The sequence below is a fragment of the Piscinibacter sp. HJYY11 genome (assembly GCF_016735515.1).
Taxonomy (GTDB): Bacteria; Pseudomonadota; Gammaproteobacteria; order Burkholderiales; family Burkholderiaceae_C; genus Rhizobacter.
On record NZ_JAERQZ010000002.1, the window covers coordinates 281,285 to 338,955 of the forward strand.

39 protein-coding genes, 1 tRNA gene and 1 riboswitch (2 of these 41 running past the window's edge) are annotated in these 57,671 nt (G+C 67.3%); of the genes, 21 read left to right on the forward strand and 19 right to left on the reverse strand.

Features of this window, described 5'->3' with window-relative positions; all coding sequences use genetic code 11:
* The 7 genes in view from JI745_RS25025 to JI745_RS25055 are tightly spaced (at most 40 nt apart) and all read left to right on the forward strand, a layout consistent with a single transcriptional unit that may run on beyond the window.
* Positions 1-924, forward strand: partial view of a tetratricopeptide repeat protein gene (locus JI745_RS25025; protein ID WP_201813231.1) — the 3' portion only. The gene continues 1,875 nt to the left of window position 1, outside the view; the window shows 924 of its 2,799 coding nt (coding positions 1,876-2,799); the start codon falls outside the window, past its left edge; it ends in the stop codon at positions 922-924.
* A complete protein-coding gene (locus tag JI745_RS25030; protein ID WP_201813232.1) occupies positions 911-1,672 on the forward strand; it encodes a tetratricopeptide repeat protein in 762 nt (253 codons plus the stop codon). The genes JI745_RS25025 and JI745_RS25030 overlap by 14 nt, the downstream gene beginning before the upstream one ends.
* Positions 1,672-1,995 (forward strand): hypothetical protein, encoded by a 324-nt coding sequence (locus JI745_RS25035; protein WP_236675443.1) that lies wholly within the window; start codon positions 1,672-1,674, stop codon positions 1,993-1,995. Before JI745_RS25030 ends, JI745_RS25035 begins: the two co-directional genes overlap by 1 nt.
* 36 nt (positions 1,996-2,031) lie before the next feature.
* Entirely contained in the window at positions 2,032-2,688 is a 657-nt protein-coding gene (locus tag JI745_RS25040) for a MotA/TolQ/ExbB proton channel family protein (RefSeq protein WP_201813234.1), read from the forward strand.
* Between the two features lie 40 nt (positions 2,689-2,728).
* Positions 2,729-3,232: a biopolymer transporter ExbD gene (locus tag JI745_RS25045; RefSeq protein ID WP_201813235.1), complete on the forward strand. Its 504-nt coding sequence runs from the start codon at positions 2,729-2,731 to the stop codon at positions 3,230-3,232.
* Positions 3,233-3,244: 12 nt separating this feature from the next.
* Positions 3,245-3,730, forward strand: a complete 486-nt coding sequence (locus tag JI745_RS25050; RefSeq protein WP_201813237.1) for a biopolymer transporter ExbD — start codon at positions 3,245-3,247, stop codon at positions 3,728-3,730.
* Positions 3,731-3,732: 2 nt separating this feature from the next.
* Positions 3,733-4,815 carry an AgmX/PglI C-terminal domain-containing protein gene (locus JI745_RS25055; protein WP_201813241.1) on the forward strand — a complete coding sequence of 361 codons (1,083 nt, stop codon included), beginning with the start codon at positions 3,733-3,735 and terminating at the stop codon, positions 4,813-4,815.
* 45 nt (positions 4,816-4,860) lie between these two features.
* Here the strand turns inward: JI745_RS25055 and JI745_RS25060 are convergent, their stop codons facing one another.
* Positions 4,861-6,540 carry an isovaleryl-CoA dehydrogenase gene (locus JI745_RS25060; RefSeq protein ID WP_201813242.1) on the reverse strand — a complete coding sequence of 560 codons (1,680 nt, stop codon included), beginning with the start codon at positions 6,538-6,540 and terminating at the stop codon, positions 4,861-4,863.
* A 115-nt stretch (positions 6,541-6,655) separates the two neighbouring features.
* Between JI745_RS25060 and JI745_RS25065 the strand changes: the two genes are divergently transcribed.
* Positions 6,656-7,984, forward strand: coding sequence for an esterase-like activity of phytase family protein (locus JI745_RS25065; RefSeq protein ID WP_201813243.1), 1,329 nt, complete (start codon positions 6,656-6,658; stop codon positions 7,982-7,984).
* Positions 7,985-8,036: 52 nt separating this feature from the next.
* Here JI745_RS25065 and JI745_RS25070 read toward each other — a convergent pair.
* The 10 genes from JI745_RS25070 to JI745_RS25115 all read right to left on the reverse strand — a co-directional run bounded on the left by JI745_RS25070 (position 8,037) and on the right by JI745_RS25115 (position 17,874).
* Positions 8,037-8,112, reverse strand: a tRNA-Asn gene (locus tag JI745_RS25070).
* Positions 8,113-8,149: 37 nt separating this feature from the next.
* Positions 8,150-10,279 (reverse strand): TonB-dependent siderophore receptor, encoded by a 2,130-nt coding sequence (locus tag JI745_RS25075; protein WP_201813244.1) that lies wholly within the window; start codon positions 10,277-10,279, stop codon positions 8,150-8,152.
* Between the two features lie 35 nt (positions 10,280-10,314).
* Positions 10,315-10,421: riboswitch (TPP riboswitch) on the reverse strand.
* 28 nt (positions 10,422-10,449) lie between these two features.
* A complete protein-coding gene (locus tag JI745_RS25080) occupies positions 10,450-11,499 on the reverse strand; it encodes an NAD(P)/FAD-dependent oxidoreductase (protein WP_201813245.1) in 1,050 nt (349 codons plus the stop codon).
* 10 nt (positions 11,500-11,509) lie between these two features.
* On the reverse strand, positions 11,510-11,833 hold the full coding sequence (gene fdxA / locus JI745_RS25085; RefSeq protein ID WP_201813246.1) for a ferredoxin FdxA: 324 nt from the start codon (positions 11,831-11,833) through the stop codon (positions 11,510-11,512).
* A 29-nt stretch (positions 11,834-11,862) separates the two neighbouring features.
* Complete coding sequence (gene cobA, locus JI745_RS25090) at positions 11,863-12,630, reverse strand: uroporphyrinogen-III C-methyltransferase (protein WP_201813247.1); 768 nt, start codon at positions 12,628-12,630, stop codon at positions 11,863-11,865.
* Position 12,631: 1 nt separating this feature from the next.
* A complete protein-coding gene (locus JI745_RS25095) occupies positions 12,632-13,918 on the reverse strand; it encodes a sulfate adenylyltransferase subunit 1 (protein WP_201813248.1) in 1,287 nt (428 codons plus the stop codon).
* A gap of 2 nt (positions 13,919-13,920) precedes the next feature.
* The gene (gene cysD / locus JI745_RS25100; protein WP_201813249.1) at positions 13,921-14,880 is read right to left on the reverse strand and encodes a sulfate adenylyltransferase subunit CysD; all 960 of its coding nucleotides are present in this window, start codon (positions 14,878-14,880) and stop codon (positions 13,921-13,923) included.
* Positions 14,877-15,629: a phosphoadenylyl-sulfate reductase gene (locus JI745_RS25105; RefSeq protein ID WP_201813250.1), complete on the reverse strand. Its 753-nt coding sequence runs from the start codon at positions 15,627-15,629 to the stop codon at positions 14,877-14,879. Before JI745_RS25105 ends, cysD begins: the two co-directional genes overlap by 4 nt.
* Positions 15,626-16,159 (reverse strand): DUF934 domain-containing protein, encoded by a 534-nt coding sequence (locus JI745_RS25110; protein ID WP_201813251.1) that lies wholly within the window; start codon positions 16,157-16,159, stop codon positions 15,626-15,628. Before JI745_RS25110 ends, JI745_RS25105 begins: the two co-directional genes overlap by 4 nt.
* 11 nt (positions 16,160-16,170) lie before the next feature.
* Positions 16,171-17,874: a nitrite/sulfite reductase gene (locus JI745_RS25115; protein ID WP_201813252.1), complete on the reverse strand. Its 1,704-nt coding sequence runs from the start codon at positions 17,872-17,874 to the stop codon at positions 16,171-16,173.
* A gap of 226 nt (positions 17,875-18,100) precedes the next feature.
* On the opposite strand from JI745_RS25115, the gene JI745_RS25120 reads away from it, so the two are divergent.
* Positions 18,101-19,045 (forward strand): patatin-like phospholipase family protein, encoded by a 945-nt coding sequence (locus tag JI745_RS25120; RefSeq protein WP_201813253.1) that lies wholly within the window; start codon positions 18,101-18,103, stop codon positions 19,043-19,045.
* 205 nt (positions 19,046-19,250) lie between these two features.
* Here the strand turns inward: JI745_RS25120 and phaP are convergent, their stop codons facing one another.
* A complete protein-coding gene (gene phaP / locus JI745_RS25125; RefSeq protein WP_201813254.1) occupies positions 19,251-19,805 on the reverse strand; it encodes a TIGR01841 family phasin in 555 nt (184 codons plus the stop codon).
* Positions 19,806-19,953: 148 nt separating this feature from the next.
* Between phaP and JI745_RS25130 the strand changes: the two genes are divergently transcribed.
* From JI745_RS25130 to JI745_RS25155, 6 genes are read left to right on the forward strand one after another with little or no spacing between them, the layout of a single operon-like run.
* Positions 19,954-20,892: a histone deacetylase gene (locus tag JI745_RS25130; RefSeq protein WP_201813255.1), complete on the forward strand. Its 939-nt coding sequence runs from the start codon at positions 19,954-19,956 to the stop codon at positions 20,890-20,892.
* Positions 20,889-21,329: a thioesterase family protein gene (locus tag JI745_RS25135; protein ID WP_236675444.1), complete on the forward strand. Its 441-nt coding sequence runs from the start codon at positions 20,889-20,891 to the stop codon at positions 21,327-21,329. Before JI745_RS25130 ends, JI745_RS25135 begins: the two co-directional genes overlap by 4 nt.
* Complete coding sequence (locus JI745_RS25140; RefSeq protein ID WP_201813257.1) at positions 21,326-22,024, forward strand: nitroreductase; 699 nt, start codon at positions 21,326-21,328, stop codon at positions 22,022-22,024. Before JI745_RS25135 ends, JI745_RS25140 begins: the two co-directional genes overlap by 4 nt.
* Positions 22,021-23,019, forward strand: coding sequence for a D-glycerate dehydrogenase (locus JI745_RS25145; protein ID WP_201813258.1), 999 nt, complete (start codon positions 22,021-22,023; stop codon positions 23,017-23,019). Before JI745_RS25140 ends, JI745_RS25145 begins: the two co-directional genes overlap by 4 nt.
* A 12-nt stretch (positions 23,020-23,031) precedes the next feature.
* Complete coding sequence (gene rmuC / locus JI745_RS25150; RefSeq protein WP_201813259.1) at positions 23,032-24,480, forward strand: DNA recombination protein RmuC; 1,449 nt, start codon at positions 23,032-23,034, stop codon at positions 24,478-24,480.
* Positions 24,480-25,649, forward strand: a complete 1,170-nt coding sequence (locus JI745_RS25155) for an MFS transporter (RefSeq protein ID WP_201813260.1) — start codon at positions 24,480-24,482, stop codon at positions 25,647-25,649. Before rmuC ends, JI745_RS25155 begins: the two co-directional genes overlap by 1 nt.
* Positions 25,650-25,670: 21 nt before the next feature.
* On the opposite strand, the gene JI745_RS25160 is transcribed toward JI745_RS25155, so the two are convergent.
* The 5 genes from JI745_RS25160 to JI745_RS25180 all read right to left on the reverse strand — a co-directional run bounded on the left by JI745_RS25160 (position 25,671) and on the right by JI745_RS25180 (position 32,503).
* Positions 25,671-26,309, reverse strand: coding sequence for a glutaredoxin family protein (locus JI745_RS25160; RefSeq protein WP_201813261.1), 639 nt, complete (start codon positions 26,307-26,309; stop codon positions 25,671-25,673).
* A 44-nt stretch (positions 26,310-26,353) separates the two neighbouring features.
* Positions 26,354-28,396: a M3 family metallopeptidase gene (locus JI745_RS25165; RefSeq protein WP_201813262.1), complete on the reverse strand. Its 2,043-nt coding sequence runs from the start codon at positions 28,394-28,396 to the stop codon at positions 26,354-26,356.
* 11 nt (positions 28,397-28,407) lie between these two features.
* Positions 28,408-29,262, reverse strand: a complete 855-nt coding sequence (gene folD / locus JI745_RS25170; RefSeq protein WP_201813263.1) for a bifunctional methylenetetrahydrofolate dehydrogenase/methenyltetrahydrofolate cyclohydrolase FolD — start codon at positions 29,260-29,262, stop codon at positions 28,408-28,410.
* A gap of 72 nt (positions 29,263-29,334) precedes the next feature.
* Positions 29,335-29,961, reverse strand: coding sequence for a response regulator transcription factor (locus JI745_RS25175; protein ID WP_201813264.1), 627 nt, complete (start codon positions 29,959-29,961; stop codon positions 29,335-29,337).
* A 10-nt stretch (positions 29,962-29,971) separates the two neighbouring features.
* Positions 29,972-32,503 (reverse strand): PAS domain S-box protein, encoded by a 2,532-nt coding sequence (locus JI745_RS25180; RefSeq protein WP_201813265.1) that lies wholly within the window; start codon positions 32,501-32,503, stop codon positions 29,972-29,974.
* Between the two features lie 150 nt (positions 32,504-32,653).
* On the opposite strand from JI745_RS25180, the gene aceE reads away from it, so the two are divergent.
* The 4 genes from aceE to lpdA are packed head-to-tail and all read left to right on the forward strand — an operon-like array spanning position 32,654 to position 39,094.
* Positions 32,654-35,362: a pyruvate dehydrogenase (acetyl-transferring), homodimeric type gene (aceE, locus tag JI745_RS25185; RefSeq protein ID WP_201813266.1), complete on the forward strand. Its 2,709-nt coding sequence runs from the start codon at positions 32,654-32,656 to the stop codon at positions 35,360-35,362.
* 23 nt (positions 35,363-35,385) lie between these two features.
* Positions 35,386-36,747 (forward strand): dihydrolipoyllysine-residue acetyltransferase, encoded by a 1,362-nt coding sequence (gene aceF / locus JI745_RS25190; RefSeq protein WP_201813267.1) that lies wholly within the window; start codon positions 35,386-35,388, stop codon positions 36,745-36,747.
* Positions 36,744-37,322, forward strand: a complete 579-nt coding sequence (locus JI745_RS25195) for an MFS transporter (protein ID WP_201813268.1) — start codon at positions 36,744-36,746, stop codon at positions 37,320-37,322. The genes aceF and JI745_RS25195 overlap by 4 nt, the downstream gene beginning before the upstream one ends.
* A gap of 2 nt (positions 37,323-37,324) precedes the next feature.
* Positions 37,325-39,094 carry a dihydrolipoyl dehydrogenase gene (gene lpdA, locus JI745_RS25200; RefSeq protein WP_201813269.1) on the forward strand — a complete coding sequence of 590 codons (1,770 nt, stop codon included), beginning with the start codon at positions 37,325-37,327 and terminating at the stop codon, positions 39,092-39,094.
* Positions 39,095-39,107: 13 nt separating this feature from the next.
* On the opposite strand, the gene JI745_RS25205 is transcribed toward lpdA, so the two are convergent.
* On the reverse strand, positions 39,108-40,991 hold the full coding sequence (locus JI745_RS25205) for a TolC family outer membrane protein (RefSeq protein ID WP_201813270.1): 1,884 nt from the start codon (positions 40,989-40,991) through the stop codon (positions 39,108-39,110).
* Between the two features lie 264 nt (positions 40,992-41,255).
* Between JI745_RS25205 and JI745_RS25210 the strand changes: the two genes are divergently transcribed.
* Positions 41,256-41,969 (forward strand): transglutaminase-like cysteine peptidase, encoded by a 714-nt coding sequence (locus tag JI745_RS25210; protein WP_310738769.1) that lies wholly within the window; start codon positions 41,256-41,258, stop codon positions 41,967-41,969.
* 49 nt (positions 41,970-42,018) lie between these two features.
* Entirely contained in the window at positions 42,019-43,947 is a 1,929-nt protein-coding gene (locus JI745_RS25215; RefSeq protein ID WP_201813271.1) for an EAL domain-containing protein, read from the forward strand.
* 111 nt (positions 43,948-44,058) lie between these two features.
* Here the strand turns inward: JI745_RS25215 and JI745_RS25220 are convergent, their stop codons facing one another.
* Positions 44,059-57,671, reverse strand: partial view of an immunoglobulin-like domain-containing protein gene (locus JI745_RS25220; RefSeq protein ID WP_201813272.1) — the 3' portion only. The gene runs 9,442 nt beyond the window's last position; 13,613 of the gene's 23,055 nt are visible here — the last part of the coding sequence; its start codon lies off the right edge, out of view; it ends in the stop codon at positions 44,059-44,061.

The following is a 57,671-nucleotide window of genomic DNA, read 5'->3' on the forward strand; positions in this document are numbered from 1 at the left end:
TACGACGCGGCTGCGGCGTTGATCGCCCTGAAGGACTGGGACCTCGCCGCCAGCACGCTGGAAGACTTCCGCACCCGCTTCCCCAAGCACCCGCTGCAGGCTGACGTGGGCGGCAAGCTCGCGGTGGCCTACATGGAGAAGGGGCAGTGGAGCCGTGCTGCCACCGAGTTCGAGCGCCTGGCCGCGAGCAGCACCGACGCGAAGGTGGCGCGCGCCGCCTTGTGGCAGGCCGCCGAGCTGCACGAGAAGGGCGGGGCCCGCCCGCTTGCCGCCAAAACCTACGAGCGCTACCTGAAGCAGTACCCCGATCCGCTGGAGACCAGCGTCGAGGCCCGCTGGCGGCTCGCGCAGATCGCCAAGAAGGACGGTGATGCCAGGCGCGAGATGGCGTTGATGAACGACATCTACCGAGCCGACGCCGCCGGCGGCAACGCCCGTACCAACCGCACCCGCTACCTCGGGGCGATGGCATCGCTCGCGCTGGTGGAGCCCGTCTACGAGGCCTACCGGAAGATCCAGCTGGTGGAGCCGCTTGCGAGGTCGCTCAAGCTCAAGAAGGCCAAGATGGACGAGGTGCTCAAGGCCTACAGCGCTGCGGCCAACTCCGGGGTAGCCGACGCCGCCACCGCGGCCACGTACCACATCGCCGCGACCTACCAGGACTTCAGCAAGGCGCTGATGAGTTCGCAGCGGCCGAAGAAGCTGTCGAAGCTCGAGCTGGAGCAGTACAACCTGATGCTGGAAGAGCAGGCCGACCCCTTCAACGAGAAGTCGACCGAGCTGCACGAGATCAACGCCCGCCGCACCGCCGACGGCATCTACGACGAGTGGGTGAAGAAGAGCTTTGCCGCGCTCAAGGAACTGCGGCCGGTGCGCTACGGCAAATCTGAAAAGAGCGAGGCGATCGTCGATGCCATCCGCTGACCGCCTCACCTCCTGCGGCGCGCTGCTCGCCGCGCTTTGCCTGACCGGCTGCGCGTCCCTGTTTGACTCGCGTGCCGACGAAGCGGCGCCTGCACCCGCCGCGCCTGTGGCGCCCGCACCGGTGGCAGCGGCCACGCAACCCAGGGTCGCGGCTGCTGCGGCGCCTGCCGCACCCGCTGCTTCTGCACCGGCGCCCAAGGCGGCCGAGCCCGAGCTGGCGGCCATCACGCCTGCTGCCCAGCGCGCCTTCGACGACGCGCGCCGCGCGATGCGCGCCGGCCGCATGGACGATGCGGAGCGGGGCTTCAAGTCGCTGATCCAGTTCCACCCCGAGCTGGGCGGCCCGCATGCCAACCTGGGCCTGATCTACCGCCAGGCCAACAAGCTGCCGGAGGCCGTGGCGGCGCTGGAGCAGGCCACCAAGGTGAGCCCCCGGCAGCCCGTCTACTTCAACCAGCTCGGCATCACCTACCGCATGCAGGGCCAGTTCGCCAAGGCACGAGAAGCCTACGAGCGCGCGATCGATCTCGACGGCAACTATGCCGCGCCCGTGCTCAACCTGGGCGTGCTGTACGACCTCTATCTTTGGGACCCGAAACGCGCCGCGGAGCACTACGATCGCTACCTCGCGATGTCTCCGGGGGGCGATGCCAACGTCACCAAGTGGCTGGCCGACCTCAGGAACCGCAAGCCGCCCGCGGCGGCCGCTGCAGCGCCTGCCGCCGCGCCGCGCAAGGAGAAGGAATGATGACGACGCGCACCCTGCTGCTGGCTTGGATCGCCTTGCTCGCCTGGCCCGCGGCCCACGCGCAAGACCGCGCCGACATCGACGGCACCAAGATCATCGGCAACCGCGAGCTGCCCAAGGTGCTGTACATCGTGCCCTGGAAGAAGCCGGTGCAGAGCGAGCTCTCGGGCAAGCCGCCGGCGAGCGTGCTCGACGAGGCGCTGGCGCCGGTCGACCGCGACGTGTTCCGCCGCCAGGTGCAGTACGACAACCAGGTCCAGTCCGCGAAAGCGGCCGCCACCCCGACACCCGCCCCCTCGGCCACGCCCACCGCGCGGCCTTGAACCTTTCACCTTGATCCGTTCCCACAGGAGACTTCCATGAGCGTCGTCGATTTTGCTGTCAAGTTCTTTCAGGACAGCGGTGTCGCCATCTACTTCAGCATTGCGATCATGGCCGTCGGCCTGGCCATCGCCATCGAGCGCTACGTGTTCCTGATGCGAGCGCGCAGCGAGAACCGCAAGCTCTGGGCGAAGGTCCTGCCCATGCTGCAGAGCGGCCGCTTCAAGGAAGTGCACAGCGCCGCGTCGAGCTCCGATGCCGCCATCGGCAAGATCGTGGCCAACGGCCTCGAGCGCATGCAGAGCCCGGCCCGCCGTGAAGACATCGATGCCGCGATGGAAGAGGGCATGATGGAAATCGTGCCGCGCCTGGAGAAGCGCACGCACTACATCGCCACCCTGGCCAACGTGATCACGCTCGTGGGCCTGCTCGGCACCATCATCGGCCTGATCAAGGGCTTCACCGCGGTGGCCGCGGTGAACCCGGCCGAGAAGGCCGAGCTGCTGTCGGCCTCGATCTCGATCGCGATGAACAACACCGCCTTCGCGCTGTCGGTCGCGATTCCCTTCCTGCTGGTGCACGCCTTCCTGCAAGCCCGCACGACCGAGATCGTCGACGGCCTGGAAGCCGCCAAGATCAGCTTCCTCAACGTGACGGGCCGCATCAAGGCGGAGCAGCAGGCTGCTGCCCGCTGAGCTTCTGACGAACCCTTAGTCTCTACCGAAGAGGCCAGACATGCCCATCCGACGCCCGAGCAAGCCCGTGGCGCACCTGGAGGTCACCGCGTTCATCAACGTGATCGTGGTGCTCGTGCCCTTCCTGCTGTCGACGGCAGTGTTCTCGCGCCTCGCGGTGCTCGAGCTGTCGCTGCCCGCGAAGAACTCGCCCGGGGTCGAGCAGCTGAAGGTCAACGACCTCAAGCTCGAGATCGTGGTGCGCCCCGATGCGCTGGAGGTCGGTGACCGCATCGGCGGCCTGATCCAGCGCGTAGGCAACACGCCCACCGGCTACGACCTGGCGGCGCTGTCGGCGCTCATGCAGCAGATCAAGACGAAGTTCCCCGACACCAAGGCCGCGAGCGTGCTGGCGCAGCCCGACACGTCGTACGACGTGCTGGTGCAGGTGATGGACGCCGTGCGCGAAGCCAAACCGCCCAATGCCGGGCCCAAGACGCCGAACATCGAGCTCTTCCCCGATATCTCCATCGGTGATGCGCCCATCAGTGCGCCGAAGAAGTAAGGAGAGCCGCTCATGAAAATGACCGGAATCGAAAAGCGCGCCGCACGGCTGGCGCGCAACCAGTCGGGCCTCGACATGAACCTCGTGGCCCTGATCGACATCTTCACGATCCTGATCTTCTTCCTGATGTCGAGCACCGGCATCGAGGTGCTGACCAATTCCAAGGCGGTGAAGCTGCCTGACTCCATTGCGGAGAAGGCGCCGCGCGAGACCATCGTGGTGGCGGTGAGCGACACCGACATCCTGGTCGACGGCCGCAGGGTCGCGAGCGTGGCCGAGGCCAATGCCATCCAGGGCGACCTGATCCCGGGCCTGAAGGCCGAGCTGGACATCCTGGCGAGCCGCCAGGTGGTGGGTGCCGACAAGGACGCCACCAGCAAGGCCGTCACCATCATGGGCGACAAGAAGATCCCCTACAGCCTCTTGCGCAAGGTGATGTACACCAGCGCGCGTGCGAACTTCAGCGAGATCGCATTTGCCGTGAACAGGAAGAGCTGACCATGGCTGCCCTTGCCGCAATCACCTTCCGCCCGCATGTGCTGGCCTGGGCCGGCGTGCCCGAGGACGACAAGCGCTATCGCCGCATCCTGAACGCGGTGCTGGTCATCACGGCGCTGATCTGCCTGTTCCTGCTCCTGATGCCCACGCCGAAGGAAGACCGCGCCAAGCCCGCGGAGCTGCCACCTCGGCTGGCCAAGCTCATGATCGAGCAGAAGGAGACCCCTCCGCCGCCTAAACCCAAGGCGCCGGATGTGGCGACGAAGGAGCAACCCGAGCTGAAGCCCGGCACGCCCGAGCCTGTGCGCCCCGAGCCGCAGAAGAAGGCGGCACCGGTGCCCGAGGCCCGCCAGCCGCAGCCGAACCGGCCACCGGGCGAGATCGAAGGTGCGCGGCGCAAGGCTGCAGGCGTGGGTCTCCTGGCGATGAAGGACACGCTGAACCAGATGCACAGCGCCCCGACAGCCGTGCAGCTCAACCCCAACATCAAGCAGGGGCCTGGTGTGGGCGCCGGTGTGGGGGTGGGTGTCGGTGCGGGCACGGACCAGGGCACGCCCGACCGCGCCATGATCACGTCGAACGCCACCGGCGGCAGCGGCGGCATCAACACCGCCGGCTACAGCCGCAACACCGGCGGCGGCGGCCTCGCGGGCCGAGGCACCACGCTGGTCGAAGGCGTGGCCGGAGGCGGTGGTGGTGGCGGCTTCGGCGGTGGTGGCCGTGGCGGCACCGGCGCCGGGTCAGGCCAGGGCGGTGGTGGCGGTGGAACCTTGCAGAAGGGCGGCAGCGGCAAAGCTTCTCGCTCGATCGAAGACGTGCGCCTCGTGTTCGAGCGCAACAAGGGCTCGATCTACGCCATCTACAACCGCGCGCTGCGCGACGAGCCTACGCTGCAAGGCAAGGTGGTGTTCAAGCTCACCATCGCGCCGAGCGGCGAGGTGGTCGACCTCAAGATCGAGGCCAGCGAGCTCAAGAACCAGGACCTCGAGCGCAAGCTGCTCGCGCGCATCAAGCAGTTCGACTTTGGGGCGAAGCAGGTGGATACGCTGATCGCTACCTATCCGGTCGACTTCCTGCCGTCTTGATATTTCGTGCTGGCGCGAAAGGCCGTGCCCCGCAGAGACCCGGCCTCAGCCCTTCGCAGGTGTCGCCCGAGAAATGATGGCCGCGCACTCCACGCCACCTGGCAGCGTGCCGTACTGAGCGGCACCTCGCTGCCCCAAGCGGGAAGAGCAGAAGGCATCGGCGACATACGCCGGCGCGTGCTGCACCAGCAAGGCCGACTGAAGCGCGAGCGCCATGCGGTCCACGAGCCCACGCGCGCGGTACTCCAGATCGTCGAGCTTGCCGAGCTCGCCCTTCAAGGCACCAACCCATTGATCGAGCAAGGCGTTGCCCCCATTGGCGCGTTGCACCTCTGCAAAGAAGGCCTGCACGACCTCAGGTGTCTTCTGCATTGCGCGCAGCACGTCGAGGCATTGCACGTTGCCGCTGCCTTCCCAGATCGCATTGACCGGTGACTCGCGGAAGAGGCGAGGGAAGGGGCTGTCTTCCATCACACCGCTGCCGCCGATGCACTCCATCGCCTCGTAGGCGTGCTGCGGTGTGCGCTTGCAGATCCAGTATTTGCCGACCGCGGTGCACAGGCGCACCAGCAGGTCTTCGTGCGGGTCGTCGCGGTGGTCCATCGCGCGGGCGAGGCGCATCGTGAGCGCGAGCGAGCCTTCGGATTCGAGCACCAGGTCGGCCAGTACGTTCTGCATCAGCGGCTGCTGGTTGAGCCGCTTGCCGAAGACGGAGCGGAGCGAGCAATGGTGCAATGCTTGCGCCACGGCCGCGCGTTGCCCGGCCGACGAGCCGATCATGCAATCGAAGCGCGTCATCGACACCATCTCGATGATCGTGCGCACGCCGCGCCCCGGCTCGCCCACCATCCAGGCGAGCGCACCGCGCAGCTCGGTCTCGCTCGAGGCGTTGGAGACGTTGCCCATCTTGCGCTTGAGGCGTAGCACCTGCAGCGCGTTCTTCGTGCCGTCGGGCCGCCAGCGCGGCAGCAGGAAGCACGAGAGCCCCGCCGGTGTTTGCGCGAGGACGAGGAAGGCGTCGCACATCGGCGCCGAGACGAAGTACTTGTGGCCGATGAGTTCATAGGCCTCGCCAGGGCCCTCGACGCCGATGGCGTGAGCCTGCGTCGTGTTCGCCCGCACGTCGGAACCGCCTTGTTTTTCGGTCATCGCCATGCCGATGGTCAGGCCCGCCTTCTCGGTGTGGACCACGTTGCGCGGGTCATAGCTGCGCGACGTGATGCGCGGCTCCCACCATTGCGCGAGTGCCGGCGTGGTGCGCAGCGAAGGGATCGACGCAAACGTCATCGTGATCGGGCAACCGTGCCCCGCCTCGACCTGCGAGTGCATGTAGAAACGCGCCGCGCGGGCCACGTGCGCACCCTCGCGCGGGTCAGCCCATGGCGAGGCGTGCAGGCCGTGTTCGATCGAGGTCTTCATCAGCGTGTGGTACGCCGGGTGGAACTTCACGAGGTCGACCCGGTGGCCGAAACGATCGTGCGTGTCGAGCTCGGGTGGGTGCTTATTGGCGAGTGCGCCGAGCTCGAGGTGCTCGGCCGTGCCGACCAGTTCACCGAAGACCGCCAGGTCGTCGTGCGCCCAGGCCGCACCCTCGCGCGCGACGGCTTCGGCCAAGGCTTGGTCCTGGAGGTAGAGGTTGTAGTCCGCGAGCTCGCTCGACACGTTGAAGACCTCGTGCGTACTCGCGAGCGGCGATGGGGTGAGGGCAGGGTGGGGAGCGTTCATCGCGTGTCTCCTCGCATGGGCATGACCATGGGCCAAACGGTTGTAGCACGCCTCGTCATGCGGCTGACACGGGCGGTCGCGACGATCGCGCGGTTTTCAACCACCGCCACGCTCCATGCGCCACTCCCTCGTTTTGCCCGTTCTGCTGGCCTCGTTGTTCACCGCCGGCGCTGCCCAAGCCCAGGTGCTGACCGGCTTCGCCCGCATGCCCGCCGCGACCTTCTCCGATGGCCCGACCTCCGGCCAGTTCGCGGCTGCCAACCCCTATGGCACCAACCTCCCGCCCTTCGTCAACCGGCAGCCGGTGCAAGGCTTCTCGGGTGTGCTTCAAGGCCCGAAGAAGAACGTCTTTCACTTCCTCGTCGACAACGGCTTCGGCGCGCAGAACAACTCGGCCGATGCGCTGCTGCGCTCGTACACCCTCGCCATCGATTGGCGCACGCGCAAAGGCGGCACCGGCCTCGTGCGGCCGACGGATTGGCAGCACGGCCATGATCGCGGCAGCTTCGATGCGTCGACGCGCCTCGAGCTGAACGATGCCCACCGCAAGCTCACGATCCCGATCCAGGCCGACTACCTGAACCACTACAACAACGGCGCGAACCCGACCGTGGCGCCGGTGATCCGTGCCAGACGCCTGCTGACGGGCGCTGACTTCGACATCGAATCGATCCGCCGTGACCACCGTGGCAACTACTGGTTCGGCGATGAGTTCGGGCCGTATCTCGTGAAGACCGATTCCCGCGGTACGGTGCTGCGCCCGGAGATCTCGCTGCCCGGCGTCTACGCCCCCGCCCACAAGGATGTGGTCGCCGGCCGCGCGACGGCCAACCTGCCGGCCTCGGGCGGCTTCGAGGGCCTGGCGATCAACCGCAGCGGCACGAAGCTCTACACGCTGCTGGAGCGCACCGTCACCGGCGACCCCGCAGGCACCTTGCGCATCGACGAATTCGATGTCGACCGCGAGGTCTACACCGGCCGTCGCTTCTACTACCCACTCGACACCGCCGGCACGGCCATCGGCGACATGGTCGCCATCGATGACCGTCGTTTCATCGTGCTCGAACGCAACGGCAACACGGCGACCTCGCCCAACCCCGCGCCGTTCAAGAAGGTCTACCTGATCGACCTGGAAGACGTAGCCGACGGCGGCGTGGCGCGAAAGCTGGAACTGGTCGACCTGATGAAGCTCGCCGACCCGCACGACCTGAACGGCGATGGCAGCACGGTCTTCACCTTCCCGTACACGACGATCGAGAACGTGCTGGTCCTCGATGCGCGCACGCTGCTGGTCGTGAACGACAACAACTTCCCGTACGGCGGTGGCCGCGAGATGGCGTCCGACAACACTGAGTTCCTGCGCATCCGCTTGCCCGTGTCGCTGGTGGCGGAAGAAGACGACGATCATCGCCGTGGCCGCGGACATGACCGCGACGACGACTGAGCGTCACAAAACGAAAGGGCCCTGCATTGCTGCAGGGCCCTTTGCTTTTTTCTGGCTCCTCGACCTGGGCTCGAACCAGGGACCTACGGATTAACAGTCCGGCGCTCTACCGACTGAGCTATCGAGGAATAGAGCCGCGCATTATAGCCATACTTTTGTGGCGGATCACAGGCTCACTTCGACCGAGGCGCGGAAGGTGCGTGCGGCCAGGGGATAGAGGTAGACGTGGTCGAACTGGAGGGGCGATTCCCGCCAAGCGCGGCGATTGAAGACGTTGTCGACGCCTGCGCGCCACGTGATGGTGGAGCCGATGAGTTTTTGTTCGTAGCGTGCGGCAAGGTCCATGACGCCGTAGCCCGGAATGCTGAGGCTGTTGTCGGCCACCACGGCGCGGTGACTCACACCCATGGCATCGGCTTGCAACTGCAAGGCCGGCAGGGCCGCCACGTTGTAGCGGGCCTGCAACTTGAGCGTGCGCTCCGGGACATTGACGGGCCGCTTGCCCTCGGCATTGACATCGAGCGTGTTCTCGCGGCGGGCGTGCAACAACTGCAGGCTGCCGCCGAAGGCCCAGGGGCCGTCGCGCCAAGCGGCATTGGCTTCGAGGCCGCGATGGCGCGCCTGACCGTCAGGGACGCGAGTGCAACTGCCGGCGGCATTGCATGCGCCAACGTTGCCCCACTGAGGGCGCACCACCTGGAACAGGGCGGCGCCCCATTGAGCATTCGGCGTGCCGACCTTCAAGCCGGCTTCCAATTGGCGACTGGTGGACAACAAGGCCACACCGCGGTTGGTAAAGCGATCTCGATTCGTCACGACTTCGCTTTCGATGCCCCGCCCCCAGCTTGTGTACACGAGTTGCTGGGGCGCGAAGGTGTAGCTGAGGGCAATGGAGGGCGTGATCAGGCGCTCTTCGTAGTTGGTGTCGCGTGATCCGTCCGTGCGCACACTTTGCCGATGCAGGCGGGTGTGCCGCAGGCCCAGCCAGGTGGTGAGGTGGTCGTTGAGGCGAATGGCGTCGCGAGCGAAGAGTTCGGTCGACCGTTCGTCCCGGTTGGTGTTCTCGTCGTTCAGGGTGGGGTTGGCAGGGACGACGGTGCCGCCGTCGACGGTGCCAGTGCCAACACCGTTGTAAGCCTGTCGCTCGAATCGGTGCGTCACGCGGCTTTGAAGCAGGCCAACCGAGAGAGTGTGCTTCATGCCGCCGACGTCCGTTTCACCGTGCATTGCGATCTCCAACGCATCCGAGCGGCGGCGTTCGTTCTCGCTGCGATAGTCAGCGTAGTCGAAGGTGCCATCGGGGCAGTAGCGATCTGGGTAGTAGGTCGTGGCGCTGGTGCAACCGTACGGAAAGGCCAGCCGATCGTCGGTGACGAGACGTTGCGTCAATGCATGCAACGTGCCTCGCCAGTTCGCGCCGAGGCTCTGTGTCATGCGCAGTGACGCGTTGTTGGCATCCATCACCACCGGCTGGGACCAAGGCTGGTTGTTGAGGTTGAGGCGAGGGTCCACCGGCTCCGGCACACGATCGCCCAACAAGCTGAATGCCGGCTGGCTGGGCTGCGAGCGGTGGCTGTGCTCGACTTCGAATTCGACCAGCGTGTCGGCGCCCGCGCGCCATTCGGTGGCGATCGCAGCAAGGTGGCGCTTGCCTTTGGCATCGCGCAGCTGCGGCTGCAGATCCTCGTACGCGAGGTTGAGCCGCGCGCCGAGCGCCCCTTCCGCGCCGAAGCGCTGCGTGAGGTCCGCAGCGGTGAGAATCGAGTTGCGCTCGCGCCAGCCCAGCGTTGCGCTGTAGGCCGATGCGCCGCCTGGGCGCTTTACGACGAGGTTGGCCAAGCCGCCGGGCGCGCTTGTGCCCGCTTGGATGCCCGATGTGCCTTTGAGAACCTCAAGACGCTCCTTGTTGTCGAGCGGAATCGACGTTTCAGCGTTGATGGGCAAGCCGTCGCGCCGGTAGTTGAAGCGGTTGTCGAGCGTGAAGCCGCGCACGGCGAGAAAGTCCCAATAGCCCTCGGAGTTGTAGGCATCGCTGACGCTGGCATCCGACTTGACCATGTCGGCGATGCGTTGCACACCACGGTCCTTCATCTGGGAGGCGCTGAGCACGCTCGCCTGCAGTGGCGCCTCGGACAAAGGCACGCCCCATCCCGAGACCGACACGACCGGGTCGCTGCGGCCAACCACGGTGACCGGTGGGAGGTTGGTGGATGCGGGTGCCTGCGCGTAGACGCTGAGGCACAGCATGGAAGCGGCCGCGGCAGCGGGTGTGCGGAAGAAGCGAATGGGAGCCATCGTGTGTCCGGAAGCGATGGCAGGTCGGCGGGCACCGTCTGCGGTGCTTGCTTCCCTGCGCGAGGATTACCTCAATCAGGTTCAAAGGGACTCTCTCAGTCGAACGCCATCTGCATGGCATCCAACACCCCTAGCGAGTGCTGCGCGTGTGCGCAGCGAAGGCGATTATGTCAGTCGTCGAAAGTCGGCGACTCCACGCCGAGCAGCTTGTGCAGCTTCGGGCTGGCCGTCGTGTACTGCAGCTGGATGCGCTTGTCCGGGAAGACGTAGGGCGCCGCACCAAAGGCCGCAAGCGCCGCTTCATGAAAGCCCGACAGGATGAGCTTCTTCTTGCCCGGATAGGTGTTGACGTCGCCCACCGCGAAGATGCCCGGCACGCTGGTTTCGAACTTCTCGGTGTCGACGACGAGCTGCTTGCGTTCGAGCGCCAGGCCCCAGTCGGCGATGGGTCCGAGCTTGGGGCTGAGGCCGAAGAACACCAGCAGCGCATCGAGCGGCACGACCCGCGTGACCGCGTCGCCGCCGGTGACCTTCACACCCGTGAGTCGGCCCTCGGCCTCCTCGATGCCGGTGATCTGGCCGACGATGAACTGCATCTGCATCGCATCGCACAAGGCACGCATCTTCGCCACGCTGGCCGGCGCGGCCTGGAAGCCATCGCGGCGATGCAGCAGGATCACGCTTGCGGCCTTGTCAGGCCCGTCTTGTGCGAAGTGCAGGGCCCAGTCGAGCGCCGAATCGCCGCCGCCCACAATGACAATCTGCTTGCCGGCGAACTCGGCCGGCGTCTTCACGCGATGGAAGAGTTGCGTGCCCTCGTATTTGTCGAGGCCTTCGACCTTCAGCATGCGCGGCTGGAACGAGCCCACGCCGCCGGCCACGATCACCACCTTGGCGAGGAAGCGGGTGCCGGTGCTGGTCTCGACGAGAAAGCGGCCGTCGGCCTGCTTCTCCACCGCCGCCACCTCCTGCCCGAGGTGGAAGGTCGCGCCAAAGGGCTCGATCTGCTTGAGCAGGCTGTCGACGAGCTCGCGGCCAGTGCTGCGGGGCACCGCCGGGATGTCGTAGATCGGTTTGTCGGGATAGAGCTCGATGCACTGCCCGCCGGGGTAGGCGAGCGTGTCCACCACATGGGCCTTGATCTCGAGCAGGCCCAGCTCGAACACCTGGAACAGGCCCACCGGGCCGGCGCCGACGATCAGCGCATCGGTGTCGATCATGGAGCCGAGCTTACTTCTGCAGCTCCGACAGCTTGCCCGTCTTGTCTTTCCACTCGTCGGCGTCGGGCAGCGCGGCCTTGCGCTTGGTGATGCTGGGCCAACCCTTGGCCAGATCGGCATTGATCTTGATCATGTGCTGCTGATCGGCCGGCACGTCTTCTTCCGGCAGGATCGCATTGACCGGGCATTCAGGGATGCACACGGCGCAGTCGATGCACTCGTCGGGATCGATCGCCAGGAAGTTGGGGCCTTCGCGGAAGCAGTCCACAGGGCAGACATCCACGCAGTCGGTGTATTTGCAGCGGATGCAGGCTTCGGTGACAACGTGGGTCATGGCTCTTGCGGGTAGTGAATTTGCGGAGATCAGTCGCCCGAGGGCGAAACAACGGATTTTAGGGGCTTGAGGGTTCCCACCGGCGCTGAAACCTTGCCGCCCACGCCGAGCGAGGCGGCACCTGCGCCAATCGTCACGATGGTGGGGCGGCCGGCGTGTTGGGCGCTGCCCTCGTCGAGCGAGGCGACTTCATGTTCGGTGTGGATGGCATCCGGCCAGCCCGCCCGCGAGACGACGCTGGCGGGCGTGTCGGCGGGCCAACCGGCACCGAGCAACTGGTGTGAGAGGGCCGCGAGCTGCTTGCCGGCCATGTAGTAGATCTCGGTGTCGGCGGTGCGGGTCGCATGCATGTCGCCGGTGCGGGTCATGGCGGTGGCGAGGCTCACGCTGCGGCCGTTGCCGCGCCGGGTTAGGGGGCGTTGGCTGCTCGCTGCGGCGGCGACGGCCGAGGTGACGCCGGGCACCACCTCGGTCTCGATACCGTGTGCGGCAAGTGCCACGAGTTCTTCTTCCAGGCGGCCGAAGATGCTTGGGTCACCACCCTTCAGGCGCACGACGGTTGGCACTTCTGCCGCAAAGCGCAGCAGCAGGTCGTTGATCGTGGCCTGGCCGGTGCTGTCGGCAAACCCGCGCTTGCCCACGTGGACCCAGCGGGCCTGCGGCGCGTGTTCCCGCAGGGCCGGGTCGGTGAGTGCGTCGTAGAGCACCACGTCAGCCGTGGCGAGCAGGTTCGCGCCCCGCACGGTGATCAGATCGGCGGCCCCCGGGCCCGCACCGATGAAGATCACCCGGCCCATCTCAGGCAGCGCCCTTCACGAGCAACGCACCGCTGGTGCGGTTGCTCGCCGGGTCGACGATGATGAGCGAGCCACCGACCCGGTTGGACTCGTAGGACTCCACCGGCAACGGCTGCTGTGTCTCGACGATCACGTGGCCGATCTCGTTGACGGCGAGCTGGTGCGCTTCGGTCGCTTCCAGCGAGTGGATGTCGAGGCGGCTCTCGATGCTGGCGATGCGCGCCTGCACCCAGCGGTTGCCGTGGCGCACCCAGTACTTGCGGCCGACCTGTGCGGGCTCGGTGTCCAGCCAGGCGAGCGTGGCGCTGAAGCGGTTGGTCTCGTGGACGGTCTTGGGCGTGGCGATCCAGTCGCCGCGCGAGACGTCGAGCTGGCGGTCGAGCACCACGCCGGCGGAGCGGCCGGCTTCGACGACGTCGACCACTTCGCTCGCAAGGCGCACCTCGGCGACGATGGCCGTCTGGCCGCTCGGGAAGACCTGCACTTCGTCGCCGGCCTTCACGCGGCCATGGGCCACGCGGCCGAAGAGGGTGCGCGGCTGGTTGCCGGTGCCTTCGCCTTCCCGGCTCACGTATTGCACGGGGATCAGCAGGTCGCCGTCCTTGCGCTCCTGTAGTGCCGGCAGCGACTCCAGCAGTTGCAGCAGCGAGGGGCCGTCGTACCAGTTGGCGTCGAGCGGCTGGGTGACGTTGTCGCCACGCAGGGCCGAGACGGGGATGATGCCGGCGACTACGATGCCAGCTTGCTTGGCAAACGCGGTCAGCGACTCGCTCACCGCCTTGAAGGCATGGGCCGGGTCGGCGGCGGCGTCGAGCTTGTTGACGGCGAAGACGATGCTGGGCACGCGCAGCAGGTGGGCCAGCAGCGCGTGGCGGCGCGTCTGCGGCAGCAGCGGCACCGGAGTTTGCGTCGTGTCGAGCTTGGTGATGTCGACCAGCACCACGGCGGCATCACTGCCGGCGGCTGCCGTCACCATGTTGCGGGTGTACTGCTCATGCCCGGGGGCGTCGGCGATGATGAACTTGCGCTGCTTGGTGGCGAAGTAGCGGTAGGCGACGTCGATCGTGATGCCCTGCTCACGCTCGGCCTCCAGGCCGTCGGTGAGCAGCGACAGGTCGATCGGCTGGCCCGCGGCCTTCTTCTCCAGCGTGTCGAGCTGGTCGGCGAGGATGGCGCGGCTGTCGTAGAGCAGGCGGCCGATGAGGGTGCTCTTGCCGTCGTCGACGGAGCCGGCGGTGAGGAAGCGCAGGGCGCGGTGGTCTTTCACTTGGGGAGCTGCGGTGCTCATGATCAGAAATAGCCTTCCTTCTTGCGGCGCTCCATCGAAGCATCCGAGGTGCGGTCGTCCATGCGGGTGGCGCCGCGTTCGCTCACGGTGACCTTGAGCGTCTCGGCCACGATGTCGGTGGCGTTGGCGGCAGGGCTTTCCACCGGGCAGGTGCAGGTCATGTCGCCGACGGTGCGGAAACGCACCTGCGCGGTCTCGATCGTTTCGCCTGCTTCGGGCGGCGTCACGTCGGTCAGCGGCACCAGCAGCCCCTTGCGGCGGATGATCTGGCGATCGTGCGCGTAGTAGAGCGTGGGCAGCGGGATGTTCTCGCGGGCGATGTACAGCCACACGTCGAGCTCGGTCCAGTTGCTGATCGGAAACGCGCGCATGTGCTCGCCTGGCTTGATGCGGGTGTTGAAGAGCGTCCAGAGTTCGGGGCGCTGCTCCTTCGGCTGCCATTGGCCGAAGCTGTCGCGGTGGCTGAAGATGCGCTCCTTCGCGCGGGCCTTCTCTTCGTCGCGACGGGCGCCGCCCATCAGCACGTCGAAGCGGTGCTCCTCGATGGCTTCTAGCAGGGCCACGGTCTGGTGGCCGTTGCGCGACTCGAGCGGGTGCGACAGGCGCACGGTGCCGCGCTTGATCGAGTCTTCGAGGTGGCCGACGACCAGGCGCTCGCCCATCTCGGCCACGCGGCGGTCACGGAACTCGATGACTTCGGGGAAGTTGTGGCCGGTGTCCACGTGCAGCAGCGGAAAGGGCAGGCGGCCCTTGAACTCGCCGTCCTTGCCGCGCGTCTTGAACGCCTTCTCGGCCAGGCGCAGCACCACGCAGGAATCCTTGCCGCCCGAGAACAGCAGGGCCGGGCGCTCGAAGGCGGCCACGGTTTCGCGCAGGATGAAGATGGCCTCTTCTTCCAGCCAGTCGAGGTGGGTGTGGTCCAGCTCGGGGAGCAATTGCTCCACGGTCAGCGGGGCGTTCATTTCCTATCTCCAATCATCGAAACGGCAGCTTCTTCTGCGCCATGGACATGCAACCCGCACTCCTTGGCCTTCTCGTCTTCCCACCACCAGCGGCCGGCGCGGAAGTCTTCGCCCACGGCAATGGCGCGTGTGCAGGGCTCGCAACCAATGCTGGGCATGAACTCGTCGTGCAGCGGGTTGTAGGGCACGTTGTTCACCGCGACGTAGTGCCAGACGTCGTTCCAGGTCCAGTCGGCCAGCGGCTGGTACTTGGTGCGGCCCTTGTCGTCGAGCTCGCTGAAGGGCACGTCGCCGCGGTTGTTGCTTTGCTCCCGGCGCAGGCCCGTGACCCACGCGCTGCGGTTCGCCAGCATGCGCGACAGCGGCTCGAGCTTGCGGATGCCGCAGCAGCCCTTGCGCAGGTCGATGCTTTCGTACATCGCCTTCTCGCCGTGGTTCTTGACGAAATGGATGACGGCATCGGCTTCGGGGCGGTAGACCTCGACCTTCAGGCCGTAGCGCTCTTCGATGCGCGGGATCAGCGCAACGGTCTGTGCATGCAGCTTGCCGGTTTCGAGCGTGCCGATGGCAATGGGAATCTGGTGCTTGGCGATGAGGTCGGTCAGCACCATGTCTTCCACGCCGAGGCTTGTGGACTGCACCACCTTGTCGGGGTGCTCGGCAGCAGCCTGCTTCAGCACCGCCACTGCGTTTGCGACACGGCGGTCGAACTCCGGCGTGAGCCGGTCGTAGAGGGCGATGGCAGTCATATCGACGAACCTGCCTGGTTGAATTCTTCCTTCGCGTATTCCTCGCCCGCGGGGCGGGCGAAGAGCGGCCGACGCTCGTTCACGTCGCCCTGGTAGTAGCCCGGGAAGAAACGCAGCGCGCGCTCGGCGGCTTCGATCGACTGGTCGGCGCGCAGGGCGACGGCATCGAAGCCGGTGCGCTGCATCAGCGAGACCATGTCGACCAGCGCCTCGCCGGTGGCGCGGATCTCGCCCGTGTAGCGATAGCGCGAGCGCAGGATGTGCGCCTGGCTGTAGGCGCGGCCATCCACCCACTTGGGGAACTGCAGCGCGATGAGGCTCAGGCGCGGGAGGTCGGCTTCGAGCTCTTCGATGTCGGCATCGTTCGGGAAGATCACGCCGACGGGCACGTCCTGCGGCCATTGGGCGCGCACGCCCAGCCACTGACTGTGCGTGAGCAGGCTGTAAGGCGTGTGGGTGACGGTGACGAGCGGGCCGTCTTCACCGGTCACGGTGTGCCAGCGATCGCGGGTGGGGTCGATGAACTTCATCTTCGTCTCTCTCAGGCTTGCTGCGCGGTGGCGCGGCGCTGTGCGTTGGCGGCGGTCTTGAAGGGGTCGAGGCCGATGCGCTTGACGGTGTCGATGAAGCGCTCGGCCGCGCTGCTGCGCTGCTCGCGGTAGGTGTCGATCACGGCTTCGATCACGTCGGCCACTTCTTCGGCGGCGAACGACGGGCCGATCACCTTGCCCGGCGTGGAGGCGTGGCCGCCGATGGCCGAGCCGTCGAGGCCACCGAGCGAAACCTGGTACCACTCCTTGCCGTCCTTGTCGACGCCGAGGATGCCGATGTGGCCGCTGTGGTGGTGGCCGCAGGAGTTGATGCAGCCGCTGATGTGCAGGTCGATGTCGCCGATGTCGTAGAGCTCGTCGATGTCGTCGAAGCGCTCGGTGATGTCGGCCGCGATCGGGATGGAGCGGGCGTTGGCCAGCGCGCAGAAGTCACCGCCGGGGCAGGCGATCATGTCGGTGAGCAGGCCGATGTTCGGGGTGGCGAAGCTTGCGGCCTTGGCTTCCTGCCACAGCGCGAAGAGGTCGCTTTCCTTCACCCAGGGCAGCACGAGGTTCTGGTCGTGCGAGACGCGCAGTTCACCCGAGCTGAACTTGTCGGCGAGGTCGGCGGCCAGTTCCATCTGGGTGTCGGTCGCATCACCCGGGGCCTGGCCGGTGCGCTTGAGCGAGAGCGTGACGGCGCGGTAGCCGGGCACCTGGTGTGCGTGCACGTTGCGCTCGGTCCAGCGCTTGAAGGCATCGGGCGCGTCGGCAGGGACGTGGAGCTTGCTGTTCGGAATCGAAGCGACACCTGCGGGGCGCACGAAGCAGGCGTTGACGCGGTCGAACTCGGCCTGCGTCAGGATGTGCGAGGCACCGTCGAGGTCACGCTCGAGGATGTCCTTGTATTCCTTGGCGACGGCGTCGATGAACTTCTGGCCCTCGGCCTTCACCAGGATCTTGATGCGCGCCTTGTACATGTTGTCGCGGCGGCCGTAGCGGTTGTAGACACGCACGATCGCCTCGATGAACACGAGGATGTTCTGCCAGGGCGTGAACTCGCTGATGACGGTGCCGATGATCGGCGTGCGGCCCATGCCACCGCCGACCAGCACCTTGAAGCCGACCTCGCCTTTGTCGTTCTTGAGCAGCTGCAGGCCGATGTCGTGCCATGCGATGGCAGCGCGGTCTTCCTTCGCGCCGCTGACGGCGATCTTGAACTTGCGCGGCAGGTGGGCGAACTCGGGATGCAGCGTGCTCCACTGTCGCAGGATCTCGCAGTAGGGGCGCGGGTCGACGATCTCGTCGGCCGCCACGCCGGCGAAGCAGTCGCTCGTGATGTTGCGGATGCAGTTGCCGCTGGTCTGGATGCCGTGCATCGACACCGAGGCCAGCAGGTCCATCACGTCAGCCGCCTTGGGCAGCGGGATCCAGTTGTACTGGATGTTCTGCCGGGTGGTGAAGTGGGCGTAGCTGCGGTCGAACTCGCGCGCGATGCGCGCCAGCATGCGCAGCTGCGTGCTGCTCAACTCGCCGTACGGCACGGCGATGCGGGCCATCGGCGCATGGCGCTGGATGTACCAGCCGTTTTGCAGGCGCAGGGCACGGAATTCGTCATCGCTCAGCTTGCCGGCGAGGTTGCGCTCGAGCTGGTCGCGGAACTGGGCCGCACGTTGCTTGACGAATTGCGTGTCGAAAGAGGTGTACTGGTACATCGTGTCGAGTCCGAAGATCAGCGAATGACTTGAGGCCGGCGGTCACGAGCGACACGCACTGGGGGACGTCCCATTTCCTGCCACGACGTCCCTGGGAGGCAGAAGAGCGGGAGACTGGACTTTACAAAGCGTCTATATATATAGAAAGAACAGTTTAGTAAGTTGTTTATGCGCTTGACGGCATGAGGCAGCGGCTGTAGCGGCCCGGCTTCTAGAATCCCGCGCCATGTTCGATCCACGCGCGCTTTTCCTTTGCTTCCGCTGGCTCGTGGTGATGGTGGCCATGGTGACGCTTGCGGCCTGCCAGACGGCACCGACAGTCCCGCCCGTGACCACGCCGCCGGTGGTTCTACCGCCGGACCAGCCTGCCTCGGCACCGGTCGTCATCCCCACCCGGCCGCCGCGCATCGGGCTGGCGCTTGGAGGGGGCGCCGCGCGCGGTTTCGCCCACATCGGTGTGATCCAGGTGCTGGAGGAGCACGGCATCAAGGTGGACTACGTCACGGGCACCTCGGCCGGCAGCCTGGTTGCGGCGCTGTATGCCTCGGGGCGCAATGGCGCGGCGCTGGCGGCCATGGCAGACCAGATGGATGAATCGGCGTTCGCCGACTGGGCCTTCCCTGGTCGCGGGCTGATCCGCGGGGAGGCGCTGGCGCGCTACGTGCGCGACAACACCGGTGGGCGGACCATCGAGCAGATGGTCGTGCCCCTGGGGATCGTCGCCACCGACCTGGACAGTGGGCAGCCCATCCTCTTCCAGCGTGGCGATGCCGGAACGGCGGTGCGGGCCTCGAGCTCGGTGCCGGCGGTCTTCACGCCGGTGAAGATCGGCACGCGTGAATATGTGGATGGGGGACTGGTTTCGCCCGTGCCGGTGCGTTTCGTCAAGCAGATGGGGGCCGAGCTGGTGATCGCGGTCGACATCTCGGCCATTCCCGATGGTGCGCCCACGGGCGACCCGATGCGCATGCTGCTGCAGACCTTCGCCATCATGGGCAAGAGCATCAACACCTTTGAGCTGCGCGAAGCCGACATCGTGCTGCGGCCCAAGCTTGCGGGTGTGTCGAGCGCCGACTTCTCGAACCGCAAGCGGTCGATACAGGCCGGGCGCGATGCGATGACCGCCGCCTTGGTCGAGCTGAAAGCCAAGCTCCTCGTCAAGGCGCGCTGATATGTGGCAGCCCTTCGATGGCTGCTTTCACCTTCGTTCGGCCAAATAAAAAGCCCGGTGTTGCCACCGGGCTGAAGGTACCTTTGCGGGTACCGAGGAGACAACCTTTCAGGGAGACCACAAGCGTCGCTTGCGGTGCTCATCAGATGGCGGGTGTGCCAGGAAGTTCAATCCCCGTTCGCAAATTTATGTCGCGCGGCGCAGATCAAGCGGCGCGCTTGGCCTTGGTGGTCGCACCTTGCGTGGCCTTCACGGCGGTCGCGGTGATGGCCTGGAAGTTGGCTTCCGCCACGTCGGCAGCTTGCTTGGCAGCCTTGTGCACCGACTCATAGGCGTTGTTGGCAGCGGCCACGGCCGACTTGACCAGCGCCACGGCGTTCTCGGTGCCGGCGGGAGCGTTCTTCAGGTTGGTGTCGACCAGCGACAGGAACTTCTTCTGCGCTTCGGTGGCCTGGGCTTCGGCGACCTTGCTGATGTCAGCGCTGGTGGCCGAGGCGATGTCGTACACGTAGCGGCCATAGGCGGCAGCCTTCTCGGCGGCCGGCTGCAGCAGGCCGGCTTGCAGGGCCAGCAGCTCTTGCGCATCCTTCACGGACAGCACGGCCTTGGTGTTCTCGGTGGCTTCGCCCAGTGCGGTCTTGGCAACTTGCAGGTTCAACTCCACCAGCTTCTCGATGCCTTCGAACGCCTTGCCGGTCAGGCCGAAGAGGGTTTCGACGTTGGCCTTGTGAGCGGCGATGAGTTGTTCAGCGGTCAGCATGTTCATGATCTCCAATGGTTAGATTGAGGGGTCTGACACAGCAATGTTGCGCTGCACCATGACCAGAAGTATACGAACGCCGGCCGACTTTTCAAGCAGTTTTTGTTGCGATGCAACAAATTAGAGGAGCTTGCCTAAGTTGTTGAGGATGAAGGCTTTTTTCGCTGACCACGTGGGCCTCCAACTGCCGCCCGGGCATCGGTTTCCATTTCAGAAGTACGGGCTTCTGCGGGAACGTGTGGCGGTCGATCTTCCGTCCCTCGAGTTGCATGCGGCCGAAGCGGCGACCGAAGGCGAACTGGCCCTGGCGCACGAGCCGCACTACATCGCGGACGTGCTGCAAGGCCACCTGAGCGCGCAAGCACAGCGAGAGATCGGCTTTCCCTGGTCGCCGCGCATGGTGGAGCGGGCCTGCCGTTCGGTGGGCGCGACCATCGCTGCGGCACGTGTCGCGTTGCGCGAAGGCATCGGTGCCAACCTCGCCGGCGGCACCCACCACGCGAGCGCGGACAGCGGCGGCGGCTACTGTGTCTTCAACGACGTGGCCGTGGCCGCACGGTTGATGCAGGCCGAATGGCATCGCGCCTACCGGCGCTTGCTGCGTGTGGCCGTGATCGATCTCGACGTTCACCAGGGCAACGGCACGGCCTCGATCTTTCGCGATGACCCGACCGTGTTCACCTTGTCGATGCATGGGGCCAAGAACTTTCCGTTCCGCAAGCAGCCCGGAGACCTCGACGTCGACCTGCCCGATGGCTGCGGCGACGCCGACTATCTGGAAGCGCTGGACGCCGCGCTCGAGGAACTCTGGTCGCGTCATGGCGACCATCCGCCGGGCCTTGTCTTCTACCTGGCGGGCGCCGACCCGCACGAGGGCGATCGCCTCGGCCGCCTGAAGCTCAGCACCGAAGGCCTCGCCGAGCGCGACCGCCGTGTGTTCGATGCCCTGCTGCACCGGCACATCCCGGTGGCGCTGTCGATGGCGGGCGGCTACGGCCGCGACCTGGCCGACACGGTGCAGGTCCAGATCAACACGCTGCGCCTCGCCGAAGGACATTGGCAGCGATGGAACAATCCACGTCCATGAGCACCCCCCGCCCCCAGCCCGATGGCCGCGAGGCCTACCGTCACTTCGCGCCGATCGCCACCCGCTGGGAGGACAACGACGCCTACGGCCACCTCAACAACGTCGTCTACTACAGTCTCTTCGACACCGCGGTGAACCGCTACCTCATCGAGGCCGGTGCGCTCGACATCCACAAGGGCCGCACCATCGGCCTCGTGGTCGAGACGCACTGCAACTACTTCGCGTCGGTCGAGTTTCCGCAGATGGTGGAGGCCGGCATCCGCGTGGCGCACATGGGCGCGTCGAGCGTGCGCTACGAGATCGGCATCTTCGCGACCGGCGAGCCGCTGTGCGCCGCACGCGGCCATTTCGTCCATGTCTATGTGGACCGCGACACGCGCCGCCCCGTGCCACTGCCCGACACCCTTCAGAACGCGTTGCAGGAGCTCAAGGTTTGAATCCCTCGCCCGACCAGACTGCCGCGGTCGACGCCGCGATCACCACGCGCCGCTCGCTGCGCGCCTTCCTGCCGACGCCGGTGCCGCGCGAGACGCTTGTCGACATCCTGCAGATCGCAGCGCGCGCACCCTCCGGCACCAACACCCAGCCGTGGAAGGTCTACGTGCTGACCGGCGAATCGCTGCGTTCGCTGTCGCAGCAGGTGCGCTCGGCCTACGACGACCCCGCCGTCTCGGCCCAGCACCAAGAGGACTACGCCTACTACCCGCGCCAATGGCAGTCGCCGTACATCGACCGCCGCCGCAAGGTCGGCTGGGACCTGTACTCGCTGCTCGGCATCGCCAAGGGCGACAAGGAACGCATGCACGCGCAGCACGGCCGCAACTACGCCTTCTTCGATGCCCCGGTCGGCCTGATGTTCACCATCGACCGCATGATGGAGCAGGGCAGCTGGCTCGACTACGGCATGTTCCTGCAGAACATCATGGTCGCCGCCCGCGCACGGGGTCTCGACACCTGCCCGCAAGCCGCGTGGACGCAGTACCACCGCATCATCCTGCCGGCCATCGGCGCGTCGCCCGACGAGAAGCTCGTCTGCGGCATGTCGCTCGGCCATGCCGACCCCAACGCGATCGAGAACACGCTCCAGACAGAGCGTGAGCCCGTCGCCAACTTTGCGAGGTTCCTCGAATGAGTCGTCCTGCCGTCCTGGTCGCGCGCGCCATCCAGCCCGAGGTCATCGCGCGCCTGCGCGAGCACTTCGAGGTGGAGGTCAACAGCGCCGACGACATCTATTCCCGAGACGAACTGATCGCGCACCTGCAAGGCAAGCTCGGCGTGATGACCACCGGCAGCGAGCGCATCGACAAGGGCGTGCTCGCCGCTGCCCCGGGCCTGCGGGCGGTGTGCAACATCGCCGTCGGCTTCAACAACCTCGACGTGCCCGCCGCCACCGCGCGCGGCGTGCTCTGCACCAACACGCCCGACGTGCTGACCGAGACCACCGCCGACTTCGGCTTCGCGCTGATGATGGCCGCGGCACGACGCGTCGCGGAGTCCGAGCATTTCCTGCGCCGCGGCGAGTGGAAGAAGTGGTCGGTCGACATGTTCGTCGGCAGCGACATCCATGGCGCCACGCTCGGCATCCTCGGCATGGGCCGCATCGGCCAGGCCATCGCGCGGCGTGGCGCGCTCGGCTTCGGCATGAAGGTCCTCTACTGCAACCGCACCCGGCTTTCACCCGAGATCGAAGACGCCTGCAAGGCGAGCCTCGTGACGAAAGACGAACTGCTGCGACAGGCCGACCACCTGATGATCGTGGTGCCGTATTCGGCTTCGTCGCACCACGCCATCGGCGCGGCCGAGCTGGCGCTGATGAAACCCACCGCAACGCTCACCAACATCGCCCGAGGGGGCGTGGTCGACGATGCGGCGCTCGCCAAGGCGCTGGCGGCCAAGCAGATCGCCGCGGCCGGCCTGGATGTCTTCGAAGGCGAGCCCGCCGTCCACCCGGCGTTGCTGCAGGTGCCCAATGTCGTGCTCACGCCCCACATCGCCAGTGCCACCCGGGCCACGCGCCTCGCGATGGCCAACCTCGCCGCCGACAACCTGATTGCCGCGCTGGGCTTCGGCCCGAACGCCGGCCGCCCGCCCACGCCGCTCAACCCTGAAGTGCTGAAGCCCGCCTGAGACAATCACCCGATGCAAAACCCGTGGTGGATCGTGGCGGCGCTTCTCGCCGTCAATCTCATGTTGCTGCTCTGGCTGGCCTTTCGCCGGCCGCCGGTGGATGACAGCCTCAAGACCGACCTGCGCAACAGCACCGAGCGACTGGAGCGCGAGCTGCGCGACGAGCTGGGCCGCAGCGCGCAGGGCACACGCCAGGAGCTGGGCAGCACCCTCGCCAACTTCCAGCAGACGCTGACCGGCGCACAGGCCAGCGTGGCGCGGCTGCAGAACGAGCAGATCGACAGCTTTCGCGTGCAGCTGGCTGCCATGCAGCAGGCGGTGAGCGACACGCTGCAGGCCGCCGCCAGCTCTCAGGCTGCGCAGGCTCTGGCATCTCGCGAAGCGCAGGACGCGGGCCTCAAGCGCTTTGCCGACACGCTCAACGAGCAGCTGCGGGCCCTGTCCGACGCCAACGAGCGCCGCCTCGCCGAAGTGCGCAGCGTTGTCGAGCAGCGCCTCACCGTGCTGCAGCAGGGCAACGAGCAGAAGCTCGAGCAGATGCGCGCCACCGTCGACGAGAAGCTGCACGCCACGCTCGAGCAGCGCCTGGGCGAAAGCTTCAAGCAGGTGGCCGAGCGGCTGGAACAGGTGCACCGAGGGCTGGGCGAGATGCAGGGCCTGGCACGCGACGTCGGCTCGCTGAGCCGCGTGCTCAACAACGTGAAGACCCGTGGCACCTTCGGCGAGACGCAGCTCGCGGGCCTGCTGGAGCAGGTCTTCACGCCCGAGCAGTACGGCACCAACGTCGAGACCGTGCCCAACACCGGCGCGCGGGTCGAGTTCGCGATCCGCCTGCCGGGCCAGCGTGCCGATGGGGTGCCCCTCTGGCTGCCGATCGATTGCAAGTTCCCGCGTGAAGACTACGAGCGCCTGGTCGATGCGCAGCACAACGCCGACGCAGTTGCAGCCGAAGCTGCAGCCAAGGCCATCGAGCTGCGCCTGCGGGCGGAAGCGAAGACCATTCGCGACAAGTACGTCTCGCCGCCCCACACCACGGACTTCGGCATCCTCTTCGTGCCGACCGAAGGTCTCTACGCGGAGGCCCTGCGCCGGCCTGGACTGGTGGAGTCGCTGCAGCGCGAGCACCGCGTGATGCTCGCCGGCCCGACCACCTTGCTCGCCACCTTGAGCAGCCTGCAGATGGGCTTCCGCACGCTGGCGCTGGAGAAACGCTCGGTCGAAGTCTGGGAAGTGCTGGGCGCGGTGAAGACCGAGTTTGCGAAATTCGGCGATGTGCTTGCCAAGACCAAGAAGAAGCTCGACGAGGCCAGCAACAACATCCTGCAGGCCGAAGTGCGTGCACGTGCGATGTCGCGCGAGCTGCGCACGGTCGAGGCCCTGCCCGAAGCCCGTGCCAAGGTCGTGCTGCCCTTGCCGGCCGATGATGCGAGCCTCACCACCGGCGACCTGCTCGACCCCTGATGGCCTCTTTCTCCCGACCGCTTTTGGCCCTGATCGTGGGCCAGGTGTGCCTGCATTCCTGCATGTCGGGCATTCGCGTCGCGGGCCCGCTGCTTGCCTTGCGCAGCGGCCAGCCGGCCTGGGTGGTGGGCGTGCTGCTCGGGCTCTTTGCGGCGGCGCCGGTGCTGTCGTCGATGTATGCAGGGCGGCTCGCCGATCGCCATGGCTACCACCGGCCTGCACGGCTGGCGGTCGGGCTCACGGTGGCCGGCGGCGGGCTGGCGATCCTGTCGACGTGGTTCGCAGACGTGCAGCTGGTGTTGCTCGGCCTCGCGGCCTGCCTGTGCGGTGTCGGCACGAACCTCGGTCTGATTGCCAACCAGCGCACCGCCGGCAGGCTGGCCGATGGCGACCGGGCGGCGTTGACACGGGTCTTCAGCTGGCTGGGCCTCGCGCCGGCGGTGTCCAACGTGATCGGCCCCGTGATGGCGGGCGCCCTGATCGACCTCAGCGGCTTCCGCGGGGCCTTCATCGCGCTCACGCTGCTGCCGCTCGCGACCTTGTGGTCGTCGCGCCAGGTGCCGAAGGAAACGCCCGTGGTGCCCAAGTCAGCCCCGGGCAAACGTGCGACATGGGACCTCTTCGTCACGCCCGGCATGCCGCGCCTGCTGTTCATCAACTTCCTGATGTCGTCGAGCTGGGACCTGCACTCGTTCATCGTGCCGGTGATCGGGCATGAGCGAGGCTACAGCGCGTCGGCGATCGGGTTGATCCTCGGCGTGTTCGCGGCGGCGGTGGCCGGTGTGCGGGTGATCATCCCGTTCATGTCGCACCGGCTGCGCGAGCATCAGGTGCTCGCGTCGGCGATGGTGTTGACCGCACTCGTCCTGTGCATCTACCCCTGGGTCCACAGTGCGTGGCTGATGGGCTTGTGCGCGGCGGCGCTCGGCCTGGCGCTGGGGGCGGTCAACCCGATGGTGATGACGGCCTTGCACCACCTCACGCCGAGCGAGCGGCATGGCGAAGCCATTGCCTTGCGCTCGATGACGGTCAACGCCAGCAGCGCGCTGATGCCCTTGCTGTTTGGCGCGCTGGGCGCGGCGGTGGGGGCGTCGACGCTCTTCTGGGTGATGGGCGCGGCGGTGGGCGTGGGCAGCTGGCAGGCGCGGCTGATGGGCGGCCGCGCCTAGCGCCTCAGCGGCCGCCGTGCCTCAGAAGCGGATGGTGCCCGGGGCTGGGGCGGGGGCCGGTGCAGGCTCCGCAGCGGGCGCTGGTGCCGGGCGTGGCGCAGTGGGCGGCGCGACAGGTGCCTGGCGGGCTTCGGTCAGAGGCTCGGGCTTGCCCTGCGGGAAGTTGGCCGGAAGTTTCGAGTCTTTCGGGTAGCCGGCGGCGTCGATGTACGACGCCCACTGCTCACGTTGCCAGCCACGCACCACTTGCGCACCCACCGTGAGGACGGGCAGCGTGTTGCCACCAGTCAGCCGCTGGAGCGCCTGGCCGTCCTCCGGCGTGCTCACGAGTTTTTCGGACGCCGGGATGCCGCGCCCTCGCAGGAACTGGCGGCCCTCTTCGCAAGGCGGGCAGTCGGGTGCCACATAGATCACCACCGGGTAGCGCAGGGCCGCCTGGCGCACTTCATACGGCAGGCTCACGTCGTTGGCGGCACCGCCGCCGCGGGCGTTGACGGGTTGCACCTTGCGGTCGGTGCTGACGTCGGGCCGGTCGGTGTAGGTGACCTTGCCGTCGGGGCCGACGACCTTGTAGAGCGCATGGGCCGGCAGTGCGCCGAAGAGCGCAGCGGCCGCCGCCGAAGCGGCAAGGGTGTGGATCGCGCGGTGGCGTGGGCTCATGTCGTCATGTCTCCGGGGGTCGGCGGCTGCTCAAATTCTAGGCATCAGGCCATGCCTTGGTGGCGCAAAAGTGCGTCAATTCGTGGCTCGCGGCCGCGGAAGGCCTTGAAGCTTTCCATCGCCGGGCGGCTGCCACCGGCCTCGAGGATGGCCTCGCGGTAGCGGCGGCCGGTCTCGGGGTCGAGGGCGCTGGTTTCCTCGAAGGCGCTCCAGGCGTCGGCGCTCAGCACCTCGGCCCACTTGTAGCTGTAGTAGCCGGCCGAGTAGCCCCCGGCGAAGATGTGCGAGAACGAATGCTGGAATCGGTTGAAGGCAGGCGGCGCCATGACCGACACCTCGCGGCGCACCTCGTCGACGAGCTTCTGGATGTCGGCCTCGGCGCCGGGCTCGCTGTGCAGGCGCATGTCGAAGAGCGCGAACTCGATCTGCCGCAGCGTCTGCAGGCCACTCTGGAAATTCTTGGCGGCGAGCATCTTGTCGAAGAGCGCGCGCGGCAGCGGCTCGCCGGAGTCGACGTGGGCGGTCAGGTGCTTGAGAACGTCCCACTCCCAGCAGAAGTTCTCCATGAACTGGCTGGGCAGCTCGACGGCGTCCCACTCCACACCGGAAATGCCGGCCACGCCGATGTCGTTCACCTGCGTGAGCATGTGGTGCAGGCCGTGGCCGAACTCGTGGAAGAGCGTGGTGACCTCGTCGTGCGTCAGCAGCGCAGGCTTGCCGCCACTCGGAGGCGTGAAGTTGCACACGAGATGCGCCACCGGCGTTTGCGTGCGGCCTTCGGGCCGGGCCCAGCGGCCACGCACGTCGTCCATCCACGCGCCGGGGCGCTTGCCGGTGCGGGCGTAGGGGTCGAGGTAGAACTGGCCGACCAGTTGCGGGCTACCGGAGGGCCCCATCGTGGCCTGGCGTTCGATGCGGAAGAAGCGCACGTTCGGGTTCCACACCTCGGCTTCGTCGGGCCGGATGCTGACCTCGAACAGTGTCTCGATGATGCGGAAGAGGCCCGACAGCACCTTGGGCTCGGTGAAGTACTGCTTCACCTCCTGGTCGCTGAACGCGTAGCGCGCTTCCTTGAGCTTCTCGCTGGCGTAGGGCACGTCCCACGACTGCAGGTCGGCGAGGCCGAGCTCGGTGCGGGCGAACTCGCGCAGCTCGGCGAGGTCGCGCTCGGCGTAGGGGCGGGCACGTTTCGCCAGATCGCGCAGGAAGTCCAGCACCTGCTGCGGCGAGTCGGCCATCTTGGGCACGAGCGAGACTTCGGCGAAGTTCTGGTAGCCGAGCAGCTTCGCCTCTTCCTGGCGCAGCTCGAGCAGCTCTTTCATGATGGCGCTGTTGTCGTGCTCGGGCTTGCCGAGATCGCTGGCGCGGGTGGCGTAGGCGGTGTAAAGCTCCTGGCGCAGGGCACGGTCGTCGCCGTACTGCATCACGGGGAAGTAGCTCGGGAAGTGCAGCGTGAGCTTGTGGCCCGGCTTGCCTTCGGCCTCGGCGGCGGCGCGCGAGGCCTGCTTCACGTCGTCGGGCACACCGGCGAGGCGGCTTTCGTCGACGTAGAGCGCGTAGCTGTCGGTAGCGTCCATCACGTGCTCGGAGTAGGCCGTCGTGAGCGCTGCATGCCGCTCCTGGATCTGCGCGTAGCGCTCGCGGGCCGCGCCTTGCAGCTCCGCGCCCGACAGCACGAAATCGCGCATCGCGTTGGACAGTGCCTTCTTGCGCGCCGCGTTCAGCCTGGTCGCCGCCGGGCTCGTCGCAATCGCCTTGTACTTGGCGTAGAGCCGCTCGTCGGCGCCGAGCCGGGTGTGGAACTCGGTGATCTTCGGGATGTTCTCGTTGTAGACGGCGCGGAGCTCGGGGTTGTCGGCCACATGGTTCAAATGCGCCACGGCGCCCCACGCGCTGTGCAGGCGCTCGGTGGCCACGTCGAGCACGGCCGACATCGCGTCGTAGTCGGCCGGCACCTCGTCACTCGTGGCCCTTTCCAGGGCCGCGTCGGCGACCGCCAGCAATTCGGTGATGGCCGGGGTGACGTGCTCAGGCTTGATCTGTGCGAAGTGGGGCAGGCCGGTGGTGTCGAGGAGGGGGTTGCTCATGCTTCTCCGATTCAGTTGGCGGCGGCACGTTCCGCGGCTTCGATGGTGTTCACGAGGAGCATCGCACGGGTCATCGGGCCCACGCCACCCGGCACCGGGGTGATCCAGCCGGCGACCTTTGAGACGCCCTCGAAATCCACATCGCCACAGAGCTTGCCTTCGTCGTTGCGGTTCATGCCGACGTCGATGATGACGGCACCCGGCTTGACCATGTCGGCGGTGACGGTGTTGCGCCGGCCCACCGCCGCCACGATCACGTCGGCCTGGCGGGTGTGGGCGCCGAGGTCGGCGGTGGCACTGTGGCAGATGGTGACGGTGGCGTTGGCTTGCAAGAGCAGCTGGGCCATCGGCTTGCCCACCGTGTTGCTGCGGCCGATGACGACAGCGTGCTTGCCGCGCAGGTTGAGGCCGGTGGTTTCGATGAGCTTCATGCAGCCATAGGGCGTGCACGACTTGAAGCCGGGCAGGCCGCTCGCCAGTGCGCCGGCACTCTGGATGGAGAAGCCGTCGACGTCCTTGTGCGGGGCGATGGCGGCGATGACCTTCTGCGGGTCGATGTGCTTGGGCACGGGCATCTGCACCAGGATGCCGTGGATCTTGGGGTCGGCATTGAGCTCGGCGATGCGCTTCAAGAGCGCGGCTTCGCTCATGTCGGCGGGGTAGCGGTCGAGCAGGGAGTAGACGCCGCTGCCTTCGCAGTCCTTGACCTTGTGGCTCACGTAGACCTGGCTGGCCGGGTCGTCACCGACCAGCACCACGGCGAGGCCGGGCTGGTGGCCGCGGGCGGTCAGCGCTGCGGCGCGCTCGGCCACTTCGCCACGGATCTTCTTGGCGAGAGCGTTGCCGTCGATGAGTTGTGCAGTCATGGGTGGTCCTCGATCTGGTAGTTGAAACTAAAAAGGGCCGCTGTGGAGCGGCCCTTTGAGATGTGTTGTGGCTTATGCCTTGGTCTGCTGGGCGCCCAGCGCGATCTTGAGGAGATCGGCCACGGTGTTGGCGTTGAGCTTTTCCATGATGTTGGCGCGGTGCGCCTCCACCGTCTTGATGCTGATGCCCAGGTCGTCGGCGATCTGCTTGTTCAGGCGGCCGGCAACGATGCGCTCGAGCACCTGCGATTCACGCGTGGTCAGGCGCGAGAGCAGGGCGTCGCGACTGGCGGCTTCCTGGTGGTGCGAGAAGGCGCTGCGGGCCTGGTCGAGCATGCGCTCCACGAGGTTGAGCAGCTCTTCTTCCTTGAACGGCTTCTCGATGAAGTCCATCGCGCCCTTCTTCATGGTGCTCACCGCCATGGGCACGTCGCCATGGCCGGTGATGAAGACGACCGGCAGCGGCGACTTGCGCTCGAGCAGGCGGTCTTGCAGCTCCAGGCCGCTCATGCCGTCCATGCGGATGTCGGCGATCAGGCAGGCGACTTCGCGCGGGTCGAAGCGGGAGAGGAAGGATTCGGAAGAGTCGAAGCACTTGACCCGGTAGTCCTTGCCTTCGAGCAGCCATTGCAAGGAATCACGAACCGCCTCGTCGTCGTCGACCACGTAGACGGTGCCCTTCTTGGGAATCAGACTCATGTGTGCTGTCTCATGTCAGGGCCGCTTCGAGGCCCGTGGATTTGGCGGTTTCGACCGGCAGCGTAAAGGTAAAACGGCAGCCGACAGCGAGGTCGCCATTGTAGAGGTTCTGGGCCCGGATCCGGCCCCGGTGGCTCTCGATGATGGAGCGGCACAACGACAGGCCGATGCCCAGGCCTTCGACCTTGGTCGAGAAGAAGGCTTCGTAGAGCCGGTTGATGACTTCTTCCTTCAAGCCCGGGCCCGAATCGGTGACGCCGAACTCGATCACGCCGCCTTCTTCCGGCGTGTGCTTGGGCACCACGCGCAGCTCGATGTTGCGGCGGGCGGGTGGCAGCCCGGCCATGTCGATGGCTTCGGCGGCGTTCTTGAGCAGGTTGAGGATCACCTGCTCGATGAGGATCGGGTCGACCATCAGCGTCGGCAGGCGCTGGGCCACGTAGACGTGCAGCGAGACGTTGCGCCGGCGCAGCTCGATGCCGGCGAGGTCGACCGCGTCGTCGACGATGGTGCGGGCCTCGGCCGCCTGGCGCTGCGGTTCGCTGCGCTTCACGAAGGCGCGGATGCGGCGGATGATCTGCGCGGCGCGGTCGGCCTGCTTCGCGGTCTTTTCCAGCGCGGCGACGAGGTCGTCTTTTCCGATGGCGTCGCTCTTCACGCGCGAGACCATGCCGTTGCAGTAGTTGGTGATGGCGGTCAGCGGCTGGTTGAGCTCGTGGGCGACCGATGAGGCCATCTCGCCCATCGTCACCAGGCGGCTCGTGACCTGAGCTTTTTCGGCCTGCTGCTTGGCCTGCTCTTCGGCGTGGCGGCGGCTCGTCACGTCGGTCGCGATCAGCATCTGCGCGAGGCGGCCGTCGGTCCATTGCAGGTAGCGCGCGCGCACGTCGAACCACTTCTGCAGCGTCTCGACAAAGACTTCGCGCGTCTCGGAGCCGGCCTCGGTGAGCTCCTGCGTCGGCAGGCCGCCGAAGCTGTCGACCGAGTCACCCATGTCGGCAATCATCGGGAGACCCGGTTCGCCGCCGGCGAGCGTGCCGTGGCCTTGGGCATCGGCGCCGAACCAGAGGCGATACGAGCGGTTGGCGAAGAGCAACTCGCCCTGTTGCACCGAGAGCACCGACACGGCGGCGTCGAGCCCTTCCAGCACGGTGGTGAAGCGCTCGTGCGAGGCGGAGAGCTGGTCACGCACGCGCTTGGCCTCGGTGATGTTGGTCATCGAGGTCATCCAGCCGGTCTGCATGCCTTTCGGGTCGATCAGCGGCGAGACGTACATGCGCGCATCAAACAGCGTGCCGTCCTTGCGCATCGCCTTCACCTCGATGCCGCCAGCGGGGCTGCGGCCCTGCAGCTCCTGTTGCAGCAGGCGCATGTTTTCCTCGTAGCGATCGGGCGGCCAGTGCGGGAAGGGCGGCATGCGGCCGATCAGCTCATGCTCGCTGAAGCCCGTCATCGCGCAGAAGGCCGGGTTCACGTAGGTGATGCGTCCTTCCATGTCCATCGCGCGCATGCCGGTGAGCATGGAGTTTTCCATCGCGCGTCGGAAATTGGTTTCCGACACGAGCGTGGCTTGCATCTGCACGCGCCGGCGCATGTGGCGCCAGGTGCCGAGCAGCATCCACACGGTGAGCACCGACAGCGCCGAGACCATCCAGAAAAGCGTGTTGCTGATGAGGCCGATGGACGTGCGATAGCCCTGGCCGCGCAGCACGAGCCCGTTGCTCGCGGGTGCGAGCGGCACCTCGTGGACGATCGACGCCGGCCTGGCTTTCTCGCCCGGTGTCATCGGCAGCGTGCTTGCAACGACCTGGCCCTGAGCGTCCACCAGCGTCATCGTGTGGCGCTTCGAGACCTCGGCAGGGATGAAGTAGCGCACCAGCGAATCAATCGAGTACTCGGCGATCAGCGTGCCCGAGAAGGCGCTGCGGTCGAGCAGCGGCACATGCACCTGGAAGACGGCGTTGCCGTTCGCATCGGAGAAGGTGCGTGAATACACCGGCAGGCGCAGCTCGCGCGTGGCGCGGAAGGCCTGGTCGGGCTCGCTGTTGCGCGGGTCGGGCAGCGAGCGGCCGTTGTCCACGTAGGGCAGGCCGAGCTCGGAAAAGAGCGTGGTGGTCGAGTAGCTGGCCTTGCGCACGCGGGCCTGGTTGACCCAGATGAGGTTCGTGATCTCGGGCCGCTCGCGGGTGAAGCTGGCGGCCTGGCTCTGAAATTCCTCTTCGTCGATCTGGCGCGTGACGATCTCGCGCGCGATGCGCACCAGCTGCTCCTGGTTCTCGATCAGTCGCAGCCGCACCTGCTGCTGGGCGATCTCGGTGTCGCGCTTGACCGACTCCTGCTCGCGCTCGAACTCCTCGTTGCGCAGGTACCAGAAGGCCGAAATGATCGCTGCGAGGAACAGCAGCACCGAGACCAGCGGCCCGAGCGTCGCATAGCGGTCCTGCCGCGCGGGCGACTGGCGGCGCCACCACCTGCCGACCAGGCGGCCAGCCCTCGCGGTGACAGGGCGACGTGGCGGGGAGGCTGGTGCGGGAGTGGACATAGGCGGATTATCGAGGGCGGCCTGATCCGGCCCTGTGTCCCGCTTTTGGGTACGTAGAAGTTCGTATTATGAAATGACGTAGCGCTATTTGAAAAAATTTGGACTTGTGGGACACTTCGCGCCAACCCTGAATCCAACAAGGAGACAAGCATGTCTGCGATGCCAGAAGCCTTTCTGGGCGCGGCGGCCAACGATGCCGACGCACAGGAAACCCGCGAGTGGCTGGACGCTCTGTCCGCCGTCATCGAAGCAGAGGGTGGCGAACGCGCCCACTTCCTGCTCGAAGAGCTGATCAACCACGCGCGACAGGCCGGCATCGACCTGCCGTTCTCGGCTCGCACCGCCTACGTCAACACCATTCCGCCCGACCAGGAAGAGCGGATGGTCGGCAACATCGAGATCGAGGAGCGCCTGCGCGCCTACATGCGGTGGAACGCGATGGCGATGGTGGTCAAGGCCAACCGCCTGCACCCGCACGACGGTGGCGACCTCGGCGGCCATATCTCGTCGTTCGCCTCGCTGGCGACGATGTTCGGTGCTGGCTTCAACCACTTCTGGCACGCCGAGCACGAAGGCCATGGCGGCGACCTGCTCTACATCCAGGGCCACTCGTCGCCCGGCATCTACGCCCGCGCCTTCCTCGAAGGCCGCATCAGCGAAGAGCAGCTCTTCAACTTCCGCCAGGAAGTGGGCGGCAAGGGCATCTCGAGCTACCCGCACCCGAAGCTGATGCCCGAGTTCTGGCAGTTCCCGACCGTCAGCATGGGCCTGGGCCCGCTGATGGCGATCTACCAGGCGCGCTTCCTCAAGTACCTGCATGCCCGTGGCATCGCCAACACCGAGAACCGCAAGGTCTGGGTCTTCTGCGGCGACGGCGAGATGGACGAGCCCGAGTCGCTCGGCGCGATCGGCCTCGCAGCACGCGAGAAGCTCGACAACCTGATCTTCGTCGTCAACTGCAACCTGCAGCGCCTCGACGGCCCGGTGCGCGGCAACGGCAAGATCATCCAGGAGCTCGAAGGCGAATTCCGCGGCTCCGGCTGGAACGTCATCAAGCTCATCTGGGGCAGCTACTGGGACCCGCTGCTCGCCCGCGACAAGGAAGAGATCCTGCGCAAGGTGATGATGGACACGGTCGACGGCGACTACCAGGCCATGAAGGCCAACGACGGTGCCTTCGTCCGCAAGCACTTCTTTGGCCAGCACCCCAAGCTGCTGGAGATGGTCTCCAAGATGAGCGACGAGGACATCTGGCGCCTGCAACGCGGCGGCCACGACCCGCAGAAGGTCTACGCGGCCTATCACCGCGCGGTCAACACCAAGGGCCAGCCGACCGTGCTGCTCGTGAAGACCGTCAAGGGCTTCGGCATGGGCAAGAGCGGTGAAGGCAAGAACACCGCGCACCAGACCAAAAAGCTCACCGACGACGACATCAAGGGCTTCCGCGACCGCTTCAACATCCCCGTCAGCGACGAGCAGATCGAGAAGGGCATCCCGTTCTACAAGCCGGCCGAAGACTCGGTCGAGATGCGCTACCTGCACGAGCGCCGCAAGGCGCTGGGCGGCTACCTGCCCAAGCGTCGCCCGAAGGCCGACGAGTCGCTCAAGGTGCCGGATCTCGAAACCTTCAAGGCCGTGCTCGAGCCCACCGCCGAAGGCCGTGAGATCAGCACGACGCAGGCCTACGTGCGCTTTCTCACGCAGCTGCTGCGCGACAAGGAGCTCGGCCCACGCGCCGTGCCCATCCTCGTCGACGAGGCCCGCACCTTCGGCATGGAAGGCCTCTTCCGCCAGATCGGCATCTACAACCCCGATGGCCAGAAGTACACGCCGGTCGACAAGGACCAGGTCATGTACTACCGCGAAGACCAGGCCGGCCAGATCCTGCAGGAAGGCATCAACGAAGCCGGCGGCATGAGCAGCTGGATCGCCGCCGCCACCTCGTACTCGACGAACAACCGCATCATGGTGCCGTTCTACGTGTACTACTCGATGTTCGGCTTCCAGCGCATCGGCGACCTGGCCTGGGCGGCGGGCGACATGCAGGCCCGGGGCTTCCTGCTCGGCGGCACCTCGGGCCGCACCACGCTGAATGGCGAAGGCCTGCAGCACGAAGACGGCCACAGCCACATCCTGGCGGGCACGATTCCCAACTGCATCAGCTACGACCCGACCTTCGCGCATGAAGTGGGCGTGATCCTGCACCATGGCCTGAAGCGCATGGTGGAGAAGCAGGACAACGTCTTCTACTACCTCACGCTGCTCAACGAGAACTACGCGATGCCGGGCCTCAAGGCCGGCACCGAGGAAGAGATCATCAAGGGCATGTACCTGCTGGAAGAGGGCGCGAAGAAGACCCCCCGCGTCAACCTTCTCGGCAGCGGCTCGATCCTGCGCGAGTCGATGGCGGCCAAGCAGTTGTTGAAAGACGACTGGGGCATCTCGGCCAACGTGTGGAGCTGCCCGAGCTTCAACGAACTCGCCCGCGACGGCCAGGACGTTGAGCGCTGGAACCTGCTGCACCCGACGGAGAAGCCGCGCGTCGCCTTCGTCACGCAGCAACTCGAGAAGCACAACGGCCCGGTGATCGCCTCCACCGACTACATGAAGAACTACGCGGAGCAGATCCGCGCCTTCATCCCGAAGGGCCGCGCCTACAAGGTGCTGGGCACCGACGGGTTCGGCCGCAGCGATTTCCGCTATCGCCTGCGCGAGCACTTCGAGATCAACCGCCATTACATCGTGGTGGCTGCGCTCAAGGCCCTGGCCGAAGAGGGGACCGTGCCCGCGGCTAAAGTCGCCGAGGCCATCCAGAAGTACGGCATCAACGCCGACAAGATCAACCCGCTGTACGCCTGATCAGGCTTCGGAGACACAACAACATGGCGCTGGTGGAAGTGAAAGTCCCCGACATCGGGGACTTCAAGGACGTCGAGATCATCGAAGTGCTGGTCAAGCCCGGTGACACGATCAAGGCCGAGCAATCGCTCGTCACCGTCGAGAGCGACAAGGCCTCGATGGAGATCCCGGCGTCGCACGCCGGCGTGGTGAAGGAGCTGAAGGTCAAGCTCGGCGACAAGATCAGCGAAGGCTCGCTGCTCCTGTTGGTCGAAGCGGCCGGCGGTGCCGCCGCAGCGGCGCCTGCACCGCAGTCAGAGCAAGACACCTCGAGCCAGAAGGTCGCCCCGGTCGAGCTGGCGGTCGCGCCGGCACCGGCGCCCGTGCAGGCGCCGCCTCCGGCGGCCGCCGAGCGCACGGTGCCCACCGCCGCATTGCCGGCCCACGAGCCGACCGCCGCCCGCGATCACCTGCCGCATGCATCGCCCACCATCCGCAAGCTGGCGCGCGAGCTGGGTGTGCCGCTGGAAGAAGTGAAGGGCACGGGCCCCAAGGGCCGCATCACGCATGACGACGTGCATGGCTTCGTCAAGGGTGTGATGGCGGGCGAGGTTCAGACCAAGGCGCAATCGGCCAAGCAGGGTGGTGCTGCAGCAAGCGGTGGCGGCAACTTCCCAGGCCTGCCGGCCTGGCCGACGGTCGACTTCGCCAAGTTCGGCCCCATCGAGCGCAAGGACCTCAGCCGCATCAAGAAGATCAGCGGCGCGGCCTTGCACCGCAACTGGGTGATGATCCCGCACGTCACCAACCACGACAACGCCGACATCACCGAGCTCGAAGCCTTCCGCGTCCAGACCAACAAGGAAAACGAGAAGAGCGGCATCAAGGTCACGATGCTCGCCTTCGTGATCAAAGCCGTGGTGGCGGCACTCCGGAAATTCCCCGAGTTCAACGCCTCGCTCGACGGCGACCAGCTCGTGCTGAAGCAGTACTTCCACATCGGCTTCGCGGCCGACACGCCGAATGGCCTGGTCGTGCCCGTGCTGAAGGATGCCGACAAGAAAGGCATCCTGCAGATCAGCAAGGAGATGAGCGAACTGGCGGCCAAGGCACGCGACGGCAAGCTGGGGCCTGCCGACATGAGCGGCGGCTGCTTCTCGATCAGCTCGCTGGGCGGCATCGGTGGGCGCTACTTCTCGCCGATCATCAATGCACCCGAGGTGTCGATCCTCGGCCTCTCGCGCGGCGTGATGGAGCCGGTGTGGGACGGCAAGGCCTTCCAGCCGCGCCTGATGCTGCCGCTGAGCCTGAGCTACGACCACCGCGTGATCGACGGCGCTGCCGCCGCACGCTTCAATGCGTACCTCGCTCAAGTTCTGGCCGACTTCAGGAGAGTCCTCCTGTGACGACCGTGGTCGTCGTCAGAAAGGCGGGACAGGTGGCGATCGCCGGTGACAGCCTCGTCACCTTCGGCGACACCCGCCTGCCGCATGGCTACGAAAGCAACGAAAAGCTCTTCAAGGTCGCGGACTCGTGGGTCGGCATGGCCGGTACCACCGCCCACTTCCCGGTGCTGCGCCGTGCGCTCAACTGGCTGCCGCCGGAAGAGCTGAAGCTGCATTCGCGCGACGAGGTGTTCGACACCTTCCTCAAGATCCACCCGAAGCTGAAGGAAGTCTTCTACCTGAACACCAAGGAAGAAGACGCCGACCCGTATGAGAGCTCGCAGCTCACCGCACTCATCGCGAATGCCAGCGGCATCTACGGCGTGTACTCGTACCGCGAGGTCTTCGAGTTCGACCGCTTCTGGGCCATCGGCTCGGGCCGCGCGTTTGCACTCGGTGCGATGTACACCGCCTTCGACCGCGCCAAGACCGCGCGCGAGCTCGCCGAGATCGGCGTGAAGGCGGGCTGTGAATTCGACAAGAACTCCGACGGCCCCGTGAAGGTGCAGACGATCAAGCTCAAAGGAAAAGAGTGACCATGGCCGCCATTGAAATCAAGGTACCCGACATCGGCGACTTCAAGGACGTCGCCATCATCGAAGTGCTGGTCAAGCCCGGCGACAAGGTCGCGAAAGACCAGTCGCTGGTCACGGTGGAAAGCGACAAGGCGTCGATGGAGATCCCGTCGTCGCACGCCGGTGTCGTGAAGGAACTGAAGGTCAAGCTGGGCGACAAGATCAGCGAAGGCTCGCTGTTGTTGACGCTGGACGCAGAAGGCGCCGCGGCGCCTGCGCCGGCACCCGCCGCAGCAGCACCGGCCAAAGCCGCCGCCCCTGCTGCGGCACCGGCCGTGCCCGCACCTCAGGCCGCCACGCACAGTGGCGGCTCCGACCTCGAGTGCGACGTGCTCGTGCTCGGTGCCGGCCCCGGCGGCTACAGCGCGGCCTTCCGTGCCGCCGACCTCGGCCTGAAGACGGTGCTCGTCGAACGCTTCCCCACGCTCGGCGGCGTGTGCCTGAACGTCGGCTGCATTCCTTCGAAGGCGCTGCTGCACGTGGCCGCGGTGATGGACGAGGTGAAGCACTTCGACGCGCTCGGCGTGAGCTTCGGTGAACCGAAGGTCGACCTCGCCAAGCTCAAGGCGCACAAGGACAAGGTGGTGGGCAAGCTCACCGGTGGCCTCACCGCGATGGCCAAGATGCGCAAGGTCACGGTGGTGCAGGGCACGGGCGAGTTCCTCGACCCGTACCACCTCGGCGTGACCAAGGCCGATGGTGGCAAGCAGGTCATCAAGTTCAGGAACGCGATCATCGCGGCCGGCTCCGAGGCGGTGAAGCTGCCCTTCCTGCCGAAGGACGACCCACGCATCGTCACCTCCACCGGCGCGCTCGAATTGCGCCAGGCCCCGAAGCGCATGCTCGTCATCGGCGGCGGCATCATCGGCCTGGAGATGGGCACGGTCTACAGCAGCACCGTGGGTGCGCGTCTCGACGTGGTGGAAATGCTCGATGGCCTGATGCAGGGCGCCGACCGCGACCTGGTCAAGGTGTGGCAGAAGATGAATGCGCCGCGCTTCGACAACATCATGCTCAAGACCAAGACGGGCGGGGCCGAGGCCACCAAGGACGGCATCCTCGTCAAGTTCGAAGGCGAAAACGCGCCCAAGGAACCGCAGCTCTATGACCTGGTCCTGCAGGCGGTGGGCCGTGTGCCCAACGGCAAGCGCATCGGTGCCGAGAAGGCCGGGGTCACGGTCAACGAGCGTGGCTTCATCCCGGTCGACATCCAGATGCGCACCAACGTGCCGCACATCTTCGCCATCGGCGACATCGTCGGCCAACCGATGCTCGCGCACAAGGCGGTGCACGAAGGGCACGTGGCCGCCGAGGTCGCGTCAGGCGACACGCATGCGGCCTTCGATGCGCGTGTGATCCCGAGCGTGGCCTACACCGACCCGGAAGTCGCCTGGGTTGGCCTCACCGAAGACGATGCCAAGGCACGCGGCATCAAGGTGAAGAAGGGCCACTTCCCGTGGACGGCTTCCGGCCGCGCGATCGCGAACACGCGCGACGAAGGCTTCACCAAGCTGCTCTTCGACCAGGAGACAGGCCGCATCGTCGGCGGCGCGATCGTGGGCACGCATGCGGGCGACATGATCGGCGAAGTGGCCGTGGCGATCGAGATGGGCGCCGACGCGATCGACATCGGCAAGACGATCCACCCGCACCCGACGCTGGGTGAAAGCCTCGGCATGGCCGCCGAGGCCGCCGAAGGTCACTGCACGGACCTGCCGCCGGTGAAACGTTGATCGGAAAGCAACCCTAGCGGTTGCTCTCCTTCACGATGAGCCACTGGCTGCCGATCTGCTGCCAGACCAGGCTCTTCTGCATCACGTCGCTGAAGCCATCGGAGCGGTAGCTCTGCTTGAACTGCGTCTCGACACGGTCGGGCGCCAGCTCGCGCGCGAGCACTTCTTCCAGCTTCACGTTGATGTCGCCTTTCTTGGCGACGAGCCGGCGGCGCTGTGCCTTCCAGCTGTCGGCATCGCCCCGCTCCGAGCGGAAGTCGGGCGCATAGAACGACAGGTAGCGGTCGACGTCCTTGGCTTCCCAGGCGGCGGCCCAGTCGTTGAGGCGCTTCACCGACAGCGCAGCAGGGCCGTTGGCCGAGGCGGCGGTGGGCTCGCTGGGCAGGGCCGGGGCCTTCGCCACGACCGGCTGCGTGCGTGGGGTGTTGCTGCTGGTGGTCGAGCCAGGTGTGGCGGGCACGCCCTGGTTCGGCAGCAAGGAGGTGGCGCGGCGGTTGAGTTCTTCCAGGTTCAGCGGCTGGATCTCGATGGCGTCAAGCGGGCAGCGGCCCGGGCCTTCGTCGCCGGCTGACCAGTTCTCGGTGCCCGCCGGTGCTTCGCGGTCGCTGCGCAGGCCCAGCTGCGTGTTGAGGCGGCTCAGCGCGGCTTGCACACGCGCATAGGCGATGCCGAGGTCGAACTCGGCGTTGGCATACGAGCGACGGGCGGTGTAGAGCTCGTTCTCTGAGTTCAGGAGGTCGAGCAGGCTGCGCTGGCCGATGTCGAACTGCTGGCGGTACGCATCGCGCGCCTTCTCGATCGCGAGGGTGTTGCGGTCGAGGTAGACGAGCTGGTCGGCCAGCTTCTTCGTGTCGTTGTAGGCGATGGCGAGCACCTGGCGTACGTCGCGGCAGGCCTTGTCGCGCTGGTCGGCCGCCTGGTTCACGAGGTTGGCCTGTTGCCGCACGCGGGCGCGGTCGCTGCCGCCGTTGAAGAGGTTCCAGTTCAGCACAATCTCGGCCGAGGTGTCGTTGCGCTGGTCGCGCACGCCGTCGAAGTTCTTGCCGGTGCCCGAGCGGAAGCGCGCTTCCACCCTGGGCTGGTAGGCCGACTCGCGTGCGCTCAGCAGCTCCTTGGTGGCGCGCAGGGTCTCGATCGACGCGCTCACGGCCGGGTTGCGGCGAGCCGCTTCGAGCGAGGCCTCGTTGGCCGAGGCGGGCACGCCATCTTTCAGCTGCACCGGCAGCGGCATGTCCTTCGGGGGCGCCACGCCCACCACGCGCTGGTAGCGCGCCGAGACGTCGTGCAGGTTCGCGAGCTCGGTGCTGAGGTTGGACTCGGCGAGCGCCAGGCGGGCGCCGGCCTGTTCGAGGTCGACCCCGCGGCCCACGCCGGCCTTGAAGCGCGACTGGATCTGGTTGAAGGCGCTCTTGTGCTGCACGTAGTTGTCTTCGGCCAGCTGCACGAGGCGGCGGTAGCGCAGCACGTCGTAGTAGGCACGGGCGGCTTCGAGCGCGGTCTGTTCGGTGGCGTCGAGCAGCTCGAAATAACGTGCGAGCTTCTCGTGGCCGAGGCGGCCCACTTCGTTCTGAGTGGCCAGGCCATCCCACAGCAGCTGCGTCAGCGTGAGCGAGGCGCCGCTGCGGCTGAGCGACTGCTCCTGGGGTGTGCGGTTCGTCACACGGTCGCGGTCGCGTCCGGCGGAGGCACTGAGGTCGAGTCGTGGGAAGTAGCCACCGCGGGCCACGTCGACGGCATCGGCCGCGGCGCGGTAGGCGTTGAAGCGCGCGGTGACCTCGGGGCTGGTGTTGATCGCCTGCTGTGCTGCGGCCTTCAGAGCCTCATTGCTCTGAGCACTGGCACTGGTGGTGAACACCAAGGCGAGGGCGAGAGTCAAGGCTCGGGTCTTGAAGTGCATCAGGCAGGTCTTTCGGGTACGTCGTTCTACGTAGTGAGGGGTTCCTTCGACGCGGGGCGAGTTTACTTGCCGCGTTGCGAGGGTCACGCCCCCCTGACCGCATGTTCCGGTGGGACTTTTTCACGACGCCGGATCGCACGGGCGTGTTCCGTGAAAAAGGCCCGCTCCGTTGAATAGCACCGGACGCGCTGTCTCCCGGGAGAGAGGGCCTCAACTCCCGGCGCGGGATGACGACAACAGGTCGTTGAACCGTGCTCCGCGCCCGTGCCGTCCTTCCGCCTCACTTCATCGCCCGAACGAGACCTGCAAGTGCGCTGCACGCCGCTGCGCTTGTGGGTGGCCGCGTGGCTGATCGTCGCCTTGCTGGTGCCCGGCCTGCCCACGCAGGCTTGGGATGCGGAGCGCATGATGGCCGCGGCCCGGCGCATGTCGCCGCGCGCGGTGGCAGGGGTGCAGGTGCTGCAGCCGCTGCTCATGCAATCGGTCGGGCAGGACGAGCTGGCGCAGCTGCAGACCGTCAACCAGTTCTTCAACCGCCGCATCCAGTTCCGAGAAGACACCGAAGCCTGGGGCCAGGTCGACTACTGGGCGAGTCCGCTCGAGAGCCTGGACAAGGGCCAGGGCGACTGCGAGGACTATGCGATCGCCAAGTACTTCAGCCTGCTCGCGGTGGGCATGCCGGTTGCCAAGTTGCGGCTGGTGTACGTGCGCGCCCAGATCGGCGGGCCGCAGGGCGTGACGCAGGCGCACATGGTGCTGGCCTACTATGCGGCACCCGGCGCCGAGCCGATGATCCTGGACAACCTCATCACCGAGGTGCGGCCCGCGTCGAGGCGGCCCGACCTGGTGCCGGTCTTCAGTTTCAACAGCGAAGGCTTGTGGCAAGGTGTGGGGCCGCAGGCCGCGGGCGACCCGTCGGCGCGCCTGTCGCGCTGGCGCGAGATTCTTGTGAAGGCGAGGGCGGAGGGGTTCCAATGACCCCGATGATTCGAATGACGAAGGGCCAACGAACGAGAAGGACAAAGGCATGTCGCTGATCCGGCAGATCTGGTTGTTGATGCTCGCGACGGTGCTGCTGGCCTATGCCGGCAGCGTGACGGTGTCGGTGGAATCGGCCCGGCACTACCTGCAGACGCAGCTGCGCCTGAAGAACGCCGACAACGCCACCTCGCTGGCGCTGGCGCTCTCGCAGCAGAAGGGCGACCGCGAGCTGATGAACCTCCTGATGTCGGCGCAGTACGACACCGGCTTCTACCGTCGCATCAAGTTCGTCGCCGCCGATGGCAGCGTGCCCTTCGTGCGCGAGGCGCAGGCCACCGGGCAATTGGCGCCGGCGTGGTTCGTGGCGCTCGCGCCCATCGAGTCGGAGCCGGGCATCGCGCAGGTGTCGGATGGCTGGCGTGCATTGGGCAAGGTCGAGGTCGTGAGCCATTCCTTCTTCGCGCACGACGAGCTGTGGGCCGGCACGCTGCGCACCGCCGCGGCGCTGGCGGTGGTGGGGCTGCTCGCGGGGGCCGTGGGCGGGCTGCTGGTGCGGCGCATCCGCAAGCCGCTCGACTCGACGGTGGAACAGGCGCATGCGCTGGTGGCGGGCGAGTTCCGCACCGTGCCCGAGCCCAAGGTGCCGGAGCTGCAGCGCCTCACGCGCGCAATGAACACGATGGTGAGCCGCCTGCGCGTCACCTTCCAGGCGCAGGCCGACCAGCTGGACACCTTGCACAAGCAGGCCAACCTCGACCGGCTCACCGGCCTGTCGAACCGCGCCCACTTCCTGGGCCAGCTCACCGCCGCACTGCAGCGCGAAGACGGCACGGCCGAAGGCGGCCTCGTGCTGCTGCGCGTGATCGACCTCGCCGGCATCAACCGCAGCCTCGGCCACGCCGGTGCCGACCGTGTCATCACGACCATCGCGCAAGCGCTCAAGCCCTATGCCGAGCGTGCGAAGGGCTGCTTCCTCGGCCGCCTGAACGGCTCGGACTTCGCGCTGTGCCTGCCGGTGCCTGGCGTGGCGCGCGAGACGGCGCAGGCCTTGTCGGATGCACTGTCGGTGCTGCTCACGAGCCTGGGCGGCGGCGCGGGCATCTGCCTGGGCGCCATCGAGCTGCGCCGCGACATGACGCCCGCGCAGGTGATGAGCGCGGCCGACGCGGCGCTTGCGCGCGCGGAAGCGCGAGGCCGCTTCGCGGTAGAGCTCAGCAACGAGCCGGAGCACAGCGTGGCGATGCTGGGCGAAGCCGCCTGGCGGCAACGCATCCGCGATGCGCTGGTGCAGGGGCGCGTGCACCTCGTCAACTACCCGGTGGTCAACTCGCGCGGCGAGCTGCTGCACATGGAATGCCCGCTGCGCCTGCAGCTCGAAGAGAACGGCGAGTTCGAGCCCGCCGCACGCTGGCTGCCGCTGGCCATGCGCAGCCGCCTCACGGTCGACGTGGACGAACGCGCGCTCGCGCTGGCCATCGCCGAATCGGGCGCCGATGGCCAGTCGCGTTGCGTGAACCTCTCACCGGCGTCGCTCGCCGACAGCAGCTTCTCGGCACGCCTGCGCGCGCTGCTGTGGGACTCGCCGCGCGTGGCGCGCCTCATCTGGCTCGAAGTGGCCGAATCGGCCGCCGTCGAGCATTTCGACCTGCTGCAGGAACTGAGCCGCCAACTGCGCCCGACCGGCGTGCGCCTCGGCCTCGAGCACGCGGGCGAGCGCCTGGGCCTCATCCCGCGCCTCTTCGAAGCCGGCCTCGACTACGTGAAGCTCGACGCCTCGATGATCACCGGCGTCGGCCAGGACGAGCACCGCGCCACCTTCGTGCGCGGCACAGTGACGCTGCTGCACGGCCTGTCGCTGCAGGTCTACGCCGAAGGCGTGGCGAGCGCCGACGACGCGAAGGTGCTGTGGGAATGCGGCATCGACGGCTGCACCGGCCCCTACATCTCCCAGCAAAACGCCCTCCCCGGTCGCTGAGCCCAAGCGAGCGCAGCGAAGCGCCCGATCAAGCCACGCCCAAGGCTCGGGTTTCCCGAGCCGATGGGTGGCGCCCCTCGGGGGCAGGAGCGCCAGCGACTGGGGGGCCCATCAGCTCCCGTCGACAAGCAACTTCGACTTGCTCAGCAGGTCCTGGATGATCTGCTGATCGGTCGTCAGCGCGCCGTTGCCCGTCAGGTCCACGCCCTGCAGCGTGATGGTCTGGTCGGTCTTGCTGGCGCTGAAGCCGGTCGAGAAGCCACCGCTGCTGCTGATCTGGATCACGGTGTTGCCACCGGTCACGCTGAAGTGCAGGTAGTTGCCGAGGTTGCCCGGGCCGCCCGACGCCGCCATCTCGCCCTGCAGCAGGTCGCGCAGGTCGAGCACGTCGCCACCGGCCGAGGGCAGGGCGGCGTTGAAGTCGGTGATCAGGTCGGCCGCCGGTGAGCCCGCGCCGCCCCGGTCGGCCAGCGACCAGCTGAACACGTCGGCCCCGAGGCCGCCGGTCATCGCGTCGTTGCCCGAGCCACCGGCCAGCGTGTCGGCGCCATCGCCACCCGAGAGGGTGTCGGTGCCGGCGCCGCCGCGCAGGATGTCGTCGCCGGTGCCACCGGTCAGGTTGTCATTGCCGAGGTCGCCCACCAGCAGGTCGTGGCCGGCACCCCCGTCGAGCGTGTCGTTGCCGGCACCCCCGTCGATGAGGTCGTTGGCGGCGTTGCCGGTCAAGGTGTTGTTGCCCGTGTCGCCGGCGATCGAGTTGGTGATCGCGCGCAGCGTCACTGTAGAGCTGCTGGTGTCGCCGTCGCTGTCGGTCAGCGTGTAGCCAATCGTCGTCGGGGCGATGGCCGCGGCCGTGCTGTTGGTGATGGTGTTGTACCTGATCGAGCCGATGCTGGCGTAGGCGTCGCTGTTGGCGGTGATCTCGATGCGGCCGATGTTGGAGTACTCGGCGGGAATCGCGAACGCCGCTTCCGAGTTGCTGTACACGCGGCCCAGCAGGTGGCCGTCGATGTGGTAGATCGCGTAGGTCAGCGCGACCGAGCCGCCGAGGTTGCTGTTGTCGTCATAGGGGTCGATGACCACGTTCTCCACGCCGTAGGCGGTGTTGAAGCGCACCACCAGCGTCTCGAGGTTGCCGACAGTCGAGTTCGTGTCGCTGGCGCCCGCGTCGGTGTTGACGCCGATGCCGCTACCGGTGCGGCGCACGCCGGCGTTCTCGAGCGTCGAGTTGCGCGCCACGCCGCTGAAGGTCAGGTCGCCGATCGTGAGCGTGGTGCCGGTGCTGGTGGAGCCCGTGAGTGCCACGGTCGTCGGCCCGGTCGACGGCGTGCCCGGCGTGTTGGCCGCCGACGGCGTGTACGTGTACGCGCCGTTGCTGCTGAAGCGCAGGCTGCTGCCGTCGCTCGCGTGCGTCCACACCAGCTGGCCGTTGTTCACCGTGTAGCTGCCGCCCGCGGCGGTGCCCGAGCCGTTTGCCACCAGATTGAAGGTCGCGCCCTGGAAGGTGACCGAGGTGACCCGCGCGTCGTCGACCGCGTTGTCGGCACCGGAGCCCTGCGCGCTGAAGTCGGTGCTGAGGCTGCCGACGGCGAGGCCGCCGTCGGTGTCCTTGCCGCTGATGACGTTGCCGGTGTAGCTCGTGTTGTTGGCGAAGAGCGTGTCGACGTCGGGGCGGGCCACCGGCTTGCCGTCGACCACGCTGAAGGCGAGGTTGGTGGCCGGCGTCACGTCGCCGTCGTTGTCGCGTGCGATGTAGCTGACGTTGAACGCATCGCCCTCGGAGGCCACGCCACCCGTGTAGTAGGTGTACTGGCCATTGGCGAAGTTGAAGGTCAGCGTGCCGTAGGTGAAGCCGCGGCTGGCGTTCAGCGTGAGCGTGTCGCCGGTCAGCGGCGAGCCGGCCGGGAAGCCGCCGGTCCAGCTGATCTGGTTGCTGCCGTTGAAGGTGAAGGTGACCGGCGTGTCGGGCGAGCCGTTGTTGTTGGTGTCGAGCTGCAGGGTGATCGACTGCACGTAGCCGTCGTCCGCACCGAGGGCGTTGCTCAGGCCATCGGCGCCGCTCACCACGCTGCCGCCGTTGGCCACCGGCACGGTCGTCAGGAGCGTGTTCGACAGCTCGTTGAGGTCGGGCACGATGATGGCCGGGTCGGTGACGCCGTTGCCGTCGCTGTCGACGTTGTGGATGCCGTTCAGCGGGCCGGTGTTGGAGATGCCGCTGCCGATGCCCACCGCGTACGACGAGATGTTGTTGTTGGCCGCGAAGGTGGCGAAGCCGGTCGACACCGCCGGGCTGGTGGTGTCGCCCTCGGTGGGCACGCCGTCCGACAGGAAGTACAGGATGTTCTCGCGGCTCTGGTCGACGGTGCCGAAGGCCGTCTGCGTCGCGTTCAGCGCTTCGGTGTAGTCGGTGCCGCCCGAGCCGTTGATCGCGTTGATGGCGGCGATCAGCTGCGTCTTGTCGGTATAGGCCACGTTGCCGTTGAGCACGCTCGCCGTCGAGGCGAAGGTGACCAGCTTGACCGAGACGTTCTGCGCCTGGTCGTAGTACTGGTTCACGAGCTCGATCAGCGCGGCCTTGGCCATCGCCAGGCGGGTGGTGATGTTCACCGTGCCGTCGGCATTGACCTGACGCACCTGGCCACCCGCGCCCTGGTCGGTCATGGAGCCCGAGACGTCGAGCACCAGCACCAGGTTGTACGACGGCAGCGCGTCTTCGGTCACGTTCACCGTGCGGTCGTAGGCCTGCGGGCGGTCGTCGACGATGTTGACCTGCACGTTGCCGCTGCCGGTGTTGGTGGCGTACGAGATCGCCTGGGTCAGCGTGTTGTTGCCACCGCCCGCGGCATGGGCCACGTTGTCGTTGAGCTGGTAGGTGTAGTCGCCAAGGCCGGTGCCCGAGACGTCGACCGTCAGCACGCCGGCGTTGACGCCGCCCACGACCTGCTGCACGCCGACGTAGCCGGCGCGTGCATCGAGGTCGCCCGCGCCGTTGTCGGTCACGCCGCCCACGCTGGTGATGGACGTGGCCCCCGGGTCGTTGCTCAGGAGGTTGCCGCTGATCGAGCGCACGCCGCCGCCGGAGCCGCCGACGAGAGCGCTCTCGTGCACGGTGATGAGGTCGTCACGCGTGGCGTAGGTGGTGATCGCGACGGTGGCGGTGCTGGTCTGGCCGTTGTCGTCGGTCAGGGTGTAGCTGAAGCTGCCGGCGCCGGCAACCGTCGGCGTGAAGGTGTAGGTGCCATCGCCGTTGTTGACCAGCGTGCCGCCCGACACCGCCGAGGTGCCGGTGATGGCGGCACGGTCGGGCAGCGAGTCGTTCGCCATCAGCTGCGCGGCGCTGATGATGATCGGGCTGCCGAGCAGGGTGGTGAAGCTGTCGTTCACGCCCAGCGGTGCGCCGTCGTTGACCGAGGCCACGTTGACGGTCACCGTGTTGGGCGCGGCGTCGAAGCCGCCGGACGCGTCGCGCACGCTGAAGTTGAACGAGGCGTAGTTGTTGCCGTTCTCTTCCGCGGCCGGGACGAAGGTGAGCTGGCCGCCGGTGATCTGCGCGGCGGTGATCACCTGGCCAGCGGTCACGAGCGCGGCGCCCAGGTAGAGCGAGCCGTTCACCGGCAAGGTGTCGATGCGCACCGCCGACGGGTTGACGTTGGTGCCGTCTTCCGCATCGTTCATCAGGAAGTTGGCCAGCGTGAAGACGTGCGCCGTGTCTTCGTTGGTGGTCAGCGTGACGTTGCGGCCGGCCGGCAGGTCGTTGACCGACACCACCTGCACGATGGTCTGCGCGGTGTTGCTGTTGTTGCCGCCATCGTTGACGACGACGTTGATCACGCGATCGGTGGTGCTCGGGTTCTCGCTGGTGTTGGCGAACGTGATCGCGCGGATGGCGGTCTGGTAGTTGGCGAGAGACGAGGTGCCGGTGAGCGTGATCACGTTGCCCACGACGTTGGCGGTGATGCCTGCGGGCAGGCTGCCGACCGCGAGCACGTCACCGGCCTGCGCGTTGGTCAGCGTGATGGTGGCGCTGGTCAGCGAGGTGCTGTCGACGTCGGTGATCGAGATGTCGGCGTCGGCGATCGACACCGCCGCGCCGTTCTCGGTGAAGGTGGTGGTGTAGCCGGTGCCGGCAGCGGTGGAGTTGTTGGCGTCGAGGTCGAGCACGGCCAGCGCGTCGTTGTCGACGATGCTGCCCACGCCGGTGCCGTCGAGGATGGTCGCGTTGGTCGGCGAGACGAGGTTGACGTTGAAGGTCTCCGTCGCCTCGGTCAGGGTGTCGTTGGCGATCGTGATGGTGATCGTCAGCGAGGTCACGCCGGGGTTGAAGGTGAGCGTGCCGGTGGCAGCAGTGAAGTCGCCGCCGGTCGCGGTGCCCGTGCTGGTGTTGTAGCCGACCGTGACTGTCTGGCCCGATGCCGCCGAGAGCGACACGGTGAAGGTCGCGGTGCCGGCGGCTTCGTTGACGGTGACATCGTTGACCGAGAGGGTCGGCGTCGCGTCGTCGTCGTTGATCGTGCCGGTGCCGGCGGTGCCGCCCACCGTGAGGGTGTAGGTCTCGTTCGGCTCGTCGAGCAGGTCCTGCGTGGTCGGCACGGCGACGGTGAAGCTCGTCACGCCAGCCGGCACGGTGATGATGCCGCCGGAGATGGTCACGCCATTGCTGAAGCTGGCGTTGGTGAGCGCGCTGCTGTAGTCGGCTGCCGAGGCGGTGCCGTTGGCGAGCGACAGCGAGTAGGTGGTGGCCACCGAGGAGGCATTGCTCAGCGTCACCGTGTGCAGCACGTTGCTGCCTTCGGTGGCGTTGGCAGCGCTGACCGACGCGATCGTGGGCGCGTTGTCGTCGTCGTTGATGGTGCCGACACCGGTGACGCCGCCGATGCTCAGGTTGTAGGTTTCGTCCGGCTCGTCGACCGTGTCCTGCGTCGCGGGGATGGTGACGGTGAAGGAGGTCACGCCCGCCGGCACGATGAGGTTGCCACCCGAGAGGGTGACGCCGTTGCTGAAGGTCGGCGTGCCGTAGTCCGTGCCGGCTGCCGTGCCGTTCGTCAGCGAGTAGGCGAAGCTGGTCGCGGTGCTGGAGGCATTGCTCAGCGTGACGGTGTGGACCAGGTTGGCGCCTTCCGAGGACGAGGCGGCCGTCACCGACGAGATGGTCGGTGCGGCATCGTCGTCGTTGATGGTGCCGGTGCCCGAAGTGCCGCCAACGGTCAGGGTGTAGGTTTCGTTCGGCTCGTCGATGGTGTCCTGCGTGGTGGGCACCGAGACGGTGAACGAGGTCACGCCCGCCGGCACGGTGATCGTGCCGCCCGAGATGGTGACGCCATTGCTGAAGCTGGCGTTGGTGAGCGCCGAGCTGTAGTCGGCACCCGTGGCCGTGCCGTCGGTGAACGACAGCGTGTAGGTCGTGGCGACCGAGGACGCATTGCTGAGCGTCACCGTGTGCAGCACGTTGCTGCCTTCGGTGGCGGAGGCGCTGCTCACCGACGCGACGGTCGGCGCGTTGTCGTCGTCGTTGATGGTGCCGAGGGCAGAGATACCACCGACACTGAGGCTGTAGGTTTCGTTCGGCTCGTCGATCGTGTCCTGCGTGGTGGGCACGGTGACGGTGAAGCTGGTGACACCGGCGGGCACGATCAGGTTGCCGCCGGAGAGCGTGACGCCGTTGCTGAAGGTCGCGTTGCCGTAGTCGACGCCACCGGTCGCGTTGCCGCCGCCGAGCGAGTAGGCGAAGCTGGTCGCGCTGCTCGAAGCGTTGCTGAGCGTGACGGTGTGGACGAGCGCGGTGCCTTCGGTCTGCATGACCGCCGTGACGGTCGCCACCGTGGGCGCGGCGTCGTCGTCGGTGATCGTGCCGGTGCCGGAGGCACCGCCCACGGTCAGCGTGAAGGTCTCGTCGGCTTCGTCGATGGTGTCGGCCGTGGTCGGCACGGTCACGGTGAACGAGGTGACGCCAGCCGGGACCGTGATGGTGCTGCCCGAGATCGTCACGCCGTTGCTGAAGCTGGCGTTGGTGAGCGTCGAGCTGTAGTCGGCGCCGGAGGCGGTGCCGTTGGTGAACGAGACCGTATAGGTCGTCGCGACCGACGACGGGTTGGTCAGGGTGACGGTGTGGACCGTGCTGCTCGCTTCGACCGCGCTCGCGTTCGACACCGAGGCGATGGTCGGTGCTGCATCGTCGTCGTTGATGGTGCCGATGGCCGAGGTGCCGCCCACGGTGAGCGAGTAGGTCTCGTTCGGCTCGTCGACGGTGTCCTGCGTGGTGGGCACCGAGACGGTGAACGAGGTCACGCCCGCCGGCACGGTGATCGTGCCGCCCGAGATGGTCACGCCGTTGCTGAAGTTGGCGTTGGTCAGGGCCGAGGTGTAGTCGGCGCCCGTGGCCGTGCCGTTGGCCAAAGACAGCGAATAGGTCGTGGCCACCGAGGACGCGTTGCTCAGCGTCACGGTGTGCAGCACGTTGCTGCCTTCGGTGGCGCTGGCGGCCGACACCGCCGAGATCGTCGGGGCGTTGTCGTCGTCGGTGATGGTGCCGACGGCCGAGATGCCGCCGACCGAGACGTTGTAGGTTTCGAGCGCGCCTTCGTCGATCGTGTCGAGCGTGGTCGGCACGGTGATGGAGAAGCTGGTGACGCCGGCCGGCACGAGGAGGTTGCCGCCTGAGAGCGTGACGCCGTTGCTGAAGGTGGCGTTGCTGTAGTCGACGCCACCGCCGGTGGCGCTGCCGCCGCCCAGCGTGTAGGCGAAGCTGGTGGCCGAGCTCGAAGCGTTCGACAGGGTGACGGTGTGGACCAGGCTGATGCCTTCGACTTCCGTCGCGGCGCTCACCGACGAGATGGTCGGCGCGTTGTCGTCGTCGTTGATCGTGCCGAGCGCGGCGACGCCGCCGACGCTGAGGCTGTAGGTCTCGTTCGGCTCGTCGATCGTGTCCTGCGTGCTGAGCACGGTCACGGTGAAGCTCGTGACACCGGCCGGCACGATGAGGTTGCCGCCCGAGAGCGTGACGCCGTTGCTGAAGGTCGCGCTGCCGTAGTCGACGCCGCCGCCGGTGGCGGTGCCGCCTCCCAGGGTGTAGGCGAAGCTGGTGGCCACGCTGGACGCGTTCGACAGGGTGACGGTGTGGACCAGGCCCGCGCCTTCGGTGGCCGAGGCCGGCGAGACCGAGGCGATGGTCGGTGCCGCGTCGTCGTCGGTGATGGTGCCGCTGGCGGCGACGCCGCCCACGTTGAGGTTGTAGCCCTCGTCGGCTTCGTCGATCGTGTCCTGCGTGCTGGGCACGGTGACGGTGAAACTCGTGACGCCGGCCGGCACGATGAGGTTGCCGCCCGAGAGCGTGACGCCGTTGCTGAAGGTCGCGCTGCCGTAGTCGACGCCGCCGCCGGTGGCGGTGCCGCCGCCCAGCGAGTAGGCGAAGCTCGTCGCCACGCTGGAGGCGTTGCTCAGCGTCACGGTGTGCACCAAGCTCACGCCTTCGACGGCCGTGGCGGGCGTGACCGACGCGATGGTCGGCGCGTTGTCGTTGTCGGTGATGGTGCCGACGCCGCTCACGCCGCCCACGGTCAGGTTGTAGCTTTCGGAAGTGCCTTCGTCGATCGTGTCCTGGATCGTGGGCACGGTCACGGTGAAGGAGGTCACGCCCGCCGGCACGGTGATCGTGCCGCCGGAGATCGTCACGCCGTTGCTGAAGGCAGCGTTGGTCAGCGCGCTGGTGTAGTCGACACCGCCGCCGGTGGCGGTGCCGCCGCCCAGGCTGAGGGTGTAGGTGGTCGCCGTGGCCGAGGGGTTGCTCAGCGTCACGGTGTGGACGATGTTGCTGCCTTCCGTGGCGTCGGCGGCCGACACGGTGGCGACAGTCGGGGCCGCGTCGTTGTCGGTGATGGTGGCCACGCCCTGGCCGTCGGCGATGGTCGCGTTGCTCGGCGTCGAGAGGTTGACGGTGAAGGTCTCGCTGCCTTCGAAGATGGTGTCTTCGGCGATCGAGACGGTGACGGTCTGCGAGGTGACGCCGGGGCCGAAGGTCAGCGAGCCGGTGGTCGCGGTGTAGTCGGCGGTGGTGGCGGAGCCGTTGGCCGTGCCGTAGCCGACCGTGACGGTCTGGCCGCTCGGGGCCGAGAGCGTGACGGTGAAGGTGGCAGTGCCGTCCGCTTCGTTCACGGTCACGTCGCCGATGCTCAGCGACGGCGCAGCGTCGTCGTCGGTGATGGTGCCGGTGCCCGTCACGCCGCCCACGTTCAGCGGCACGGTCTCGTCGGCTTCGTCGAGTGCGTCCTGCGTGGTCGGCACGGTGACGGTGAAGCTCGTCACGCCGGCCGGCACGGTGAGGCTGCCGCCCGAGAGCGTGACGCCATTGCTGAAGGTCGGGGTGCCGAAGTCGGCCGCGGCCGCCGTGCCGCCGCCCAGCGCGTAGGGGTAGCTCGTCGCGGTGCTCGAAGCGTTCGACAGGGTGACCGTGTAGACCAGGCTGTTGCCTTCGGCGGCGCTCGGGCTGGAGACGCCGGCGATCACCGGCGTGGCGTCGTTGTCGGTGATGGTGCCCTGGCCCTGGCCGTCGGCGAGGGTCGCGTTGCTCGGCGCCGAGAGGTTGACGAGGAAGTTCTCGCTGCCTTCGAAGATCGTGTCTTCGCCGATCGCGACGGTGATGGTCTGGGTGGTGACACCCGGGGTGAAGGTCAGCACCCCGCTGGCAGCTGTGTAGTCGGCCGTGGTCGCGGTGCCGTCGGCGGTGGCGTAGTTGACCGTGACGGTCTGGCCGCTCGGGGCCGAGAGCGTGACGGTGAAGGTGGCGGTGCCGGCCGCTTCGTTGACGATGATGTCGTTGACCGAGAGGGTCGGGGTGGCATCGTCGTCGGTGATCGTGCCGGTGCCCGAGGCGCCGCCCACGGTCAGCGTGTAGCTCTCGTCGGCTTCGTCCAGCGCGTCCTGCGTGGTGGGCACGCTCACGGTGAACGAGGTCACGCCCGCCGGCACGGTGATCGTGCCGCCGGAGATGGTCACGCCGTTGCTGAAGCTGGCGTTGGTGAGCGCCGAGCTGTAGTCGGCGCCCGTGGCCGTGCCGTTGGTGAACGACAGCGAGTAGGTCGTGGCGACCGACGAGGCGTTGCTCAGCGTCACCGTGTGCAGCACGTTGCTGCCTTCGGTGGCGTTGGCACTGCTCACCGACGAGATCGTCGGCGCGTTGTCGTCGTCGTTGATGGTGCCGAGGGCCGAGACGCCGCCGACGTTGAGGTTATAGGTCTCGTTCGGCTCGTAGATCGTGTCCTGCGTGGTGGGCACGGTGACGGTGAAGCTGGTGACGCCGGCCGGCACGATGAGGTTGCCGCCCAAGAGCGTGACGCCGTTGCTGAAGGTCGCGTTGCCGTAGTCGACGCCGCCACCCGTGGCGGTGCCGCCGCCCAGCGTGTAGGCGAAGCTCGTCGCCACGCTCGAAGCGTTCGACAGGGTGACGGTGTGGACCAGGCTCGTGCCTTCGGTGGCCGAAGCCCCCGTGACCGACGAGATCGTCGGTGCGTTGTCATCGTCGTTGATCGTGCCAACACCCGAGGTGCCGCCGACCGTCAAGGTGTAGGTCTCGTTCGGCTCGTCGATGGTGTCCTGCGTGGTGGGCACCGAGACGGTGAACGAGGTCACGCCCGCCGGCACGGTGATCGTGCCGCCGGAGATGGTGACGCCGTTGCTGAAGCTGGCGTTGGTGAGGGCCGAGGTGTAGTCGGCACCCGAGGCCGTGCCGTTGGCGAACGACAGCGAGTAGGTGGTCGCGACCGAGGAGGCGTTGCTCAACGTCACGGTGTGCAGCACGTTGCTGCCTTCGGTGGCGGAGGCCGCGCTGACCGACGCGACGATCGGCGCGTTGTCGTCGTCGTTGATCGTGCCGAGGGCAGAGACGCCACCGACGCTGAGGTTGTAGGTCTCGTTCGGCTCGTCGATCGTGTCCTGCGTGGTGGGCACGGTGACGGTGAAGCTGGTGACACCGGCGGGCACGATCAGGTTGCCGCCCGAGAGCGTGACGCCGTTGCTGAAGGTCGCGTTGCCGTAGTCGACGCCACCGGCGGCGGCGGTGCCGCCACCCAGCGTGTAGGCGAAGCTCGTCGCCACGCTGGACGCGTTCGACAGCGTGACGGTGTGGACGAGGGCGGTGCCTTCGTTCTGCGTGTCGGCCGTGACGGTCGCGACGGTGGGCGCGTTGTCGTCGTCGTTGATCGTGCCGGTGCCGGCGGCCGCGCCGATGGTGAGGGTGTAGGTCTCGTTGGCTTCGTCGATGGTGTCGGCCGTGGTCGGCACCGAGACGGTGAACGAGGTCACGCCCGCCGGCACGGTGATCGTGCCGCCGGAGATGGTCACGCCGTTGCTGAAGTTGGCGTTGGTGAGCGTCGAGGTGTAGTCGGCGCCCGAAGCGGTGCCGTTGGTGAACGACAGCGTGTAGGTGGTCGCGACCGACGAGGGGTTGGTCAGCGCCACGGTGTGGACGATGCTGCTCGCCTCGACCGCGCTCGCGCTCGACACCGACGAGATGGTCGGTGCGTTGTCGTCGTCGGTGATCGTGCCCAGCGCCGCGATGCCGCCAACGTTGAGGTCGTAGGTCTCGAAGTTGCCTTCGTCGATCGTGTCCTGGCTGGTCGGCACCGTGATCGTGAACGAGGTGACGCCGGCCGGCACGATGAGGTTGCCGCCCGAGAGGGTGACGCCGTTGCTGAAGGTCGGCGGTGCGGTGTAGTCGCTGCCGCTGGTGGCGGTGCCGCCGCCCAGCGTGTAGGCGTAGCTCGTGGCAACCGACGAGGCGTTCGTCAGCGTCACGGTGTGCACGAGGGCCGTGCCTTCGACCTGCGTCGCGGGCGAGACGCTGGCGACCGTGGGCGCGGCATCGTCGTCGCCGATGGTGCCGGTGGCGGCCACGCCGCCCACCGACAGGTTGTAGGTCTCGTCCGGCTCGTCGACCGTGTCCTGCGTGCTGGGCACGGTCACGGTGAAGCTGGTGACGCCGGCCGGCACGATGAGGTTGCCGCCCGAGAGGGTGACGCCGTTGCTGAAGGTCGGCGTGCCGTAGTCGGTGCCGCCGGTGGCGGTGCCACCGCCCAGCGTGTAGGCGAAGCTCGTGGCCGAGCTGGAGGCGTTGCTCAGGGTGACGGTGTGCACGAGGCCCGTGCCTTCGGCGGCGGAGGCCGGCGAGACCGAGGCGATGGTCGGGGCTGCGTCGTCGTCGAGCACGGTGCCCGTGGCGGCCACGCCGCCCACGTTGAGCGTGTAGGTCTCGTCGGCTTCGTCGATGGTGTCGCCGAGCGTGGGCACGCTCACGGTGAACGAGGTGACGCCCGCCGGCACGGTGATCAAGCCGCCGGAGATGGTCACGCCGTTGCTGAACGAGGCATTCGTCAGCGAGGCGGTGTAGTCGGTGCCGCCGACGGCCGTGCCATCGGTGAGCGAGAGCGAGTAGGTGGTCGGCGTGGTCGACGGGTTCGACAGCGTCACCGTGTGCACCACGCTCACCGTCTCGACGGCGCTCGCGGCCGACACGGTGGCGATGGTCGACACGTCGTTGTCGACGATGCCGGTGGACACCGACGAATTCGCGCCGCTCACCACCAGGTTCTCGAAGTTGCCCCCGGTCGCACCGTCGATCGTGACGGTGAAGCTCTCGGCGCCCTCGGCCAGGTTGTCGTCGATCGTCGCGATGTTGAAGCTGGCCGCGCTGCTGCCGGCCGGGATGGTGACGGTGGTGACGCCGCTGAAGTCGCTGCCGTTGGCCGCGGTGCCGCTGTAGCGCAGGGTCACGGTCACGCCGGCGCCCTGGGCCGGGGCGGTGAGCGAGAGGGTGTAGCTGCCCGACGCGCCTTCGTTGACCGACGCACTGCCGCTCAGGCTGAGCGTGGTGGTGTCAATCGTGTCGGTGACGGTGGTGACGGCCGGGGTGGTGCTGTGCACCAGCGACTCGAATCCGCCGCCGCTCGCGCCGGTGATGCTGGCCGACACGCTGCCGGCGTCGGTGTAGACGTCTTCGGCCGGCGCCGGCACGGTGATGCTGCCGCTGGTGTTGCCGGCGAAGATGGTGATCTGCTGGCTGTTCGACAGCTGCACCGTCACGTTGGTCTGCGCCACGCTCGTGAGCTGGGCGGTGTAGACGATGCTGCCGCCTTCGGCGACGGTGTTGGTCGCGGTCAGCGACACGGTGGTCACGTCGGCCGGGGTCTCGTCGTTGATGACGGTGGTGACGCTGCTGGCCGCGCCGTTGGCGGCGATGGCCTCGAAGCCGCCGCCGCTGATGCCGCCGAGCGACACGACGATGGTGTCGCCCGAATCGGCGATCACGTCGTCGAGCGTCGCCAGGTTGAAGGTGGCGCTGGTGGCGCCGGCCGGGATGGTGACGCTCACCACGCGGTTGTAGTCGCTGCCGTCGACGGCGGTGCCGCTGTAGGCGAGGTTGACCGTCACCGCCGTCACGGCGGCCTGGCCGAGCGTCACGGTGTAGTTCGAGGTGGCTGCCCCTTCGGTCACGCTGGCCGGGCCGCTGAGGCTCACGAGCACGGTGTCGGGCGCTGCTTCGTCGCCGATCGTGGTGGTGACGCTGCTGGCCGCACCGACCGCGAGGTTCTCGAAGCTGCCGCCGGTGGCGCCAGCGATGGTGACGACCACGGTCTCGCCGGAGTCCGCAAACGCGTCGTCGAGCGCGGCCACGCTGAAGGTGGCCGAGGTGGCGCCCGCCGGGATGGTGACGGTGGTCACGCCGCTGCGGTCGGCGCTGCTGGCCGTGCCGCTGTAGGCGAGGGTCACGGTGACGTCGGTCAGCGCCGGGTTCGTCAGCGTGAGGGTGTAGGTGCCGCTCGTGCCTTCGGTCAGGGCGCCGGGGCCGGCGATGGAGACGCTCGTCGTGTCGACGGTGTCGGCGATGCTGGTGACGGCCGGTGCCGGGTTGACGGAGAGGGCGATGCCGCCGCCGCTGGTGCCGGTGATGGTGGCGCTGACGCTCGTCGGGTCGACGTACACGTCTTCGTTGGCGGCGAACGGCACGCTCACGCTGCCGGTCAGGCTGCCGGCGTTGATGCGGATGGTCTGGCCGTTCGACAGCGTCACGTCGAGGTCGCTCACCGGGGCCTGCGTGAGCACCGCGGTGTAGACGATGGTGCCGCCTGCTTCGGTCAGCGAGGGCGTGGCCTCCAGGCTCAGCGTGGAGATGTCGTTGTCGACGATGCCGGTGGTCAGCGAGCCGGCGCTGCCGCTCACGGCGAGCTGCTCGAAGTTGCCGCCGGTGGCGCTGGCGATGGTGAGGGTGAAGCTCTCGGCGCCTTCGGCGATCGCGTCGTCGATCGTCGCGATGCTGAAGTTGGCCGAGCTCGCGCCCGCGGGGATGGTGACGGTGGTCACGCCGGTGAAGTCGCTGCCGTTGGCGGCGGTGCCGCTGTAGCTGAGCGTGACGGTCACGGCCGTCGTCTGCGCCGGGCTCGTGAGCGAGACGGTGTAGCTGCCCGAGGCGCCTTCGGCCACCGAGCCCGAGCCGCTCAGGCTCACGGTGGTGGTGGTCAGCGTGTCGGTGATGCTGGTGCTCGCCGCGGCGGGGTCGACGACCAGGTTCTCGAAGTTGCCGCCGGTGGCCGAGTCGATGGTGGCCGAGACGGTGCTCGCATCCACGTACACGTCGTCGGTGGGCGCGAGCACGGCGACCGTGCCCGACGAGCTGCCCGCCGGAATGGTGATGACCGCGTTGTTCGACAGGCGCACCGTCACGTCGGTGTCGGCCACGT

Coding starts and splice junctions, on each gene's coding strand:
- JI745_RS25130 (WP_201813255.1), top strand. CDS start 19,954: ATGAAGGCTTTTTTCGCTGACCACGTGGGCCTCCAACTGCCGCCCGGG.
- JI745_RS25180 (WP_201813265.1), bottom strand. CDS start 32,503: ATGTCCACTCCCGCACCAGCCTCCCCGCCACGTCGCCCTGTCACCGCG.
- JI745_RS25045 (WP_201813235.1), top strand. CDS start 2,729: ATGCCCATCCGACGCCCGAGCAAGCCCGTGGCGCACCTGGAGGTCACC.
- folD (WP_201813263.1), bottom strand. CDS start 29,262: ATGACTGCACAACTCATCGACGGCAACGCTCTCGCCAAGAAGATCCGT.
- JI745_RS25215 (WP_201813271.1), top strand. CDS start 42,019: ATGTCGCTGATCCGGCAGATCTGGTTGTTGATGCTCGCGACGGTGCTG.
- JI745_RS25155 (WP_201813260.1), top strand. CDS start 24,480: ATGGCCTCTTTCTCCCGACCGCTTTTGGCCCTGATCGTGGGCCAGGTG.
- phaP (WP_201813254.1), bottom strand. CDS start 19,805: ATGCTGACCGCTGAACAACTCATCGCCGCTCACAAGGCCAACGTCGAA.
- JI745_RS25160 (WP_201813261.1), bottom strand. CDS start 26,309: ATGAGCCCACGCCACCGCGCGATCCACACCCTTGCCGCTTCGGCGGCG.
- JI745_RS25135 (WP_236675444.1), top strand. CDS start 20,889: ATGAGCACCCCCCGCCCCCAGCCCGATGGCCGCGAGGCCTACCGTCAC.
- lpdA (WP_201813269.1), top strand. CDS start 37,325: ATGGCCGCCATTGAAATCAAGGTACCCGACATCGGCGACTTCAAGGAC.
- JI745_RS25145 (WP_201813258.1), top strand. CDS start 22,021: ATGAGTCGTCCTGCCGTCCTGGTCGCGCGCGCCATCCAGCCCGAGGTC.
- JI745_RS25165 (WP_201813262.1), bottom strand. CDS start 28,396: ATGAGCAACCCCCTCCTCGACACCACCGGCCTGCCCCACTTCGCACAG.
- JI745_RS25080 (WP_201813245.1), bottom strand. CDS start 11,499: ATGATCGACACCGATGCGCTGATCGTCGGCGCCGGCCCGGTGGGCCTG.
- JI745_RS25035 (WP_236675443.1), top strand. CDS start 1,672: ATGACGACGCGCACCCTGCTGCTGGCTTGGATCGCCTTGCTCGCCTGG.
- JI745_RS25050 (WP_201813237.1), top strand. CDS start 3,245: ATGAAAATGACCGGAATCGAAAAGCGCGCCGCACGGCTGGCGCGCAAC.
- aceE (WP_201813266.1), top strand. CDS start 32,654: ATGTCTGCGATGCCAGAAGCCTTTCTGGGCGCGGCGGCCAACGATGCC.
- JI745_RS25030 (WP_201813232.1), top strand. CDS start 911: ATGCCATCCGCTGACCGCCTCACCTCCTGCGGCGCGCTGCTCGCCGCG.
- rmuC (WP_201813259.1), top strand. CDS start 23,032: ATGCAAAACCCGTGGTGGATCGTGGCGGCGCTTCTCGCCGTCAATCTC.
- JI745_RS25175 (WP_201813264.1), bottom strand. CDS start 29,961: ATGAGTCTGATTCCCAAGAAGGGCACCGTCTACGTGGTCGACGACGAC.
- JI745_RS25110 (WP_201813251.1), bottom strand. CDS start 16,159: ATGAAGTTCATCGACCCCACCCGCGATCGCTGGCACACCGTGACCGGT.
- JI745_RS25095 (WP_201813248.1), bottom strand. CDS start 13,918: ATGAGCACCGCAGCTCCCCAAGTGAAAGACCACCGCGCCCTGCGCTTC.
- JI745_RS25065 (WP_201813243.1), top strand. CDS start 6,656: ATGCGCCACTCCCTCGTTTTGCCCGTTCTGCTGGCCTCGTTGTTCACC.
- cysD (WP_201813249.1), bottom strand. CDS start 14,880: ATGAACGCCCCGCTGACCGTGGAGCAATTGCTCCCCGAGCTGGACCAC.
- JI745_RS25060 (WP_201813242.1), bottom strand. CDS start 6,540: ATGAACGCTCCCCACCCTGCCCTCACCCCATCGCCGCTCGCGAGTACG.
- JI745_RS25205 (WP_201813270.1), bottom strand. CDS start 40,991: ATGCACTTCAAGACCCGAGCCTTGACTCTCGCCCTCGCCTTGGTGTTC.
- JI745_RS25055 (WP_201813241.1), top strand. CDS start 3,733: ATGGCTGCCCTTGCCGCAATCACCTTCCGCCCGCATGTGCTGGCCTGG.
- cobA (WP_201813247.1), bottom strand. CDS start 12,630: ATGGGCCGGGTGATCTTCATCGGTGCGGGCCCGGGGGCCGCCGATCTG.
- JI745_RS25040 (WP_201813234.1), top strand. CDS start 2,032: ATGAGCGTCGTCGATTTTGCTGTCAAGTTCTTTCAGGACAGCGGTGTC.
- fdxA (WP_201813246.1), bottom strand. CDS start 11,833: ATGACCCACGTTGTCACCGAAGCCTGCATCCGCTGCAAATACACCGAC.
- JI745_RS25105 (WP_201813250.1), bottom strand. CDS start 15,629: ATGACTGCCATCGCCCTCTACGACCGGCTCACGCCGGAGTTCGACCGC.
- JI745_RS25115 (WP_201813252.1), bottom strand. CDS start 17,874: ATGTACCAGTACACCTCTTTCGACACGCAATTCGTCAAGCAACGTGCG.
- aceF (WP_201813267.1), top strand. CDS start 35,386: ATGGCGCTGGTGGAAGTGAAAGTCCCCGACATCGGGGACTTCAAGGAC.
- JI745_RS25120 (WP_201813253.1), top strand. CDS start 18,101: ATGTTCGATCCACGCGCGCTTTTCCTTTGCTTCCGCTGGCTCGTGGTG.
- JI745_RS25075 (WP_201813244.1), bottom strand. CDS start 10,279: ATGGCTCCCATTCGCTTCTTCCGCACACCCGCTGCCGCGGCCGCTTCC.